Consider the following 57,671-nt stretch of genomic DNA (forward strand, 5'->3'; position numbering starts at 1 on the left):
TTTGAGATCTTGGGCATTGTCCTGACTTCCGCGCTCTCCGTTGCTGAAATAGAGGAAATTTTGATTGTCAAAGACGATTCGGCTTCCATAGTGCGTACCTCCATTCCAAACTGGTGTAGTGACAATCAGATCTTGAAAGTCCGTTACTGCATTTCCGGTGAGTTTGAATCTTGCTATTGTGGTTGCGCCTCCGTTGTTCATAGGTTTTGCGTAGGCAATGTAAATCCATCCATTTTGGGCATAATTAGGGTGAACGGTAATGTCTAAAAGTCCCGCCTGACCATTGTTGTAGACAGCAGGAAGTCCCGTTACTTTTTGCCCGGTGTATTTATCGTCTTTGAAAATGAGGATTTCACCTTTTTTCTCGGTGACCAGCATGCGATTATCATTGATCCAGGTCATTCCCCAGGGATTTTGAAATCCTGTATAGAGCGTGTCAATTTTGATCACCATTTTCTCTGTACTTGTGGTGAATTTCAGTTCCGAAGATGGGTCTGAAGTTGGCTCTGTTTCTTTGGCAGTACAGGCTTGGAGACTTACTAATGTCCCCAAAGCAAAAAGCAAGCACGAAAAGCGAATTCTCATGGGATTGAATGTTAGAGGATTAACGTATATCGATAACGACCAAATTTTGAAATCGGTTTTTATTTATGACAGAAAATCTGAATTATCTACGCAATGGAATACTTGGTTGGATCTTAAACCTGGATTATGCATTAGAAAATCTACTACCACCTCAAAATACTTCAAAATCAGTCGCTTCACTTCACTTCACTTTTCGATCTCACCGTAGCGGTGCTACGCCTCTATGTTCAAAATGACTGATTTTCTTGTATTTTAAGCTCTCGTTACGGATTCCAATACATACTTCAGGATAAAAAGATGCTGAAGTCAATAAAAAAGGCCTTTCGGTTTCCCAAAAGGCCTTCCCTTAAGTTCTGTTAAATTATTGGATAGGAAGCAGTTTGACCAGAAGGCCGGTAGCTTCAGTGATCGCGTAAATGTATCCGTCAGGGCTTTCGGCTACTTGACGTACTCGACCAATACCAAGGAGTAATTTTTCCTCTGCGATGTGCTTGTTTTCCTTCAAAACAACTCTTGCGATGTGTTGCTTAGCCAAGGCAGCCACTAAGATGTTTCCTTTCCAACCTGGATACTTATCCGAATTGACCACAGTGACTCCACAAGTGGCAATCGAAGGTACCCAATAGTGAACTGGCTGTTCCATACCTGGTTTTTCGGTAAACTGAGTCAATTGGGTTCCATCATAATTGATTCCATAAGAGATGACAGGCCAACCATAGTTTTTGCCTTTTTCGATGATGTTCAACTCGTCACCGCCTTTTGGTCCATGTTCCACCTCCCAAAGGGTGTTGGTTGCTTTGTCAAAGAATAATCCTTGAGGGTTTCTGTTGCCATAGCTCCAGATAGAGGCTACTGCACCCACAGAATCTACAAATGGATTGTCGCTGGGAATAGTGCCATCATCCTTGATTCGGTGGACTTTTCCATGAGCATTGGTTAAGTCCTGTGCATTCATTGGAATATTTCCTTTGTCACCATTGGAGAAATATAGGTAGCCCTCATTGTCAAAAACGATCCGGCTCCCAAAGTGACGGCCGCCTTTCCAGGATGGTCCGGCTACGATCAGTTCTTCTTGGTTTACCGCATTATTGCCTTCCAGCTTAAATCGCATGATGGTGGTTGCTGCAGTACTATCCTCGAAATGCTTCGCATAGGCGATGTAAATCCAACCGTTTTCTGCATACTTAGGATGCACAGCGATATCCAGCAAACCGGCCTGATTCACGTTGTGTACAGGTGGAAGGCCTTGGACTTTTTCTCCGGTGAATTTGTCGTCCTTGAAAATCAGGATTTCACCTTTACGCTCCGTGATCAGCATTCTGCCATCACCAAGCCAAGTCATTCCCCATGGATTTTCCAATTCGCTGTAAAGCGTATCCACTTTAATGAGCATTTTTTCAGTCTGGGTAGCAAAGGTTTCGTCAATGACCGATTCTTGTTCCTTTGGTCCGCACGAAGTCCAGAGTGACAAGGTTCCTGCGATCACAGCAAGAGATAAATAATGTTTCTTAATAGACATAGAATCCGAATTTATGAGTTCGAATTTAAGGCTAATCCATCAAAATCAGAATTAAGTTTTGAATAAAGGTCTTAAACCGTGACCAAACCCAAATGAAAAGCTACTGATTGCTCAACCTCCTCGACTAATTGCACTGAACCTATTAGCAGTGGAGTGCGCTGATGAAGACTTTCCGGCTGAATATCCAAGATCCTTTGCTTTCCGTCACTTGCCTTTCCTCCGGCTTGCTCGATGATAAATGCCAAGGCATTGGCTTCATACAGAAGTCTGAGTTTTCCCGATGGATTTTTTAGCGTGGCTGGGTAGAGGTAAATTCCTCCTTTTAACAAGTTTCGGTGGAAATCAGCCACCAAACTTCCAATATAACGAGACTGCATTTTTTGATTTTTGCAGGATTGGATGTATGCGGAGATTCCATTTTCCCATTCGAGTTGGAGTCCTTCGTTTATAGAGTAGATATTTCCTGTTTTTGGAGCTTGGATATCCGGATGGGAAAGGAAAAATTCGCCAAGGCTGTTTTCATAAGTAAATCCATTGACTCCACATCCGGTGGTGTATACGAGCATGGTCGATGAACCGTAGAGGACATAGCCTGCGGCTACCTGCTCGCGCCCCGGCTGCATGATATCTTCGAGTTGGATTGGGCTGCCAATGGGGGATTTTCTTCGGTAGATGGAGAAGATCGTCCCGATGCTGATATTCACATCGATATTGGAACTTCCGTCGAGCGGATCGATGGCCACAACATATTTTCCGGAGTTGTTTTGAAGGTCGATGACTGCGTCTTCTTCCTCCGAAACGATGGCACATACTTCGCCTCCCTTACTAAGTGCACGCATAAACCGGATGTTGGCGATTACATCCAGTTTTTGCTGTTCTTCGCCCTGCACATTGGTCTGACCAAAAGCCCCGCCAATGTTGGCTAGTCCGGCACGATTAGTCTCGCGATTGACTATCTTCGCTGCCAAGGCAATGTCCCGAAGTAGCTGAGAAAGCTCGCCCGAGGCAAATGGAAAATCACTTTGTTTGAGTTTGATAAAACGGTCAAGTGTAATTCCGACCGAGTAAGCCAGACTCGTTTGGTCTGGCTGGAAATGTGAGGTTTTCATTATTGGAAAAATACAATATTTGGGTTTATACTCTCGAAAATTAGGAAATATTCTTTATGTCAAAAACTTGGATTTACAAATTTGGAGGCGCTTCAGTAAAAGATGCATCAGCTTTGAAAAACTTGGCTGAAATTCTCCGTAATCGATTGCGAAAAAATCTGATTATTGTAGTTTCAGCCATGGGAAAAACCACCAATGCGCTGGAAGGCATCTTGGCCAACAAGCTAAATGGACTTGATTTTTCTGAGAATAGTACAATTTTAAAGAGTTTCCATCGGGAGATCTGTGAGGAACTTTTTCCTGTAGATCATTCTGTTTTTGCCCAAGTTGAAAATCTCTTTTCCCAACTGGACCATCAGCTTCAAAAGCCGCTTTCCCGTGAGAATTACGATGAATACTACGACCAGGTAGTTTGTTTTGGGGAATTGATTTCCTCCAAAATCGTCGCTGAGTACCTTTGCTCTCAGGAGTTAATTGTGCTTTGGCAGGATGCCCGTGAAGTCATCCATACCGATTCTGACTTTCGCTTCGCAAAAATCAATTGGGAGAAAACCCGTAAAGCTTGTCAGTCCACTTGGAAACCCATGCTGGAAAAATTCCCGATTTTGACTCAAGGGTTTATCGGTAAGGATCCCAAAGGCAAGACAACGACGCTTGGAAGAGAAGGGTCAGATTTTACGGCGGCAATCTTGGGGACGAGTTTGGATGCGGGTTCGGTTACGATCTGGAAAGATGTACCCGGTGTCCTCAATGCCGATCCAAAGCTTTTCCCAAACACCCAAAAATTTGAAGAGCTAGGCTACCGTGAAGCTGCCGAAATGACCTATTTCGGAGCTTCTGTTATTCACCCCAAGACCATCAAGCCTTTGGCAAATGCCGGAATCCCGCTTTTTGTCAAGTCATTTTTGAATCCGGATGCCTCGGGTACCAAAATCCACGAGCATGCTGCACCTCATGAAGTGCCTACAATTGTCTTGAAAAAAGATCAGATTCTGGTGAGTTTCAAAGTCACTGATTTCACCTTTATTGAGGAGAAGCATATTCACCGAATATATGAGCAATTACAAGCCCTGAAGCTTCGGGTAAATATGCTGCAACTGTCGGCCATTTCTGTTTCGATTGTGATCGATGCACAGCTTTTCAAGTTAGAGCAGCTTCTGGGAAAACTCAAAGGTGAATTTGAAATCCGATATAACGAAGGCTTGGAACTGCTTACCATTCTAAAGCAAAAACCGGAAGAAATTCCCGCCTTGCTGAGTGGTTATGAGGTGCTTTTGGAACAGTCCACCCGAAATACCTTTCAGGCCGTTCGCAGAAAAGTCTGAGCGAATATGCCTTGGCGACCTGAAGTTTTTCTAACTTCAAAAGATAACCTTAAACCCACCTATCGATGACTTCAAGACGTGATTTTCTTCAAAAAGCAGGACTTTCGACCCTAGCTGTGAGCTTACCTTTTACCGATGCCCTTTCTGCCATGAATTTGGAAAGAGAAGATAAAGTCCTTCGCGTGGCCATCATGGGATTGGGAAGCTACGGTACTCGGGTGGCCGAAGCGATGAAAGACTGTAAACGCGCCAAACTCGTCGGGGTAATCAGTGGTACCCCTTCCAAAATCGAAACCTGGAAGCAGAAATATGGTATTCCTGCCAAAAACTGCTATACCTACGAAAATTACCATCAGATCAAGGATAACCCGGATATCGATGCAGTCTATGTGATTACACCCAATTCCTTGCATAAACCGCATTCCATAGGGGTGGCCAAAGCCGGGAAACATGTCATCTGCGAAAAGCCCATGGCCCTCAATGCCGAAGAAGGAAGGGAAATGGTCGCCGCATGTAAAGCAGCAGGGGTACATTTACTGGTAGGGTATCGAATGCACTTTGAGGCCAAAACGCTCGAAGTGGTGAGAAGACAACGAGCCGGAGAGTTTGGAAAAACACTCTTTTTTCAGGGATTAAGCGGTTTTATGATCGGTGATCCTACGCAGTGGAGGCTCAATCGGGAGCTTGCCGGCGGCGGCTCCATGATGGATATTGGCGTATACTCGATCAACGGGGCCCGATACATGCTGGGAGAAGAGCCGATTTGGGTGACCGCCCAAGAGGTGAAGACCGATCCGGTGAAGTTTAAGCAGGGAGTAGATGAGACAATCACCTTTCAAATGGGATTCCCTTCAGGAGCGGTGGCATCTTGCCTTTCGACCTATTCCATGAATAATCTGGATAAGTTTTTCCTGAACGGAACCAAAGGCTTTGCCGAGATGCAACCCTCAACAGGTTATGGTCCGATTCAAGCCCGAACAAATCAAGGCCCAATTGAAGCCCAGCACATCACTCATCAGACGACTCAAATGGACGAAATGGCAGCCCTCATTTTGGATGGGAAAAAGCCATTGATCCCTGTGGATGGAGAAGAAGGATTGAAAGATCTAGTAATCATTGACGCAATCTACGAAGCCGCCCGAACTGGAGCGAGAATCAGTCTAATCTGATAAAAACCGCCTAGGAAAGCTTCAGCTGCATAAAAACCAAAGTCAGCCACTTCCCAAACTTGAAAGCCACTTCAGGCATACGGGCAGTTTCCCGAAAGCCCAATCGTTCGTGGAAGCGATAACTGCCCAGATTTTCGGAATCCATTCCGGCAATCATCATGTGGTAGCCTTGCTGTTTGGCTATTTCAATCAACTGACGCATCATCTCTGAGCCCAAGCCTTTGCCTTGGGCTTTTTCGTGTAGGTAAATGGAGTGCTCGAGGGTTTGACTGTAGCCAGGTTTTGCTCTGAATTTCCCATAGGTTGCATAGCCCAAGATCTCGCCCCTGATTTCTCCAACTAATACAGGAAATCCATCCCGGATTTTTTCTGAAAAAAGTTTTTCCACTTCTTCTACCGTTTTTGGATGATAGTCGTAATTGTGAGAGGTATTCAGGATCGAATGATTGATGATTTCCCTTACAGCAGAAGCATCAGAATTTTGGTAGGGCCGGATGAGAAAGGTCATTATTGAAAACGGTTGACGGTTTTTTCTATCCCGGGAAGGTAAGCCGTGCCAAAAAGGTTCAGATGAACGAGTAAGGGATATAAGTTGTATATCCCGATTCTTGATTCAAAACCCGGTTCCAGAGGCAAGATGGTTTCATATGCGTCATAAAACTTGGCATCAAATCCTCCAAAAAGTCTAGAAAAAGCCAGATCCATTTCCCTATGCCCAAAGTAAATCGCTGGGTCAATCAGGCAAGGCTTACCGTCAGGTCCGCAAAGGACATTTCCGGACCATAGATCTCCGTGTAGAAGAGAGGGTTTTTCTTTTGGAAATAGAGATTCCAGTTTGGGATAAAGGGATTGGAATTTTTTCAGAAATTCAAGTGGGATCAGCCTATCGAAATAGGCTTTCCCCAGTAAGGGTTCCAGTCGGTGTTCGATAAAAAAGTCGAGCCAATTGTCCAGTGCATGGTTTTTTTGGGGCAGAGATGCGATAAAGTTGTCGTACTCAAGGCCAAATTGATCCTGATGATTCAGATGAAGGTGCGCCAGGCCCATTCCCAGATCTTCCCAATATTCAGGATGAGGGCGACCGGATGGAATGAATTCTGACAGGAGGTAATTATAATCCTCCATTCTTCCCGTTCCAAAGGTATTAGGGACTTTGAGAAAAGTGGATTTTGAGAGTTTTCTCAATCCCTTTGACTCTTTTTCTAAAATGTCCCGCTCATGGTCAAAATTGAGTTTTAGGAAAAAGATACCTTCAGAAGTATCAAGTCTGATCCCTTGATTGTGATTACCGGCGGCGATCAGACTGGCGGATTTTAATTGGGCCAAAGGCCCAAAGGCTTCAAAAAGTATTTGTTCATAAATCTGATGCTGATCAAGCATAGAGTTGATGAGTGACTTTAATCTGCTCTAATAATCCCTCAATAGACTCATCCAATATTTGAAAGATTTCATCAAAACCTTCTTCTCCACCATAGTAAGGGTCCGGAACAGGAAGTCCTTGCCATTCAGAGACAAAATTTCTCATCAGGTGAATTTCTTTATCGGGGAAGTTAAATCTAAGCTTCAGCTGATTGAGGTTTCTGAGATTGTTGTCATCCATGGCGATGATGTAGTCAAACTCTCTGAAGTCTGTCCGGTTGACCTGGCGACCACGGTGCTGGATTTTAAGTCCGTTTTTTTCGGCACATTTCAATGTTCTTTCGTCTGGCAATTCACCGATATGATAGTCTGAAGTGCCTGCACTGTCAGACTTAAACTTCCCCTCCATTCCCAAAAGCTGGATTTTTTGGTTAAAAATCGCTTCTGCCAATGGGGAGCGGCAAATATTTCCTAAACAAACGAATAGAACTTTAATCATACTCTTCAATATACTGGTCCGACAAATAGGCTGAAAAGTCAGGCTATGAATCTAAAGATTTTGACTGGAAATCTACCCACGGTAAGGGACTTTTTCGGTAAAAAATATTTGATGCCGTTTTCCATAGATCCAAAAATCAAAAAAAATGGGGAAATGTGGGGGATTGGCTACTTTTGAAAGATGAAATTCATTTACCGCCTGCTTTTAGGAATAATTACTGGGGTTTTGCCACTTCTAGGTATTTTTTCGGCCAAACTCAGACACTTTTTATCTGGAAGAGATAACCTATTCCTCCTGCTCAAGAAATTCCGCGAGAATCACCCGGGACCTTTGGCTTGGTTTCATGTGGCTTCATTGGGAGAATTCGAACAAGCAAGACCGGTGATTGCTGAGTTGAAAAAACAAAGGTCTGAGTGCTTGATAGCAGTCAGCTTTTTCAGTCCTTCAGGGTTTGACCATGTGAGCAAAAAGCCTCATGCTAATGTAGATTTCATTACGTACATTCCCTTGGACAGAAAAAGTTGGGCAGACAGGTTTGTCTCTATTCTTAATCCTGAAATCGCCTTTTTTGTCAAATATGACCTTTGGTACCATCATATTTGCGCGCTAAAACGAGATCGGGTGCCCACCTATTTGATAGCGGCTTCCTTTCGTGAAAACCAGATTTATTTTTCTTGGTACGGAGTTTTTTTTAGAACCATTCTGGCCCAACTGGATTGGATTTTTACCCAAAATCAGAAAAGTATTGAACTGCTTGAGAAAATCGGAATCACGAGGGCAAGCCTAGTCGGTGATACCCGGTTTGACCGGGTGGCGGAGACAGCCCAAACGCCCAAAGAGCTTGGGGAAGTGAGTGCTTGGGTACATGGAAAGCCCACCATAGTGGTCGGTTCGGCATGGGAAGAAGACATGCGTCTCCTGATTCCATTGATCAATTCCAAACCAGAGTATCGTTGGATCATTGCTCCTCATGATTTAAAGCCTGAACCTATGGATCGATGGGCAAGCCAAATCACACTTGATTCCGAAAAGTATTCACGGTGGACACCTGATGATCCCAATTCCGTGCTTTTCATCGATAATATTGGCATGCTTTCTTCTCTATATCAATTTGCTCGCGTGGCTTATGTGGGAGGGGCTTTTGGAAAGGGACTGCATAATATCCTGGAGCCCTTAGGCTTTGGCGTGCCGGTGATTTTTGGAAAAGTCAAAAAGGCAGGTAAGTTTCCCGAGGCGGAACAAAGTCAATACGAAGGCTGTGGGTTTGAAATCGAAGACGAAAAGCAACTTCAACAAATCTTCACAAAGCTGGAGCAGGTTGAATTTTACCAAAGGGCCACAGAATCTGCCCAAAATTGGGTAACATCAAACCTTGGTGCTGCAAATCGGATTGTCACATTCATCACTGCCAAAAATCTGTCAAAATGAAGGGTAGAGTAATCAAATCCACAGGAAGCTGGTACTTGGTCAAGGTTGAGGCAAATGTGATTTCTGCCAGACTTAAAGGCAAGTTTAAACAAGAGGATCTCAAGCTCACCAATCCGATTGCGGTAGGTGATTGGGTGGAGTTGGAAAAGGAAGTCGGCCAAGAGACGGCTGTCATCAAGGATATTTTGCCCAGGGAAAATTATGTCATTCGTAAGTCCACCCGAAAGCAGCACTTTTCCCATATCATTGCCAGTAATCTTGACCAAGCTATTTTGGTCATTACCATGAAAAAGCCTCGGACTTCTTTGGGCTTTATTGACCGGTTTTTGGTCAGTACGGAGAGTTATGGTATCCCTGCTATGCTGGTGGTCAATAAAATGGATCAGCTAGAGGGTGAAGAAGAAGCGGAGTGGCTTAGGGATATTCATGAGATTTATGAGCCGCTGGGATATCCTGTCATAGAGATTTCGGCACTTATGGATCAGGATTTGAAGTCAACGTTTTTGCCGCATATTAGGGGGAAATCCAGCCTTATTTCAGGTCATTCCGGTGTAGGAAAAAGTACTCTTTTAAATGCGCTGATTCCGGAAGCCAAACAGGAAACAAAAGAGGTTTCAGGTTATAGCGCCAAAGGAGTTCATACCACTACTTTTGCTGAAATGTTCTTTTTGCCCGAAGGAGGTGATCTGATAGATACTCCAGGCATCAAAGAATTTGGGATTTTGGATGTGGAGGAGTTTGAATTGTCACACTATTTTCCGGAAATGAGGCAGTATCTCGGACAATGTAAATACAACAACTGTACTCACGTAAATGAACCGGGATGTGTGGTGCTCAAAAAACTGGATGAAGGTTACATCCATCCCTTCAGGTATCAGAGCTATCTAAATATTCTTCATGAGGAGGACAGCCACAGATGATCGGTTTGGTTACCAGATCAATTTGGCCTAATTTTCCTTTTTCAAAATCTTACCATGAGCGAGGTACTTAATCACAAGCAGGTAGGCCAGAAAATTACCCGGATGGCCTTTGAGATCTACGAGCGAAATCTTCACTCTACAGGGGTCGTTTTTGCGGGTATTACCGGGATGGGTGCTACCTTGGCTCATCTATTGGCTTCAGAGTTGAGAAAGATTTCACCCATTGCTGTGGAGGAGATCGAAGTTGTGTTGGATAAAATGTCAGTTTCGACCTCTGAGATTGAACTTACCAAGGCTTTGGATCTTAATGGTAAGACCGTGATTTTGGTGGATGATGTACTCAATACCGGCAAAACCTTAGTCTATGCCATGAAACCTTTTTTGGAACATGAAATTTACAAAATGGAGATTGCCGTATTGGTGAATCGAAGCCATGGTCTATTTCCTGTAAGACCTGATTATACCGGTTATGAGTTAGCTACCACATTAAGTGAGCATATCCGGGTAGATTTTTCTGATAACAAGTATTCTGTTCACCTGCACTAAACATGTCCGTACATTCATCTGCTTCCGTCAAGCGAATTACTACTCATACACTTCAGGAAATGAAGCATAGGGGTGAAAAAATCTCTATGCTTACTGCCTATGATTATTCGATGGCCAAAATCGTGGACGCTGCTGGAATGGATATCATTTTAGTCGGAGATTCAGCTTCCAATGTAATGGCAGGACATGAAACCACACTTCCCATTACCTTAGACCAAATGATTTACCATGCTTCGGCAGTAGTCAGAGCGGTCAAGCGCTCTTTCGTCGTAGTGGACATCCCTTTTGGAAGTTATCAGGGAAACAGTTCTGAAGCGCTGAGGTCCGCCATACGGATCATGAAAGAATCTGGTGCCCATTCTGTGAAAGTGGAAGGTGGATCCGAAATAAAGGAGTCAGTAGTAAGAATTCTCAGTGCCGGAGTACCTGTGATGGGACATTTGGGGTTGACACCTCAGTCCATCTATAAGTTTGGTACCTACACAGTACGGGCAAAAGAGGAAGCTGAAGCCAATAAACTGCTGGAAGACGCCAAAATGCTGGAAGCGTGTGGCTGTTTTGCACTTGTTTTGGAGAAGATCCCAGCTGCCTTGGCCAAAAAAGTTGCCGAATCCGTTTCGATTCCAGTGATTGGAATCGGAGCAGGTCCCGACGTAGATGGACAAGTACTGGTCATGCATGATATGCTGGGGATTACTCAGGAGTTCAAACCCCGTTTTTTGAGGCAATATGCTGATCTTCAAAAGACCATGATGGAGGCATTCCAAAACTACATTTCTGATGTGAAGAACAGAGATTTTCCGAATCAGTCAGAAAGTTATTAGTGAAAAAATACCTTTTATTGTCAAAAAGCACCTCAAAAGGGTGCTTTTTGCATTAAAATACGACAAATGGCGTATTTCCTTAAGGTATAAGTCAGGGTAGTTTTGGTCAAATTCTTTATACTATGAACAAGCCAAACAAAATCACCCCATCAATCCTGCTGGCCATCTTTACACTTCTGGCTGGCATTACCACCGCATTCGCACAAGAGCCTCAGTGGAAGCTCACTCTGGAAAAAGGAGTAGAATGGACTCGATACACACCCAATAAAATTCTTCTAGTCGGGAGTTCTGACTGGGGGTTGCACGGTGTAGATGCTACAACTGGTAAGCTACTTTGGTCCAATGAAGACCTGTATAATTCCGCGAAAGCGCTCAAAGGCGCGGATGGAAAAAAAGTAGGGTATACCCCGGATTTAATCCGTGTGTTGGAAGATCCCAATGACCCCAAAGTTTCTGATTTTGCCATTGTGAAGTACACGGATAATATCCTTGTCAAAAATTTTGTGGTGATCAATATCCGTACAGGTGAGTTAATCATGAATCCAAAGATGGCAGGTATGCCTGTGGTGAAAATCATAGGTCCAGAGCAGGCTACTTTCAATTACGATGGCTCGGATTACTTATCCGAACTGAAAGGCGTAATTATCACGGCATCTTGGGAAGATCTCGCAAAGCCGGGTAAACCTTACATGCAAATGACCAAGTTCATTGACCTGGAGTCGGGTAAAGTAACATGGGAAAATGATCAGATTTCATCCAAATTTTTGCCCGTGGTCACAGATGATAAGAATTTGATTTTTATAGGAGAAAAAACAGCTGCAAAGATTGATGCGAAAACAGGAAAGCCCATCTGGTCATTTGAAGTAGCAGACAAGAAAAACAGCTTTGAAGCTTTTGATGCAAACATCCGATTGACTGAAGGGTACTTTTATCAGAAGAAAGGAAGTCAGGGAGTGGTGAACGCGGTGGATTTGAAATCAGGGAAAGTTCTTTGGGAAAAACCTTTGGCCACAAAAGATGCTCCCGTACTGACGGCTGAGAATTTTGGGGTGATAGTGGCGGATGAGAAAAACTTCACGCTTATGGAAGCGGAGACTGGGAACACCAAGTGGACAGCAAAGAAACTCTCAGGGATCGTAGTGGATCTTGGAAAAGACTGGGGGATCGCGGTAGGTGAAAGAGATAAATACCTGACCGTATTGGATAAAAATACCGGAGAGGAAAAATGGTCCCAAAAAATTAAGGGGATTAGAATCGATCAATTGACTGGGGCAGGCATAATGTATATCAATGAAGAAGGAAGCGTGGGTTTATTTGGGTTTGATGGCAAGCCGGTTTGGTCAGAAAAAGATATGATCAAGGGTCCTGGAGTGCTCAGAGCTAAGCCTTCATTAGACCAGGAGGTATTTTATGCGGATGGAAAAGTCTATCATGTCAACCTAGTCAATGGGACCAAAAAAGTAATCATTGATGACGTGAAGTTTCAGGAAAAGGAGACTCCGGATAATCTGGAATTTACAGGTTCTAATTTTGTCCTTTCTTCAAGCCAGAACATGATGGGATTTGACGAGAATGGAAACGTGTTGTACCAAGGACATTGGCCATCACCCAAAATCAGTTTGGCAGGTCGAATCGCCATGCGGACTATGCAGGTAGCTATGGTGGCCATGGCATCTGCTGCTGCTTATCAACAAGGAGCGGCGGGTAACCTGACTTATGCTGGCAAACAATACGGGATACAGCGAGAGTTTTTTGAAGATATGTCGGGAGCCTTTGGGCAGGTGGCTAATCAGCGGTTTAAAGCTACCAAACATGCCGGAGTTTACAGCTTTATTTTGACCGATGTTGGCGAAGGAGTTGGACTCGCCAAGATTGATAAGGTCAGTGGGAAAGAGGTTGGCAAAATTGTCCTTAATGACAAAGAGCCGGTGTTTGATTCGGATCCGGAGAATGGGATGATTTTTTACAAGCCCTCCAAAAAGGATGTCTTTGGATATACCTTTTGAATAGCATGAAAAATCCCGGGGTGACCCGGGATTTTTGATTTTATGACAAACTTACTTTTTCTGTTTGCGATACTTTTTCTTTAACTCGTAAAATAAAGTCGCTCAGTACATTCATGTAGTTAATAAATGCATCATAGGGAGTATCGTAAGGGCTGAAATATTGGTGGACGGAGCCATCCGAAAAGAACTTAGTACACATGTAATAAAAATGATCGGAGGTTTGAAGGTATTCCCAATCCCTTTTTATTTCTGGATCATCTACTTTGCTGACTAATTGCTGAAGTTCGTAAAGTCGGTCAAAAGCCTCGTCCTGCATATCATTACCAAGCCAAGCGGTAAGGTCGCGTTCTTCATCAGCCCATGATATGGGAGTTGGGACATGAATTTTGCTAACAGCAGGCCCAGCTTCTGCTACTTCAGAAGGAGTGGAAAAGGAGAAATTGGAATGTCTAAGGATGGTCTCAGGCAGATGTCTCATGAATTCAAAAATTCCGGTCTCAGCCCATTGGTGCTCACCAAAAGTTTCATAATCCATAAACAAATTCACTACTTGTTCCTCTTTGGGAATGGCGTTGAGCCAGCCGACAAACTTCTCAGTAGTCAAAGGAAAGTCAGCCCAGGTCTTATTGCCAAACCGGAAGGCAATGTCATCAGAGAGGCGAAAGTTTTTCAATAAGACTTTCAGTTCCGGCTGAATTGCGTTGGAATAGACATAGTTGGGACTTTTCCATCCTAGGATATGCTTAGCACCTTCCGTTAAGATGGCTTGATATCCTAGTTCAGCTACCATGGCGCCAATTTGATCCGAATAAATCAGCTCGGTATTTCTAAAGACTTTCGGAGTATACCCGTTAAATAGCTCTTGGATTTTTTTCTGGTGTTTTTTTACCAAGGAGAAAAATTCCTCCTTGCTTTTCAATGCGGCCAGCGAATGAGAATAGGTTTCGTTAAGAAGCTCAACATGACCAGTGGCTACTAATTTTTGGAAACTCTCCAATACATCCGGAGCATAGGCTTCCATCTGATCCAAAAAAGTCCCTGAAATAGAAAAAGCCACTTTAAATTTGCCTTTGTAGGTTTGAATGAGGTCCATTAAAAGGGCATTCATAGGCAGGTAACATCTTTGGGCAGCCTTTCGGATTACGTTACGGTTGAGGTAATCATCCCAATAATAATGGTCTTCCCCGATATCGAAGAATCGGTACGGTTTGATTCGGAAGGGTTGATGAACTTGGAAATAAAAACAGACGGTTCTCATGATCGTTGAGCTAAAGTTTTTTCGTAAACAGTCACTAGTTTGGCAGCCACATGCTCCCATTTTAATTTTTTGAGTTCTTCTCCACCGAGTTCCTTAAACATCTTCGAGATACTCTCATAGTGGAGGAGGGCAAATATGGCGTCAGCCATGGCGTCTACATCCCAAAAATCTATTTTAATGGCATTCTTCAGGACTTCCGCCACCCCGGATTGTTTGGAAATGATTACTGGAGTGTTGTGCCTAACGGCCTCCAGAGGAGCAATTCCAAACGGTTCGGAAACCGAAGGCATGACATAGACATCACTAATCGCATACATATGGTCTACATCGTCCCCTTTAAGGAAACCTGTGAAGTGGAACTTAGTACCCATTCTCAATTCTGCCACCCGATCTATCATTCTGTTGAGCAAATCCCCAGATCCAGCCATGACAAAACGAACATTGGGATCCCTATCAATTACTTTTTTGGCTGCTTCTACAAAATATTCCGGCCCTTTTTGGAAGGTAATTCTTCCCAAGAAAGTCACGATTTTTTCAGGGACTTTTTTCTGATAAGAAGATTTGATGATACTGGCGTCCAATACTGCATTATGGAGCACGGATACCTTTTCAGCAGGGACGCCATACTTTCTTACGCAGATGTTTTTGGTCAATTGGCTTACGGCTACAATGTGGTCAGCCGCATGCATTCCTGCGCGTTCGATTTCATAGACCGGTCCGTTGACAGACTCGCCTGAGCGGTCAAATTCGGTGGCATGTACATGTACCACAAGTGGTTTTCCGCTGATTTCTTTTGCTGCTATCCCTGCCGGAAAGGCTAGCCAATCATGTGCATGGATGATGTCAAAGTCGCTTCGATCTCTTGCGATCTGAGCCCCTACGAGCGCATAGCGAGAGACTTCCTCCATTAGATTTTTCCCATACTTTCCACTGAATTCAAACTTGTTGGAAAAGATGCTTTCATCTACATCGGTACGGTCATGGATGGCATAGTCGGTAAACTTTTTGAATTCTTCAGGTCCCAGATAAGGAACCAAAAAGCTGTTGACCTCCAAATAGGTGAGGTTTTTCCAGATTTTCTTAAACTTCCGTTCTCTATAATCAATAGTTATATCGCTGGCATTCACGAAATCGGCCAAAGGCTCCTCGTCTCCCCAGAGTTTTGGCACCACGAAAATGACTTCTTGATTATGATGGTTCATACCTTGAACCAGACCATAACAAGCGGTGCCCAATCCTCCGGAAATATGTGGTGGGAATTCCCATCCAAACATTAATACTCTCATAAAAAGTCAGTTAAATTCTTTTGACTAAGTCCATCATTCTAAGTAGCTCGGCTACACTCCAAGCCTGAGAGACTGAGCCCTTCGGTCGGTGAGGTGCATCTCCATCGTAAATTTCCGCAACTGTCCCAATTCCATATTGAGTCATTACCCCATCAAATCCTTTAATGATTTTCTGTACGAAATTTTTTGCCGCTTTTCCATGAAGCTTAAGGTATCCCTCTACAAAATGTCCAAGTGGCCAAGCCCAAACGGTTCCGTTGTGGTAGGCGTGATCCCTGCTAATTTGGTTTCCAAAATAGTACCCTTTGTATCCTGGATCATCCGGTGATAAAGATCTCAAACCCCTTGGAGTAAGAAGTTTGGATTTAACTATTTCCAGTACTTTATCACATTTTTCCTCATTGAGGATAGTGTAAGGTAAGGAAGTGGCAAAGACCATGTTTGGTCTGATCGACCAGTCTTTTTCTTCCCCATTAACTACATCAGCCAAGTAGCCATAATCCCAAGACCAAAACTCTCTTTCAAAGGATTCTTTTACTCGGTTGGCAAGGGGGGAATATTCTTCGTCTCCAGTTAGTTCGTGGTAAAAGCAGAGGGCATTATACCAAAGGGCTTGGATTTCCACTGGACAGCCTATTCTAGGAGTAACCGGACCATCCGGAGTGATGGCATCCATCCAGGTCAGAGCTACCCCGTCCTGACCTCCCCAGATAAGTCCATTATCCAACATGTGAATATTGAATTCTGTCCCGTTTTTATACCCTTCAAGGATACCACGTAATTTACCGAGGAAGCGATCTTGAATGGTTTTTTTGTCCCCAGTGTAGACTATGTATTGTTGGAGTGACCAAAAGAACCACAAAGGAGCATCCATCGATGTCATGTTGGTGTAGTCGCCACTTCCAATATTCGGGAAAAGGGGGCCTTTCAGATCTCTGGCCATGGTATCCATGATTTCCAGAAAGGTTTGGGAATCTCCTCCCGAAAGCGTCAGCCCCGGGGACGCAATGAAGGTATCTCTGCCCCACCAGCCAAACCAAGGATAGCCTGCGATTACCCGGACATCCCCGTCTCTTCGGCGAATAAACTGGCCCGCAGAGTTTCTCAGGCAGTTTTCAAAATTATTTCTGGGTATTCGACGTGCTATTTCTTTGGCAAATGCATTTTGGCGGGTTTCGGGGTCGGCCTCCGTCAACCCAGCCGAAAAGATCACGGATTCTCCTTTGGTGATATCAAACTCAAAATATCCGGGAATAAAAAGGTCTTCCTGATATTCGTAGCCTCGCTCCCGCTCCTGAATATACTCTATGTTGTAATACCAATCCGGGATGGACACGAAATCACATTTTTTTGATAGCTGCATGTACAGCGGATCGTATTTGGAATAAAGTTGAAACTTTACTCCGTTTGGCACATTTTCAAATTCTTTATTGATCTGATCATTTGCCTTCATCAATTGATGATAGCCTCTAAAAGCTAGGAAGGGCTGAATCCGGATTTTGGTAGGAGAATGGGCCTCAAGGAGGGTGTAGCGAATCATCACCCGGTCCCTGTTGGTGTCAAGGATCAATTCTTTTTGGAGCACCACACCACCTACCCGGTAAGTGAGTTTTGGGATAGGTTCAGAATCAAAATCTTCTAGGTACTTATGGCCTCGGGGTGAATAATTACCGGGAAATTTGGAAATACCGAGGTTAAAACTCGCACCTCTTTGGATCACTGTCTCATGGACTGTAGATAACAAAACGTGATTTTGAGAATCAATCTGGGGCTGAGGTACTACCAACAACCCATGGTACTTTCGGGTATTGCAACCAATAATAGTAGTACTGGTGTAGGTTCCAGATCTATTAGTCCGAATAATTTCCCTTTCCAGGGAATAGTTTAGATTGATTAATTGGGTTTTATCAAAGTGGATATAACTCATAGACAAAGTTGAAAGTCATTAAAAATAGAGTTTTGAACGGATAAGAAAAAAAATAGCCAAAAAAATAAAGGTTATGTTTCCATAACCTTTTTCGTTTAATCTTTTTTAAGAGTGCATTGGCTCCTTTTGAACCTCTTCGAATGCTTTAAGCGATTCTTCGAACTTGTTCAGGTAGTTTTGAATCTGCCTGATATTTACCGGCTTCACTACCGGGAATTTTGGAGCGGCTTTGAACAAAGTAAACATAGTAGTGTGGTTTAGTCTTATCTAATTTTGTCAAATGGTATGCCAACTTGATTTGACTTATAACAAGAAAACCCCTCGAAAGAGGGGTTTACAGGGTGAAAGACCGGACTCGAACCGGCGACCTCTGGTGCCACAAACCAGCGCTCTAACCAACTGAGCTACAATCACCATTTATCAATTAATTGAGGACGTTTCCTCAATTGGTTTGCAAAAGTAAGGACTAAGCTTCTTTGGTGCAAGGGTGGGATTATTTATTTGTGAAAAAAGTTAGCCTTTCTCCTTTTTTGCTTTCGTCAAAGCGACCCTCACTGTACGCTAAATGTCCGGAAACGATCGTGTGTGTCACACTGGACTTAAACGTATGACCCTCGAATGGAGACCATCCACATTTGGCTAAGATATTTTCTTTGCTGACCGTCCAAGGGGCATTGAGATCCACCAGTACCAGATCGGCAAAATATCCTTCACGGATAAAACCCCTGTCTTTGATTCTGAAAAGACGGGCCACATTGTGAGCCATTTTTTGGGCAATGGCTTCCAATGATATTTTCCCCTGATGATAAAAATCCAACATTGCCACCAAGCTGTGTTGAATCAGTGGTCCTCCCGATGGAGCTTTGAGGTAAGACTGTGCTTTTTCCTCCAAAGTATGAGGTGCATGATCGGTTGCTATGACATCAATTCGGTCATCCAACATCGCCTGAAAGATATTATCTCGGTCATGGGCTGTTTTCACGGCAGGATTCCACTTGATCAGATTTCCTTTGGTATCGTAATCCTCCTCGGCAAACCACATATGGTGAATGCAGGCCTCTGCGGTGATTTTTTTTTCTTCCAAAGGAATGGTATTTTCAAAAAGCTCTAGTTCCTTGGCAGTACTGATATGCAAGATGTGGAGACGGGTGCCGTACTTTTTGGCCATCGCCACCGCACGGCTGGATGCATCGTAGCAAGCCTCCTCAGATCGGATTTTTGGATGAAATTTGACAGGAATATCCTCACCATAGATCTTTTTGTATTCCTCAAGATTGGCTTTGATGATGTGGTCGTTTTCGGAGTGGATAGCCAATAGGCCTTTGTATTCTTTAAAAATCCCCTCCAGCGACTCGATATTATCCACGACCATATTTCCGGTGGAGGAGCCTTGGAATACTTTCAAGCCGCAGACATTTTCCAAATCCAGCTTCAGGATTTCTTCCAGATTGTCATTGGTTCCTCCCAAAAAGAAGGAATAGTTGGCTAGGGAGACTTCTTTTGCTCTCGAATATTTTTCTTCCAAAAGTTCAATAGTAACTGCCTGAGGAACTGTATTGGGCATCTCCATGTAGGAAGTAGTGCCTCCTGCCACACCGGCTTTGGCTTCGGTGTAGATTTCTCCTTTGTGTGTGAGGCCTGGCTCGCGGAAATGTACCTGATCATCGATAACGCCCGGAAAAAGGTGTTTTCCTCTTGCATCCAAATGAATATCAGCGGACTCCTGACTGAGATCTGCACCGATCTTGGAGATGCGTCCTTCTCGGATCAATACATCTCCCGGAGTAATCCGGCCTTCATTGACTATATTTGCCCCGGTGATCAGGATACTTTTCATCGTTTCTACTTTTTAAGAGTGGAGATTTCATTTCAAAATTAACAATCATGAGCAATGAAACCGTAGGGTTCGATGCATTTAAGCTAAACAAACAATTGCTCGATGCAGTCGCCGAGGCCGGCTATACTACCCCGACACCCATTCAGCAAAAGGCTATTCCTTTGGCCTTAGCAGGTCATGATGTACTGGGGATAGCTCAGACGGGGACAGGAAAAACTGCCGCCTACATTCTGCCTGTCCTGATGAAAGTGAAATATGCGCAAGGGAAGCATCCCCGAGCCTTAATTCTCGCGCCTACTCGGGAGCTGGTCATGCAGATCGAGGAAGTTGCCCGGCAGTTAGGTAAAAATACAGACCTGCGAATCGTCTCCTTATATGGAGGTCTTGGACCTAAGACTCAAATTGAACTGATCGAAGCAGGAGTGGATATTCTGATTTCTACACCGGGTCGATTTATGGATATCTATCGAAAAGGGAATATTTATCCAAGAGAACTGAAAACCATGGTGCTGGATGAGGCGGACAAGATGATGGATATGGGTTTTATGCCTCAGATCCGATCGATCTTGGAAGTGATTCCTACCAAACGACAGAATCTTCTTTTCTCCGCCACGTTTTCCGGAAGGATAGATCACCTCGCAGCCGAATTCCTTGAGTTTCCGGAGAGAGTAGAAGTAGCACCCTCAGCGACGACCGCTGAGACTATCGCTCAGGTTAAATACACGGTGCCCAATATCAAGACCAAAATCAACCTGCTTGCGCACCTCTTGCAAAATGAGGAAATAAGCCGAGCGATGATTTTTACCCGAAGTCGGAAGAACGCCGAGTCGGTGTATTCTTTCTTGGAGCGGAAAGACTTCGGAGAAATCCGGGTAATCCATGCCAACAAAGGCCAAAATACCCGAATCAATTCCATGGAGGATTTTAAAGCGGGAGATGTGCGGATCTTGGTGGCCACCGATGTGGCATCGCGAGGCTTGGATGTTACCTTAGTTTCTCATGTGATCAACTTTGATGTGCCGCTGATCTATGAGGATTATGTGCATCGGATTGGTCGTACAGGTCGGGCAGAAAATGAAGGAAAAGCCATCACCTTTATCAATCCGGCAGAGGCGTATCATTTCGAAAAAATCGAGGAGCTGATCCGCATGAAGGTGGAGGAATTGCCAATTCCCGATGCAGTGGATGTACCCGCTACACCTTTCGAAGAAAAGCAAGCCTATGAACGGGAACTGGATAAGCTTAAGCAGAGGGATAATCCGGATTACAAAGGAGCTTTTCACGAGAAAAAAGCTCAGCCCAAGAAAAACATTGGAAAAGGTGAAAAGGTAAAAGCGAAAAAGCACAGCAAAAAGCCCAATCGAAATCAGCTGAAGACAAAGAATCAGAAAAATAGGGGGAAATGAAAAAAAGGCCTTGAAAATCAAATTTCAAGGCCTTTTTCAGCTTTTTTATCTATCCGTTCTGGTATTCGTGCCATCCACCGGAGTTCGTTGGTCCCTGTTGGCCAAGTCCCAAGCGGTGTGGAAGATCAGTTGCGCTCTTTTGGTCATCAGCGGAAACTCGATCTTGTCCACGGTATCAGTCACCTGATGGTAGTCGTCGTGCACCCCGTTGAAGAAGAAAATCACCGGAATATTGAACTTCGCAAAGTTGTAATGATCTGAGCGATAGTAGAATCTGTTGGGATCGTCTTCCGCATCGTAGCGATAGTCGAGGATCAGATTAGTATAGGTGATGTTGTTGTATTCGTTGATTTTCTTCAGGTGAGAAGAAAGCATCTCCGAACCGATCACATAAATGTAATCTTTGTTTTCAGCCTTTTGGTATTCGTAATCGATACGGCCCACCATGTCGATATTGATGTTGTTCACCGTATTGGCAATCGGGAATACCGGATTTTCCGCATAATACTCTGATCCCAAAAGTCCTTTTTCTTCTCCCGTTACATTTAGGAAAAGGATGCTTCTACGAGGTCTATTGCCTTCTTTCGCCGCCAAAGCAAACGCTTCTGCGATTTCCATGACGGATACGGTACCCGAACCGTCATCGTCTGCCCCGTTAAACGCATCTCCTTCACCATTTACACCCACGTGATCGTAATGCGAAGAAATCACCAATACCTCTTCTTTTTTATCGGTTCCTTCTAGGAAGCCCATCACGTTGACGGCTTCAACAGGAGTTTTGGTTTTTACCACTTGAAAAGTTGCTTTCTGAGAAGCGATACTTGTAGGATTGGATTTGGCTGCCTCTTTCAAGGTTTCTACAGGTGTTGCGAAAAGCTGGGCCATTTTATCCGAGCTGACCATGAAGACGGGTCTTTGATCTGTAGCCTTGTCGAAGCCGATTCGGCCTCTTCCTGCAAGCGTCTTGTATCGGTTGGCAATTCGGTCAAAATTTGCTTGCCCTTCCATGGTCACAATCACCACTCCGGCAGCACCAGCATCCATCACTGTAGAGATCAGGTCATTGCTTCTCACACCTACAGCCCAAAGTCCGACTAATTTGCCTTTGACATCCACTTTGGCCAGGTTTTCATCCGTCACCAAGCCCAAGAATACCAAATCAGCTTTGGCAGCTTTGGCCATGTTTCCGTCACCGGTAAATACAAAATCAGTGTTTTCTACCAGCTTGGTTTTACCAATTTCTAGGGTCACTTTGGAAAAATTGGTGCTTACCAATGGTACATTTTGAAAGTAGCTTCCATTCACAGGGGCGGAAAGACCTAAGCCTTTGTAAAAATCTGCAAGGTACTGTGCAGCAATTTTACCTTCCGGAGAACCTGTGTCCCGACCTTTCATTTCGTCAGAAGCCAAGTAGGTGAGGTGTTTGGTTAAATCTTCTACCGTGATGGTATTGGCGTATTTCACTTGTGTGGGATTCTGAGCCATCGCAGGCATCATCATTCCCATCATCAAGGCGCCACCTAAAAGGAGTCCTTTGTTCATATTTTTCAGTTTAGGGCCCTAAGCTAGCCAAATTTTTAACCCTCATAAAAACCGCTCGTCAATTCTGGTGTTTATGAGGTAAATAATTGAAAGTCCGCGAAGGCTTTTCTTTCAGGAAACCTTACCTTTGCGCTCGTAAAATCGGGATGATTCCAAACCCAAATAGATCATACTTCCATAGCGTTCTTTATGCAGATCAATCTTTCTAATGCTGTCAAATTTGAGAGCAGACACAATGGCCCGACAGAGGCGGAAATCGCGGAGATGTTGGAGAAAATCGGTGCCTCTTCCCTGGAGGAATTAATCAACCAAACAGTCCCCACTTCTATTCAACTGGAGCGTCCGCTGAACCTTCCGGCCGCGCAATTGGAATCGGAGTTTTTGAAAAATTTCAAAAAACTTGCCTCCAAAAACAAAGTGTTCAAGTCCTACATCGGGATGGGTTATTATGACACGATTGTTCCCGGAGTAGTACTAAGAAACGTCTTAGAAAATCCGGGGTGGTACACTGCTTACACTCCCTATCAGGCTGAGATCGCTCAAGGTCGCTTGGAGGCGCTGATCAATTTCCAGACTGTGGTGATGGAATTGACCGGAATGGAGTTGGCAAACGCCTCTTTGCTCGATGAAGGTACTGCAGCGGCGGAAGCGATGACGATGCTGCATGCCGTAAAGCCTAGAGAGAAAAAGAATGCCAACAAGTATTTTGTAGACGAAAAGGTATTCCCTCAGACCAAAGCCTTGCTAGTCACTCGTGCGGAACCTATAGGAATTGAGTTGGTCTTTGGGCCGCTTTCAGCATTGGATTTGACAGACCCTGAGCTTTACGGAGTGATGTTCCAATATCCTAATGCAGACGGAGAAGTGACCGATTACTCAGCCATTGTTGCTGCTGCAAAGGATAATAAAGTATTGACCGCTTTTGCTTCAGACCTGTTGGCTTTGACCCTATTGACGCCTCCGGGCGAAATGGGTGCTGATGTCGTCGTAGGATCTGCTCAGCGTTTTGGCGTGCCGATGGGTTATGGTGGACCACACTCTGCGTTTTTTGCTACTAAAGATGAATTCAAACGTCAAATCCCGGGTAGAATCATTGGTGTGTCCATTGACCGCGCTGGAAACAAGGCTTACCGAATGGCACTTCAGACTCGCGAGCAGCATATCAAGCGCGAAAAAGCAACTTCCAATATTTGTACTGCGCAGGTTCTTTTGGCAGTCATGTCAAGCTTCTATGCAGTCTATCATGGTCCAACAGGTCTGAAGAATATCGCTTTGAGAACTCACGGTTTGGCCAAACTCACTGCAAAAGCTTTGACTCAGATGGGGCTTGAAGTTTCTTCTAAAACCTATTTTGATACGATCAAAGTAAGTGCTGACGCTGCTATGCAACAGAAAGTTCAGGAAGCCGCACTTGCTGCTGAGATGAACTTCAGATATGAAGAGGGTGGGATTTTTATCTCTTTTGATGAGGCAAAAACCGTGGAGGATACTTCTGAAGTGATTTCCGTTTTTGCAAAAGCAACTGGAAATTCAACCCCTGATGTTCATGCTATCGCGGCTGATTTGAATCTGGAGTTGCCTCACGAATTGCTGAGAAAGTCAGAATATCTGACGCATCCTGTCTTCAACAATTACCACAGTGAGCACGAAATGCTCCGCTATATCAAGCGTCTCGAGGCCAAAGACCTTTCATTGGTTCACTCCATGATTTCCTTGGGTTCTTGTACGATGAAGCTCAACGCGACTGCAGAGATGATTCCTGTGACTTGGCCTGAGTTTGGTCAGTTGCATCCTTTTGCCCCAATTGATCAGACAGAAGGATATCAGGAGCTCTTCACTAATCTGAGAACTTGGTTGACCGAGATTACCGGTTTTGCCGATACCTCCCTTCAGCCTAACTCCGGTGCTCAGGGAGAATATGCAGGTCTGATGGTGATCAGAGCCTATCATATGAGCCGTGGTGAAGGTCACAGAAATGTAGCCTTGATCCCTACCTCAGCTCACGGAACCAACCCGGCATCAGCGGTCATGGCGGGTATGAAGGTGGTTTTGGTGAAGTGTGACGAAAAAGGAAATATTGACATCGAGGATTTGAAGGCAAGAGCAGCAGAGCATGCAGATGACCTGTCTTGCTTGATGGTGACTTATCCTTCCACTCACGGGGTATTTGAAGAAGCTATTCAGGAGATTTGCGCAACGATCCATCAATATGGTGGTCAAGTCTACATGGACGGTGCAAATATGAATGCTCAGGTAGGCTTAACCTCTCCGGGTAGAATCGGTGCTGACGTCTGTCATTTGAACCTGCATAAAACCTTCTGTATTCCTCACGGTGGAGGAGGTCCTGGCATGGGTCCAATCTGCGTGGCTAGCCATTTGGCACCATTCCTTCCAGGTAATCCCATCGTGAAAACTGGAGGCGAGAAAGCGGTTTCTTCCATTTCGTCTGCACCTTATGGTAGCGCAAGCATTCTTCCTATCTCTTATGCCTACATCTCGATGATGGGAGGAGACGGATTGACTAACGCAACCAAGATGGCAATCCTCAATGCCAACTATATCAAGGAAAGATTGAGCGGACATTATTCTATCCTGTATACCGGATCCCAAGGACGTGCCGCACACGAGATGATCGTGGACTGCCGGGCTTTCAAGGAAGTGGGTGTGGAAGTAGAAGATATCGCCAAGCGACTGATGGACTACGGATACCATGCTCCAACAGTATCCTTCCCGGTAGCAGGTACCCTAATGATTGAGCCTACTGAATCTGAGACCAAAGCGGAATTGGATAAATTCTGCGATGCGTTGATTTCAATCCGTGAGGAAATTAGAGAAATCGAAGAAGGAAAGGCTGACAGAATCGAAAACGTATTGAAGAATGCTCCTCATACGGCTACTATGGTATTGACAGGAGAGTGGAATCTTCCATATAGTAGAGAAAAAGCAGTATTCCCGATTGCCTATGTGAAGGAAAACAAATTCTGGCCATCTGTACGTAGAATTGATTCTGCCTATGGTGACAGAAACTTGGTTTGCAGCTGTATTCCTGTTGAAGAATATGCAAAAGAAAATGAGATGGCCTAAGCCATCTCATTCTTACCAAAAAAGGGCTGCCAGAAATGGCCGCCCTTTTTTGGTTAATTATTTTCAGACAATGTCAGACATGAACATGGCGCTCGGCATGGTAAGAAGATCTCACCAAGGGTCCTGATTCTACGTATTTTAAACCTCTTTTCAGACCTTCCTCTTTGTAATGGGCAAATAAATCCGGATGGATAAATTCTGCCACTTCTATGTGCATTTTGGTAGGCTGTAAGTATTGACCTAGCGTGAGAATGTCGCACCCATGGGCAGCCAGGTCATCCATAGCTTTGTAGACCTCTTCTTTGGATTCACCTAATCCAAGCATAATGCCGGTTTTGGTTCGTTTGCCGTATTCTTTGGTCAGTTTGATCTGTTCCAAAGATCGCTCATATTTCGCCTGTGGTCTTACCATTCGGTAAAGTCTGCCCACAGTTTCCATATTGTGTGAAACCACCTCTTGTCCGCCTTCAATCATTCGGTAAAGTGCATCCCAATTTCCTTTCACATCAGGAATCAAGGTTTCAATGGTAGTTGAGGGGGACATTTCTTTGGTAAGTACGACAGTCTGATACCAAATTTCTGCTCCTCGGTCTTTGAGTTCATCACGGTTGACAGAGGTAATGACGGCATGCTTTACTCCCATCAGTTTGATGGCTTCTGCAACACGTCGTGGTTCGTCAGTATCATATTCGTTGGGACGGCCTGTAGCTACTGCGCAGAAAGAGCAAGATCGAGTGCAGACATTTCCCAGAATCATAAAGGTGGCTGTTCCGGCACCCCAGCATTCGCCCATATTGGGACAATTTCCGCTTTCGCAGATGGTATGAAGCTTATGTTCGTCGACTAATTTCCTGACTTTGGCATATTCCTTTCCTACTGGAAGCTTCACTCGAAGCCAATCTGGCTTTTTTCGTTTCGTTGCTTCCTCGGAAATTACGGGTAATTCGATCATCGTCTTAAGATTTGATACAAAGGTAACTCAGCACCTTTCAAAAACCCAACTCGGCTTTATTTTCTAAATCCGTAAAAAAACGTGAGATAGGCAGATTGAAAGATCTGATTATTTTCAGTAGTGGGAATCAGTGGAATTTCTTTGCTATAACCTTCAAGCATGTATCCAAGTTCCAACCCGGTAGCACTGCTTTTGAATACTCCGAATTCAAAATTGATCGCTGCTTTTACAGTAGCCCCAAATGCAACATCAGACTGTCCCAAACCTTGGAAAAGCCTTCCGGTACCCAGGATATTAAACCTGCTTTGGTGGATCTCTGGATCATACTGTTCGGTGACTGTCTCCACACGATTGACTGCATATTCGATGTAATAGGGAGCAATAATTCCCAGTGTGGGACCAATGGCACCTAAAGCGGAGACTTGTACACCTTGATTGGGGGCTTTCTTGAATAAAATCAACTCTCTTCCATAATGGGGTCGAATCGCATACAAATAGTTGGATTTCCCAAAAATGTAACTGTTTCCAAGGACCGTATTATACCGGGCTTCTTTCGGATTTTTCACATTAGAAAGCTCAATGCCCCAAAATGAAAATTGGGAATCATCTATCCTAGTACCTGCTTTGAATACTAACCCCCCAATGAGGCCGCCATTGGTATTTTTGTTTAAACCGAATAAGTACTCTTTGTCATATTCATAGTTTCCAATGTCATCCCTTTGTGGAAATGCACTAAATGAAATAGAGAATAAAAGTGCGAAAAGCAGGAATTTCAGTTTCATCATTCGAATTGGTCGAAAATATTGCCCGAATATTGATTATAAAGTGTTTAACTGAATTTTAAAAGTAAGGGTTTATGCCCACTATAAAAAGAAGGTCTTTAGGGAATTTGAGAACTAAGACGACTCATGTTTGATCTAGGCATTTGATAGTCAATGACGTTTTATTGGATCATAAATGGGAAGAAATTGAGGTTGGAACTACAGATTGCCGCGCTACTTTCATGGGATTTACGGTGTAATTAGATGAGAATTCTTCAGAATGGTTTTCTTGGGGAAATCACCAAACTCAGTTAGGATTGCCCGTTATGGATTGAGGAGATCATCGGTGAATTTCTCTAGTCCGGATGATTGATTGATCAGAGATTTTTTGCAGACGTTAAGTGAGAAACCCATCGATCTGGTTGGTTTCACTTTTTACAAGCCTTCAATCAACTTTTATTATTCCATTTTTGACTTTCTTTGCTTCAAAATGAGTTTTTAAACAGTAGAATAGAAATTATAAACCCAAATATTACTATGTGTTACCTTTTTGAAAGCTTTAGTGGATGGAAGAAGTATTGTGATCAGAATAGAATCACACTTGTTCAATCAGTCATCGAGTATGAAGTAGAGCAAAAGAACTCATCTCCTGAAAAAATTTGGCAGGGGCTGGCTCATGCCTACCAAGTAATGAAGGAAGCGGTAAAGGCAGGTCTGGAGGAAGACATGACCTCTCGATCAGGTATGATTAATAATGGGGCAAAAAAAGTCTACAACAATCCTCTTACAGTTCTTTCTCCTGAATTCCAGCGATTAATATCTCGGGCCTTGGCTGCAAAGGAAGTCAACTCCTGTATGGGTAGAGTGGTCGCTGCTCCTACTGCAGGAGCTTCGGGTATTCTTCCGGGCACTATGGTAACACTTCAGGAAATTCACTCTCTTGAAGATCAAAAAATTCTGGAAGGCTTATTGGTTGGAGCTGGTATAGCTTTGATTATTGAGGAAAAGGCGAGTCTCGCGGGTGCAGTGGGTGGGTGCCAAGCCGAAACAGGATCTGCCGCTGCGATGGCTGCAGGTGCCATCGTGTATTGTTTAGGAGGTAATGTGGATCAGGTTTTTAACGCGGTAGCTATCACGATTCAATGTATGTTGGGATTGGTTTGTGATCCTGTTGCCGGACTTGTTGAAGTCCCTTGTGTGGTGAGAAATGCAAGTGCGGCGGCTATTTCTTTTAGCTCTGCCCAAATAGCATTATCAAATGTGAATGCCGTAATTCCTGTAGATGAATGTGTGGAAGCAATGGGTGAGATCGGGGCGTCTATGGAAAGTAGATATAAGGAGACCGCAATGGGAGGCTTAGCGGCTACCTTGACCGGGCAGGAAATTGCCAATAGAGTATTGATACAGGATATAGAGATTTTGCCTGACGAGAGCCTACCTGAGTAGGCTCGCTACCTGTGGAATTGATAAAAACCAATCAATTGAAAAACTGAAGAAGATTGCCCATAACATGCCGCTAACAAACATGTAAGCGAATATTTTTCTCTTATGGGTGCCAAAAGAAATAAGGATTAAAGTCCCCCCGATTGGAGTTAAAAGTATAGGGGTTAACAATGCAATTCCCATTTCCCCATATTTGCTCCAAATTCGGACTATGTTTCGATTTTTTTTGGAGAAAATATTTCTCTTTTTGCCTGAATTAAGCTGCAAAATACGTTTAAGGCGTAGGCCCACAAAAGTAAAAATGGTCACGCTTGACATCATTGCGAGGACGGTTACTCCTACCATTTGCCAAGGTGTATAACCTGCAGCTGATCCCAATACCGGCCCGGCTATGAACTTGAAAAGAGATAGAAAATAGATTCCAAAAAAGGTAATAATGGAATCGCTCATAACAAAAAGTATAGGTAAAGAAGATATGCTAAAAACAAAATTGAACCCTCAACCTTTGAAATTCTCATTTTGGTTCGCATAAGAGGGAATAATAAAATGGAAATCCCCAACATCCAAAGAAAGTCAGAATTAATAAAGGCTTGTGAAATCGCTATGGGTTTTACTAAAGCGGTAATCCCAATAATCGAGAGGATGTTCATAATATTGCTTCCAAGAATATTGCCTAATGCTAGGTCAGTTCTTTTTGACAAGGCCGCAATGATGGAAGTGATCAATTCAGGAAGACTGGTTCCTATAGCAACGATGGTCACACCGATCACTCGCTCAGAAACCCCAAAATTTTTCGAAATTATAACGGCATTCTCCACCAAAAAATCAGCTCCAAAATACAATCCAACAACACCTCCGATCAACATGGCGAGGGAGATCGGCCAAGTATAATTTTTGACTTCCTCTATTTCCTCCTCCACCAGTTCGTTTTCTTTCACCAATCCTTGTCCAAGATTTCTAAAAAGATAGGCGTTAAATACAATAAAACCTCCAAAAAGAAGGAAACCTTCCCAAAAAGCAATCTTAAGATCGAGGCTTATGAAATAAAATAGGAAGGTAACAAGAAGCATCACCAAAAAGTCAAACCGGATGTGTTCTCTCCGGATAAGTATTGGATAAAAAATTCCGCTCAATCCTAGCACCAAGCCAATATTGGCTATGTTTGATCCTACGACATTGCCAATAGAAATGTCACTATTCCCTTTGATCGCTGCATTCAAACTTACCAAAAGTTCAGGAGCGGAGGTTCCAAAAGCCACTACTGTCAAGCCTATCAAACCTGTGCTCATTCCGAGTTTAAGTGCGATAGAAGAGGCTCCATCTACTAGTATTTTACCTCCAAGTAATAGAATAAAAAGCCCCAATAGCAAAAGTAAATAAGGTGTCATCAGATCACAGTTTTTCTCCAAAAGCTAAATCTCCAGCGTCACCTAGTCCCGGGACGATATAAGCGTGTTCATTTAGTCTTTCATCCAGTGCTCCCAGCCAAATCTTGTAAGGGAGATTCAAATGAGACTCCAAAAATTTAATTCCTTCCGGGGCAGCAAAAGCTGCCGCAATATGAATCATTTTTGGAGTTCCATGAGTCAATAGGGTATCTATTGATTTGATAAATGATTTTCCAGTGGCCAGCATGGGGTCGGCAAGAATAAGAGTCTTGCCAGTTAAATCCGGGCTTGCATGGTATCCAAGGTTGATTGAAATATTGTCGGCGTGTTCTTCTCTGAATGCGCCAATAAAGCCACTCTCTGCCTGGTCAAAGAAGTTTAAAAATCCCTGGTAAAAGGGAAGTGAGGCCCTCAAAACGGCAACGATGACGGGCTGACACTGGGGGATTTCAACATTTAATTTAGCCAGAGGAGTTTCTACCTCCTGGCTTTGATAATCCATGGTTTTGGATATTTCATAAGCCAGGATTTCTCCTAGGCGTTCAAGGTTTTTTCTAAACCTCATTCTGTCCTTTTGGATTTGGACGTCCCTGAGTTCTGCCAAAAATCGATTGGCTATTGTCTTTTGCTGGGATAGGATGAACATGTTTCAAAAATAAAACAAAACCCGGTGATAAACCGGGTTTTAGATTGGTGTTATTTGATTTCGAAGCTGGTTCGTCTTGCCATCTGCCGGGCATCTTGGGAAGCTTTATCCACAGAAGTATCTTCACCATAACCTTTAAAGGTAAGTCTTGTAGGCTCGATACCCGATGATATCAATAGCTCATAAACTGTTTTAGCCCTTCTTTCTGAAAGCTTGATGTTATAATCTTCCGGTCCCAACTCATCAGCGTATCCTTTTATTTCGATTTTTGCTCCGGGATTTCTCTTGAGAAAATTTGAAATGTAATTCGCTGAACCTATGGAGTAGGCTAAAGGCTTGTCACTATCAAATGCGAAATAAACATTTAAGTATCCCTCATTGATTGCCTTTTTCAAATAATCAATTTCATCCTTTACCTCTTCTACCGGGCATCCATTGGTGGAAGCTGGACCAGGAACAAATGGGCACTTGTCCAGGTGATCCGGTGTACCGTCACTATCCGAGTCCATAGTAATTCCATTGGAACTTACCCTGGCACCTACGGGAGTATTTACTTCCTTGTCAAGATAATCAGGGATACCATCTCCATCCGTATCTTTCAACATGTCCTTGATTCCAGAGATTTCAGAAGCCAACTCCTCTTTTGTTGCATACTTATCGGCAGCGATGTACCAATCTGCATGTTGTTCAGCTTTTCCAATGTAAAAATTCAAACCCAGGGTTCCAGTCCACCACCCTCCGACAGCATGTACAAATGGGTTTGCTGGAGGATTAGGCTGTACAGGTGCATTGTATTTGTTGCCATCAAATGTGTAGGTCTGACGTCCATTGTGGATATAAGTAATGTCACCTACCAAAGCGATTCTTTCTGTTAATTTATATTGAGGAGTCACCCCAACAAGGATATTATATACATAGTCAGGCTCTTGGTTGAAAACGGTGTTCTGGAACTTATTTCTTCCAAATCCTGGCCCAAAATGGCCTAGTAATCCTAATTTTCTCGAAAAATTTTCAAAATTCATCATCCGGCCATAGTTCATGACCATTTGTAAGTTCCCCCGTAGGTAATTAGTAGAAAATTCCGGGCTTTCTCCTTGGACCTCTCGGAAAGTCCCTATTCCAATATCTCCCTTTACTCCAAAATATTCATTGAACATGTATCTGGTTCCAAAGTCTACATGGCCAAGATTTAGCGTGGGAGTTAAAAAGCCTGGTGAAAGAGGACCCATCGCTTTGTTGAATCCGCCTGTGACTTCAAGTGACCATTGATTAAAGTCCTTTTGGGCTACGGCTTGATAGGCAATTCCAAAGGATATTAATAGAATTAAATACTTTTTCATGAAGAAGGTATTGGGTGGGATGATTGAAGAACCAAAAGTAAATAATACTAGCTATTTGACACAAAAAAGCCCGTTCAATTTGAACGGGCTCATTTATTATTTAGATATTCTAGCTTATTTCACTTCGAAGCTTGCTCTTCTTGCCATTTGTCTAGCGTCAGCAGAAGATTTGTCTACAGAAGTATCTTCTCCATATCCTTTGTAAGAAAGTCTAGAGGCATCTACTCCGGAAGCTACTAAGAGATCATAAACTGCTTTTGCTCTCTTTTCAGACAATTTAATGTTGTAATCTTCAGGACCCAATTCATCAGCGTATCCTTTAATTTCAACCTTAACTCCAGGATTTCTCTTCAGGAAGTTAGAGATGTAGTTTGCTGCACTTACTGAATATGCAAGAGGTTTAGCACTGTCAAACGCATAATATACGTTTACATAACCGTCATTGATAGCTTTTTTCAAGTAATCAACTTCTTCTCTAGTGACTTCAGTAGGACATCCGTTGGTAGAAGCTGGACCTGGCTGGAATGGACATTTGTCCATGTGATCAGGAGTTCCGTCTCCATCAGAATCAAGAGTAGTACCTGTAGGACTAACTCTAGCACCGGCAGGAGTATTTGGTTCTTTATCAAGATAGTCTGGAACACCATCTCCATCGGAATCCTTCAACATATCCTTGATTCCATTGATCTGAGAAGCTAATTCTTCTTTGGTAGCGTATTTATCCGCTGCGATATACCAGTCTGCATGCTGGGCTTGCTTTCCAAGATAGAAGTTCAACCCAATTGTACCGGTCCACCAAGTACCATTCGCTCCGTAGAAACCGTTGCTGATGTCTGGTCTGATAGCTGTAGCACCGTCAAAAGTTACAGTCTGACGACCGTTAAGAATGGTAGAGATATCACCGACAAGTGCAATCTTTTCACTCAACTTCAACTGTGGTGTGATACCAAAGATCAATGTGTAGACATTGTCGTCGAAATCATTGTAAAGATTTTCTTCAGGATTAACTAAACCTACACCAGCACCACCATGAAGCAATAAGCCAAATTTTCTGGTGAATGACTCGAAATTCATTACTCTACCGATGTTGGCTACACCTTGTAGGTTAAGTCTATTGTACTTAGTGTCGAAGCTTGGACTTTCGCCTTCCACTTCTTTGAAAGAACCAAAGCCGTAGTCAAGTTTCAATCCAAATTTCTCATTGAACATATATCTGACTCCAAAGTCAACATGTCCAAGATTAAGTGTTGGTGAAAGATAGCCACCGGTCAATGGAGCCATTGGTTTGTTAAAGCCACCTGTAGCTTCAATTGACCATTTGTTGAATTCCTGGGCATTGGCACCTACTGCCATTGCACCAGCCATGAGGGTTGAGAGTATAAATTTTTTCATGACAAAAAATTTTTGTTCAAATTTTTAGTGATTGATAGATGTGATTACAAATTTATAAACTTTTAATTTACTGCAAATCTAGATGTTTTATTTAAAAGGCAATAATGACAACTGAAATTAACTCAGCATTTTTTAATGTTTATTTGTTTACAACGATAACACAATTAATGCCAAAATGAAAATCTTGTTTGAATTACTTTCAACTCAATCTGTTTCTGGAGATGAAGCAGAGATTTCTAATCGGATAATTAATTTTATCGAGAAACGAAAGAATTCCTGGAAGGTTTTGCCAGAAGTGTTTTTCGGTGAAAAATTTCATGATTGTATTTTACTTCGTTTCGGCAATCCGACTACAGCGGTTTTTGCGCATTTGGACACCATTGGTTTCATGGCAAGGTATGAAAACCAACTTATTCCTGTAGGAGGCCCGGAAATTATTCCTGGAACCCCGTTGATTGGGAAGGATAGTTTGGGTGAGATTTCTTGTAAGTTAATCGGGGATGAAGAGGCCTGTTTTCATGATTTCCCAAGAAAAATCGATAGAGGCACGAGACTTTCCTTCGCTCAAAATATCAGAATCGATTCAGAATTCATTCAAGCGGCTTACTTGGATAATCGCCTTGGAATTTACAATGCTCTCACGCTATGTGAAAGTCTTGAAAATGGATGGGTGATTTTTTCTACCTACGAGGAGCATGGAGGTGGAAGTATGCCATTTTTATTAAAGTTTATTCAGGAAACTGCCCCGATCAAGCAGGCTTTGATATCCGATATTACTTGGATTACTGAAGGAGTACATCACCATCAGGGAGTAGTAATTTCCATTCGGGACAAGTTCATTCCCAGAAAAAAGTTCCTTGATCGTGTGATTCAATTGGCTGAAGAAAGTGGAATTCCATTTCAGTTGGAAGTAGAGGCATTTGGCGGTAGTGATGGAAAAGAAATTCAGTTTTCGCCTTTTGCGATTGACTGGTGCTTTATAGGGGCTGCAGAAGACCATGTTCATACACCGGATGAAAAAGTGTCTTTAAAAGACTTAGATTCTATGATTAAGATGTACCAATTCCTGCTCCAGGTCCTTTAATTTGCCGTGATGAAAAAAATAATACTTAAGGATAAGTCCTTTGAGGTTTATCTCACCGAAAATCAAATCAAAAGCAGAATAAGGGAGATTGGGGATCAAATCTCTCGGGATTTTCAAGGTGAAGAAGTGATTTTGCTTGGTGTTCTCAATGGGTCATTTGTCGTAATGGCGGATTTGGCAAGATCGATTGACCTTTCCATTCATTGTGAATTTTTAAAAATTTCTTCTTACTCGGGGATGGAGACAACAGGCAAGATTAAATCAATTCTTGGTCTATCGATTGACATCAAGGATAGAAATGTACTTGTGGTAGAGGATATTGTAGATACAGGAATCAGCATGGATTATCTGATTTCTCAACTTTCTGAAATGAATCCTAAGCGATTGGCCATTGCCACTCTGTTATTTAAAAAGGAGGCTTTTAGGTTTAATTACCCTCTGAATTATGTCGGTTTTGAAATTCCGAATAAATTTGTCGTCGGCTTTGGCCTTGATTATGATGGATTAGGAAGAAATCTTCCGCATATCTATCAGCTCAGTACTACTTAAACAAAGACTCCTGTAATGCTTAATATTGTTCTATTTGGCCCTCCGGGTGCGGGAAAAGGCACTCAAAGTGAAAAATTAATCGCTAAGTATGGCTTAACTCACCTTTCGACAGGGGACCTATTCAGAAAACACCTAGGGGAAGGTACAGATTTGGGTCTGCTTGCAAAAAAATTCATGGATCAGGGTCATCTAGTTCCTGACGAAGTGGTAATTAGCATGGTAGAGCATAAAATTAATTCTACTTCGGAGAGCAAAGGATTCATCTTTGACGGTTTTCCCCGCACTACAGCCCAAGCCGAGGCACTTGATGCCATGCTAGAAAACCATGGAATGAAAATTTCCGGAATGATAGCTTTGGATGTCCCTCAGGACATTTTGAAAGAGCGTATCAAGGAAAGAGGAAAAACCTCTGGTCGGGCTGATGATCAGGATGAGGAAAAGATCAACACTCGCATAAAGGTGTATTTGGCAGAGACTTTACCTGTAGCAGAGTATTATGAAAAGCAGGGGAAGTTTAAAAATATTAATGGTGTAGGGAAAATTGATGAGATCTTTGATGAAATCTCTAGCGTAATCGATAGCTACTGATTCCCAACGTTTTCTTAATTTTGCAATTCCAAGACTTGGCTAGGCTCTAGGGCTTAGCCTTTTTCTTTCTCTGACAATGGCCGATTCCAATTTCATAGATTACGTAAAATTTTGTTCCAGATCCGGTGCTGGTGGTGCAGGTTCTGTTCATTTTCGAAGAGAAAAACATGTGCCAAAAGGAGGACCTGATGGAGGTGACGGAGGCCGTGGAGGTCATATTATCCTTCGAGGTAATGCGCAACTCTGGACTTTGCTCCACCTTAAATATAAGAAGCATGTCATTGCGGATTCAGGAAGAGGGGGAGAAGGAGGAAGGCGAACCGGTGCTGATGGAAAAGATGTCATCCTTGAAGTGCCACTCGGAACTGTGGCTAAAGATGCTGAGACTGGCGAAAAGCGATTTGAAATCACTGAGGATGGCCAGGAAGTAATTCTTACTCGAGGTGGGAGAGGAGGATTGGGGAATGACCATTTTAAGACTGCTACCAATCAAGCTCCCCATTTTGCTCAGCCCGGAGAACCGGGGATTGAAGAATGGATTATTCTTGAATTAAAATTATTGGCAGATGTGGGGCTAGTTGGTTTTCCCAATGCAGGAAAATCAACACTTCTTTCTTCCATTTCTGCAGCTAGACCCGAAATCGGTGATTATCCTTTTACAACGTTAGTCCCTAATCTTGGCGTCGTCAGTTATCGGGACGATAAATCCTTTGTCATGGCAGATATCCCCGGAATTATCGAAGGGGCCGCAGAAGGCAAAGGTCTCGGAATACGGTTTTTGAGACACATCGAGCGTAACTCAATCCTGTTGTTTTTGATTCCTGCAGATGCGCCCGATATCAAAGAGCAATATAGGATTTTGTTGGGTGAATTGGAAAAATACAATCCTGAGCTTTTGGATAAAAAAAGGATTTTAGCCATTTCCAAAGCAGATATGCTGGATCAGGAGTTGATCCAAGAAATGGAACTGGAGATTCCTAAAGAAATCCCTTATGTATTCATCTCTTCGATCAGCCAATACAATCTGGATAAGCTTAAAGATCTAATCTGGCAGGCCATTCATGCCTGAAAAATGTCAGATTGTCAGAAAATGGGCTCTGGCAGAATCCTTGTTACATGCCTTTTGCCCAAATAGAATCAATAAAGTATGGAAAATAAAGAGAAACTGGACCAAGAAACCACTCAATCGATAGAGGAGCAAGTGGCAGAAGAATCGCTTCAAAATGAAACGGAACTTCCGAAAAACGAGGGAACTCAGCCAGAAAATCAGGAAGTAAAACTAGAAGCGGAAGTGGCAGAACTAAAAGATAAATACCTAAGACTCTATTCAGATTTCGAGAATTTCAGAAAGCGCACTGCAAAAGAGCGGATTGATTTGATCAAAACAGCTTCCGAAGATGTACTAAAGGAGCTTATCCCCGTGGTGGATGACTTTGAAAGAGCTTTTAAGGCTTCTGAGAACGAAACCGATGCTGCCAAAATCAGAGAAGGAAATCAGTTGATTTTTCACAAACTTTTAAGGATTCTTGAGTCCAAGGGATTGAAGTCAATGGATGATCTAGTAGGGAAGCCTTTTGATGCAGACACGCAGGAAGCTATAACGCAGATTCCAGCTCCATCTGAAGATTTGAAAGGTGCAGTGATAGATGTAGTCGAAAAAGGCTACGTATTGGGTGAAAAAGTGGTAAGATACGCGAAGGTGGTCACCGGAGCATAAAAGCATATGGCAAAAAGAGACTATTACGAGGTACTTGGAGTTTCCAAATCAGCAAGTGCGGACGAAATCAAAAAGGCGTACCGAAAGCTTGCCATTCAGTACCATCCTGATAAAAATCCTGATAATCCAGAAGCTGAGGAGAAATTCAAAGAAGCAGCTGAAGCCTATGAAGTACTGAGCAATCCGGAAAAAAAGGCTCGTTATGACCAGTTTGGTCACCAAGGTCTGGGAGGTAACGGAGGATTTGGCGGGGGAGGGATGAACATGGAAGATATCTTCTCCCAATTCGGGGATATTTTCGGAGGCGGAGGGTTTGGTTCATTTTTTGGCGGAGGCGGTGGAGGCCGAAGAACCAAAAAAGGAACAAACCTTCGTGTAAAGCTTAAGCTTAACCTTCAGGAAATAGCCAACGGCGTAGAAAAGAAGATTAAAGTCAAGCGGCATGTGGTTGCTCCCGGCGTGACCTTCAAGTCCTGCTCTGCCTGTCAGGGAACCGGCCAGGTAAAAAAGGTAGTAAATACCATGCTTGGACAAATGGTTTCGGCCAGCACCTGTGCAGTCTGTGGAGGGGCAGGTCAAATTGTCGACAAAAAGCCTGCTGAAGCGGACTCCAGGGGACTTATCGTCAAGGAGGAAGTGATCTCCATCAATATTCCCGGTGGCGTGGGAGAAGGGATGCAACTCAGCATGTCCGGTAAGGGGAATGAAACACCGGGTGGTATCCCTGGAGATCTACTTATTGTCATCGAGGAAGCGGAAGAGAATGTTTTCCAAAGAGAAGGAAACAACGTCATCTATGATCTCCACATTTCCTTTATTCAGGCTGCTTTGGGAGATTCTGTAGAAGTGCCAACGATTGACGGAAAAGTCAAAATAAAAATCGATCCTGGAACCCAAAGTGGGAAAATGCTCAGACTGAAAGGTAAAGGGATAAAAGATATCAATGGTTATAACCGAGGAGACCAGTTGATCATGGTCAATGTTTGGACTCCTACCCAACTGTCCCGAGAAGAAAGATCCATCTTAGAAGGACTTAAGAATTCGGATAATTTCAAGCCGGATCCCGGTAAGCAAGAGAAGTCCTTCTTTGATAAAATGAAGGAATTTTTCTAAAACTTTGTAAAGCCAGACTTGTATCTGGCTTTTTTTATATTTTTCACAAACCTTTTCAAAGTCGCCCCGTAACCTTACCGTATGCTGAAAAAACTGTGTCTGCTTCTTTTTTGGATCGTGGTAGGGACTATACCCGGCAAGGCGCAATTTGTAAAGGAATATAAGGTGTCGGGAAATCCTGATCTGGATTTAGTGCACCTGCATTTCACCACTTACAAAAGCATTACCCAACTCAAAAGAGTCAAGGCTCAAGATCCTATTTATATCCATGGGCATTTGGCAAAATCAAATATTCTTCCGGATTTTAAGTATACTGTTCGGAAGAATATCCTGGATGCTTCCTTGATTCATAAGAATGTAGAATCCGATAATTTAGGAAAGAACATCACTTCCAAGTTGTTTTTTTCTGAGACCGACTTTGAACATTCCTGGGATATAGGTTTGGTCAGTAATTATTTGTATGATTTGGATTTCAATTTGGGTATGGGTTCGGCTGACTTTGATTTGTCACAAGTTCCAATCTCAAAAATGAAAGTGAAAAGCGCCAGTGCAGATGTGGTCATTCGGTATGGAACAGAAGTACCCAATCAAGTGACAATGGATACCCTTCTGGTCACTTTGAATATGGGTAAGGTAGAAGTTCAGAATGCCAATTTCACTAATTCCAAAAAGATCATTCTGGAGGTGAATTATGGAAAAATCGACCTGAATTTCAGTTCAGGTATGCCTTCCGGTTGCCAGGTTATTGCCGCAGTGGGAGGAGGGACGGTCAATTTGAAGCTTCCCCCAGATTCAAATCCAGTCAAACTGAAAATGAAAACCACCCCAATGAGTCGAATGACATTGCCCAATTATCTTAGGGCAATAGATAAAGAAACTTATGTGACTAAAGGCTTTAGTTCTTCAGATCCCAAACTTTTAGACTTAATAATTGATGTGGGCGTAGGTTCAATCACTGTGCAATAGAAAAGAGATGCTGAAAATAACTAAGCTCAATAAAGCTTACTCTAATCACCGTGCATTGACCGATGTGGATTTAGTGGTACCAAAAGGAGTTATTTTTGGACTCTTGGGGCCCAATGGTGCTGGAAAGACCACTCTTATTCGAATAATCAATCAAATCATTGAGCAAGACAGTGGGTCGGTAGAGATTGATGGCAAAACGCTTTCCCCGGATGACATCCGTAAGATAGGTTATCTGCCGGAAGAGCGAGGGCTGTATAAAAAGATGACGGTTTGGGATCAGCTGATCTATTTTGCAAGACTTAAGGGACTGGAGTCATCGGAGGCCAAGCAAAAAGTCAAAAGCTGGCTGGATAAGTTGGAAATTGCAGGATGGAGAGAAAAGAAGGTCGAAGATCTTTCCAAAGGCATGGCTCAAAAAGTCCAGTTTATCTCTACAGTAATCCATGAACCGGGCTTATTGATTTTAGATGAACCTTTTTCCGGCTTTGATCCTGTCAATGCTGAGATTATAAAAAATGAAATCCTGGAATTGAAAGCCAAGGGAACCACGGTGATTCTCAGCACCCATCGAATGGAGTCGGTTGAATTACTCTGTGATCACGTGGCCATGATCAATAAATCCAGGAAAATTCTTGATGGGACAATCCGGGAAGTCAAAAATAGTTTCCGCCCCGAAGTGTTCTCGGTTGTTCTCACTCAACTCTCAGCAGATCTGCCCTATGATTGGCAGGTTCTGAAATCGGAAGATGGTCTATTTCACTTCTCTTTGTCACTGAATGGTCGTACTCCCAATCAGGCGTTGAAAGAATTGATGGAATATGGAGAAGTCCTGGAATTTAAGGAGCAGATTCCTTCCATGGAGGAGATTTTTATTCACCAGGTAAAAGGAACTAGCTATGAATAAGATTTTCTTGGTCATTCAGAGGGAATATTTGGCTAGGGTCAAAAAGAAATCATTTTTGATAGCTACTCTGCTTACTCCCCTCATTTTCCCTGCAATCATGGGGGTATTTGTTTGGATAGCAGTTTCGGAAAAGGAAAATCAATCCTTACGCATCATCGAAGTGATCGATGAGACGGATTTGTTTTTCATGGAAAGTTCCGAGCAATATGCCTTTACCTCCTCAGTAAATGATCCTGAAGAAGCCAAGAAAATGGTTCAGCAGGGAGAGCGATATGGTTTTTTGTATATTCCGAAAATTAATCTTACCAATCCAAAAGGTATCCAATATTACGGGATCGAGAATCCGAGCATGAGTCTGATGGGCTACTTGGAGTCTTCACTCAAGCGGAAAATTGAAGATCAACGGCTCTACGAAAAAGGTATCGATCCTTCCATATTAAAAGAAATCAGGACTCAGGTTTCCATTCAGTCAGTTACCTTGGGAGAGTCCGGAGAAGAAAAGATCAATGATGCCACCGTCAACTATGCCATAGGATTTTTAGCGGGGATTTTGATTTATATCTTCATTTTTGTCTACGGCAATCAGATTATGCAAGGTGTAATTGAAGAGAAATCCAGCCGGATTGTCGAGATTTTGGTGTCTTCACTGAAGCCTTTTCAGTTGATGATGGGCAAAATCGTGGGAATAGGCGCGGTGGGATTGACCCAGTTTCTGATTTGGGTGGTTTTGATCGGAACGCTGACTACTCTCGTGACGGGAGTCTTAGGCATGCAGATGCCTCAGCAGCAGGCGATGGAACTGGCCAGTCCGGAGATGGCACAAGCCACACCTGACAGCAGTGAACTCGCAGATATTCTGATGGTCATCCAGGGGATTGATTTTGTGGCAATCGTGGTAAGTTTTATCATTTATTTTCTGGGAGGTTACCTTTTGTATGGGGCCTTGTTTGCGGCCGTGGGTTCTGCTGTCGATGCGCCTTCGGATGCGCAGCAGTTTATGTTTCCCATTACCATTCCGCTGATTGTGGCCTACATGGGCTTGTTTGTTTTTGTACTTCAAGAACCTAATTCCACTACTTCTTTTTGGCTTTCCGTGATTCCATTGACATCTCCCATTGCGATGATGGGACGTATCAGTTATGGAGTTCCATTTTGGGAATTGACCTTGTCCATAGGTTTATTGATTCTTGGATTTCTGTTTACCACTTGGTTGGCAGGAAAAATTTACAGAATCGGAATTTTGATGCATGGCACCAAACCAACCTATAAAATCCTTTGGAAATGGATCAGGTCCAGCCAATGATTGGATAGAAGAATTTGGATTTAAAAAGTAGATTTTTCAGCGACATTTTTTTTCCAAAGCTATTTGGTCTAATTTTCTTAGGTCTGAATAAATGTATCGCTCTTCAAAACATCTATTCGGTATACTAAATCTTATTAGTCTGGAGTTACTTACTCAGTAAGCACACCCCTTCGCGGATGAAAAATAGGTTTCAGGATCTGACCTCGATCGACTTTTATCAAAACAAAAAACAGGTCAAATGGCTGGTTTTTTTGGTGTCCATTCTGATTGGTTCGGGGTCGATTTGGTACACCAATCTATTGGTGGATGAACTAAGAGAGAGGGAAAGGCGACAGATTCATCTTTTGTCCTCAGCCCTGGAGTACGCTGCTACTACCTCTGAAAATCTCACGTTTATCAATCAGGAAATTATCCAGCAAAATTATTCCATCCCCATCATCATGGTGGATGCATCCGGAGAGCCGATTGAATTTCGAAATATCAAGTTTAAAAAGAATGCCAATCAGGCGGATTCTGCTAAAACTCTGGATCGGGAACTGCTCGAGATGCAGGAGGAATATGAGCCGATTTACCTTCAGGAAGCCGATATCCGGGTTTTTTATCGCAATTCTGAGCTACTCACCAATCTTCGCTATTATCCCTATATCCAGCTTGCTGTGATTTTGCTTTTTGGAGCATTGGCCTATGCACTTTTCAATCAAAGTAAAATTGCCGAGCAAAACCGCGTTTGGGCTGGGTTGACCAAAGAGACAGCCCATCAACTCGGGACGCCAATCGCTTCCCTGATGGCCTGGATTGATTACTTGAGAAATTCTCCCGTGTGGGAAGAAAACAAGGAAATCATCCAGGAAATGGATAAGGATGTGGTCAAGCTCCGAATGGTGACCGAGCGTTTTAGCAGTATCGGGAGTAAACCAGTCATTCAGCCTGAAAATCTGTACCAAGTCATCGAAGAAACCATCACCTACTTGCGACCGAGAATTTCAACCAAGGTGGATATGTTTATCAATTCAGATTCCAAGGATTTGGATGCCATGATGAACAAGCCGCTCTTTGAATGGGTAGTGGAAAATATCTGCAAAAATGCAGTCGATGCCATGAAGGGGAAAGGCACGATTACCATCGACATCCTTCAGGACAGCGATAAATATGTGATAGTGGATATCACCGATACTGGGAAAGGAATCGAGAAAAAGAACTTTCGGAAAGTTTTCAACCCTGGTTTTTCTACCCGTCAGCGAGGTTGGGGCTTGGGCTTGACCTTGGCCAAACGCATCGTAGAAGGCTACCATGGAGGGAAGATTTTTGTCAAAAACTCTGAAGTCGGCAAAGGCACGACGTTCCGGATTATGCTATTGGGCAATCTCGAGGATGCTTCGCAGTTTATTACCGAGGGGATTTTGGAATACTGAAGGAGAACGAAGTCTGCAAGAAACTTCGTCATTCGAAATTCTTCTTTCGATGTTCGATATTTTTTTCATTCAATTTTGAATATCGAAGGCCGAACATCGAATAGCGAAGTTGTGAATGGGAGAATTAAAATTCCATTCGTTCATTTTTCTTACCTTTGCCCCCTGAATTTTACTACCCATGAGTTTGACCGAGGAAATCAAAAAGCGGAGAACGTTTGCCATTATTGCCCACCCGGATGCGGGAAAGACCACTTTGACAGAAAAGTTGCTCCTTTTTGGTGGCGCAATTCAGACAGCTGGAGCGGTCAAGTCCAACAAAATTGACACAGCTACCAAATCCGATTGGATGGAAATCGAAAAGCAACGGGGTATTTCCGTGGCAACTTCGGTCATGGGTTTTGAATACAAGGATGTCAAAATCAACCTACTCGATACCCCGGGTCACCAGGACTTTGCTGAAGATACCTACCGTACCTTGACTGCTGTGGATTCCGTTATCATGGTCATCGACTGCGTGAAAGGGGTCGAGATCCAGACCGAAAAGCTCATGGAGGTCTGCCGCATGCGCAATACTCCTGTGATTTGCTTTATCAACAAACTTGATCGGGAAGGTCGTGATCCATACGATTTGCTTGACGAAGTAGAGGAAAAATTGAATATCAAAGTTCGTCCGCTTTCCTGGCCAATCGGGATGGGAAAAGGCTTTAAAGGGGTGTATAATCTATATGAGAAAAAGCTTAATCTCTTTACTCCTTCCCAGCGTAAGCTCAGCGACGACCGCCAGGTATTCGAAAACTTGGATGATCCGCAGTTGGATGCCTTAATCGGACCCGGAAATGCTACTCAACTCAGGGAAGACGTGGATCTGATCGAAGGGGTCTATCCGGATTTTGATGTAAAGGATTATTTGGAAGGGAAAATCGCTCCTGTGTTTTTCGGTTCGGCGGTAAATAATTTCGGGGTGAATGAAATGCTGGACACGTTTATTAAGATTGCCCCCTCGCCAAAAAGCAGAGAAACCGATGTCCGTGAGGTGAAGCCTGATGAGCCTAAATTTTCCGGCTTTGTCTTTAAGATCCACGCCAACATGGATCCCAATCACCGAAACCGCATCGCCTTCTTACGAATCTGCTCGGGGAAATTTGAGCGGAACAAGCCTTACAACCATGTCCGTGGACCCAAGCCGCTTCGTTTTTCCAACGTGACCCAGTTTATGGCCCAAGACAAGGAAATCATCGATGAGGCATTTCCGGGTGATATTGTCGGACTTTACGATACCGGAAACCTGAAAATCGGTGACACCTTGACTGAAGGGGAAAACATGGTGTTCACCGGGATTCCGAGCTTTTCTCCGGAGATCTTCCGCGAAGTGGTCAATAAGGATGCAATGAAGACCAAGCAATTGGAAAAAGGGCTGAAGCAATTGATGGAAGAAGGCGTGGCGCAGCTTTTTACGTTCGAAATGGGACAGCGGAAAGTTGTCGGCACGGTTGGTCAACTTCAGTTTGAAGTAATTCAGTTCCGATTGAAAAACGAATACAATGCCACCGTGGAGTTTCATCCGATGAACCTCTACAAGGCCTGCTGGATCAGCTGCAAGGACAAAAAGCAATTGGATGAATTTGTGCGTTCAAAGAACCGCTACATCGCTCGGGACAAAGATGACAAGCTGGTCTTTATGGCCGAGTCCAAATCTTGGCTACAAATGGTGCAGGACAACTACCCTGAGATCGAATTCCATTTTACTTCGGAGTTTTAGTGTTCTCAACCCTCCAAAGGTTCTGAACCCTTGGAGGGTTTATTTTTCTCGTTAGTCCTGCTTCTTCTCCGATTCCTATCGGAGCTGGAATTTTTTAATCATTGGTTTACAGTAAGTTAAATGTCAAAAACTGGAAAAATATGGAATCCAATTCCATATTTTTCCAGTTTTTAGCTCACAGCGATCTGTCTGAACTTGGACTGATACCGCCTGATTCAGTTTACTTTTTTACCTGATAGAGAAATTGGGAACTTCCCGCTTTCCCCTCCTGACTTATTCCTTCGACTTCTGCCTTGACCGTAGTTTCCAAGTCTGAATTGTAAAAAATAACAGTCGCCTTGCCGAGTGAGTCGGTTTGGATCATGGGTGCCCAATGGAGCGTCACTCTTCGATCTGGTTTGGGTGATGGAGGATCTTCTGGGAGATAGCGAGGAGAGTAGAATTCCCGCTCAATCTGATACCCTCTCAGTCCGACAGGATTGGGCTTTCGTGAAGGCTGAGTATTTAGTTTGTCTGAGGAGTTTCCTTTTTTGGTATAAAAAGCAATTGCTCCATTGGCTCCCCTAGCTCCGAAAATGGCGGTATCGGCACCTTTCCATACCGAATACCGCTCAATCTCCTGCACGGGAATGGTATGTAAAAACTCCGGCTGTATAGGTATGTCATCCACCAAGATTAATGGGGCGGATGAACTGTTGATCGAGCTAATACCCTGAATGAATACGTCATCACCGATCACTAACACCCCTGCCACCCGGCCTTTGATCAGATCCAGCGGGTGAAATAGATTTTCCAAAGCGGGATTTCCGGCTACCTGCATGTTGACTGTACCGCTGCCATAGATTCGTGGGCCTAAGTTCGGTTCCTCTATTTTTCTGCCCCGAATTTCCACTCCATCCAGGACAAGTGCTGTCGTGTCGAGATCGAAGGCCCGGTTGATATTTTTTCTAAGTGTGGATTCGGAAATGAATTTTTGCTCAGAAGCTGTATTTCCAAGCCATCGATTTGGGTTCCAAGCCGCAGAAGAAGGCCTTTTAGCGTCATTTTCCAACAGGATCTCTAAGTCCGTTCGGTTGTTTTTCGATTTTCCCTCCAGTATTACTCCTGTGGAGTCAAAAAAGATAAGATCCCGCAACTCAAACTTTCCATTTGTGTCAGTAACCGTTTTTTCCGAGGAAATTACCGGATAGAGAGACAGAAAGGAAATCGTTCCTCCTGCCTCTGCTTGGCCTGTTTTTGTATTTTTAAGGGTTCCATGAATGGTAATTCCCTGCTCTTTCGGGAATTTTGCCTCTGGAAGAGTCCCCGTCAAGGCCTCCTTTATGGTGTATTTTCGCCAGCCTTGCGTGAGCATCAAATAATCCAAGGCTTCTTCCCGATCGGAGTTTTTGGTATTGAAATAATAGCCGGGTTCTTCGATGTGTCCCTTGAGATCGGAAGTAAGTAAGAGGTGAGTGAGGATGGAGGTTCCATGTTCAGATTTTTCCAACTGTTCCGCATCCACCACACTGAGTGAAAGATTGGCGATGGCGGGTTTGCCCTCCTTGGTTTTTGCCTCGATGTCCAGTCGTACCCGTTCTCGGGGCTGATAGGTAGCCTTGTCAGTGGTGATTTTGATCTGTAAATGATCTTGGTGATCGATAAAAATAAGCCGCTCCGCCAGAGGAACCCCATTTTCATCTAAGGCAGCTAACTGGGCGATTCCGGTTGGGAATTCCTTTTTCGGGATTCGGACAAAAGCGACTTGATTGGAAAGATCCACTTGTCCCGTAGCACAAACCAGCCCGCGGCTTTGAGCCACCAGAAAAACGGATTTTCCGGGAGACTTTCCCGTAGTCAAAAACTTGATGACCACTTCATCAGATTTTGGGGAAATGGTCACAGCCATGATCAGTCCTGATTCTAGTGGTGCCGGCAAAGGGAAGGTTTGATCATCCCCTTCGATTTGGACAGTGTAGGTTTTTCCCTTTTCAGGCAATAAGGCGAATACACCCATACCTAAATCATTGCTTTCGAATGATCCAATTTCCCGAGTTCCTTCAAAGATTTTTCCTTTGACTTTCTTGCCCAAGCCATTTGAATCCAAGGCTTTGAAGGCGACTTTGCTTAGGATTCCCTGTACCAGATTTCCCCCTTCCGGGAAAAATTGGAGATCAAGTTCGGGGACTGTTTGAGCGTGTGGACGGGGAGAAGAAAATTCGGAAAGAACGTTGATGGGGCGCTGAAAGAAATATTCCTCGCCAAAGTTTTTCATCCATTGGGTATAAGCTCTCAGGAGGTAAGTGCCCGATTGCAAGGAATCAGGTAGAGGAAGTTGGCCGCTGCCAAAGCCATCCGGCGAATAGATGATTTCCTTTTGGATGAGTTGATTTTGAGCATCGATCAATTCGACATAGATTGTGCTGCTAAGCGTAGAGGGAAGGTGAAAAGGTCCTTGGGTCAGGTAAGCTTTGAACCAAATCGTTTCGCCCGAAGTATAGGTCTCCCGGTCTTGATGGAGATAGATTTTTTCCTCAGGCAGCTCGGCAAGGTATCGTTGGAAGGAAGCAATAATCCTGGGTAAGGGGTCACTGATGAAGGTGAATGAAAAAAGGAAAACGGCTAAAACTCCTGAAAAAAGGATTGAGAAGTATTTTCTGACTTTAAATTGAGGCAAAATGTAGCTTGGGTTTATTCTGTTAGGTTGGAGGCTTTGTTTTTCTCCGAACGGAAAATTAAACTTAAAGGTGTGATCGCTCAATCTTCATACTGCAGCCCCTCGAATCGGATGATGTCATAGCGAAGAAAGTTCTCATCAAAATTGTCTCTGTTTGGGTTATTGGTGGACAGGTAGAGCCCTTTTTTGCCGACGAAATAGTTCCAGGGTTCGATTTGAAAGTTTTCGAAAAGGTGTTCCCCTAAAATTTCAAGATTTTGATTTATTACCATCACGCCTATTTTAGGACGATCTCCAAAAAGATCTCTAACAGAGACATCCTCAAATTCCTTTAAATCAAATCCCCGAAAAAAAAACCTATAATAAACATTTCGATAGGGGTCTGCTAAAAGGAGTTCGTATCGGTCATTATTAAGAGCCTTAATCATCCCTGTATCTCCGTATGGAAGTTGATCTAAAATCGGAAAATTATTTACCCATCTTGATTTTACTTCCATATGACTGAGTAGTTCTCCTCGTTTTTTTGATACAACCCAAAGTCTATGATCGCTAGTAGGAGACACGATTATGGAGTCACCTAAGCTAGCCCAAGTAAGTTCCATACTTTTTCTTCCTTTATCCCAAATATCATTTGGATGATTTGCAGGAAGCCATTCAATCTTTTCTTCGTTATTTTCCAGTTGCACTCGATAGATATGTTTTGAGGTTTGAATGTCCTCTTTGGACATCTCATACATATTTTTGAAAAAGGGTTGCGCGCCATAAATTGAGTTATCCCCAAAAAGAAATGGAAGTCGGTTATCCGAGGTAAGAAAGTTTACCCTGTTTTCAGGATCTCGGATAGGAATGGTTTTTTTAAGGTTCCCTTGGAAATCCATGATTTTGATGGCTGGGGGAATTGTGGCGATGATGACACAATCTGGGTTTACGATTCGAAATCCATTTTCGCTCCCGATTTTATTTGGGCCATCGAGAGGTAAATGAATCTGATGCACTGATGAAAGTAAACTGAAGGATAAGAGTTCAATCTTCCTCAAAGATTTGTTAACTGTAGCTAGATATTCCCCCGAATCTGAATCGATATATTGAAGTTTGTTGGATGAAGGTGCAAAGGTCTCAGAAAGCTTGATTTCTAAAATATCATGTTTATAAGCCCTAAACTGGTCATTATTTTTCCCCCCATTACAAGCAGCCAAAAAACCGATTGTCAAAATTAGGATGGGTAAAGTGAAAAAGTACTTTGTAAAAATCAACAGTTTTTTTCTCGATATTTTTACCACGTCTTTCGTTTGATTTTAAGGTTCTTAAAACATTTAGAAAAGGCAATCCTTTTTAAATTCTAAAATAGGATTGCCTTAAATAAAAGCGTGAGGTTTTAATTATCCTCCTCTTTTTCTTCGCAAATGCACATATTCTGATCTATCGGATCAAAACAGTTTTCGCCATTCCAAAAACATTGTGCAATTGGTCCACCTTGGGCATCCACATCACTTGACTCGAAATAGGAAACTCCAAATGTGCCGGCTTCGATCAAGGCAGCTCCAAGCACAAGCATTTTTACTTTATTCATCTTTGTTACTTTAAGAAAAATTGAGTTTTACTAGAATTAAGCAGGAATTCTTTCCCTCTTTAATCAGTTTTTCAGTAATATCACTAGCAAAATAGTATTAAGGGAAGAGGCTTCCAACTGTTTCTATAAAAAAAAAACGAAAAATTATTTTATTATACTTTAAATACGTTGATGAATCTAAACCTCCTTCCATCAAATAACCCCTTATCACTCAGCTTCAAATCCGGAATCACCAGCAAGGCCATAAAGCTCAGGGTCATAAAGGGAGAATTCAGGCTAGAACCCATTCCCTTGGCCATCCGGTCGATTCGGGTATAGGCTTCTGCCACCTGATAGCCGTCTTCCGGTGACATAATTCCTCCTACAGGTAGCGGGAGCACTTCCTCCATTTCTCCCGAAACTGCCGAAATCCCACCTTTTGCTTCGATCAGGAGATTCACCGCTCTGCTGATAGACTCGTCATCGATTCCCACGGCAATGATATTGTGGGAGTCATGTCCGACTGAAGAAGCGATAGCTCCGGCTTTCAGCCCGAAGTTTTTGATAAAAGCCACCGAGGGAGTTGCATCCTGATAGCGGTTGACCACGGTGATTTTCAGAATGTTTTTATCCCGATTGGATTCCGCAAAGCCATCCCGGATCAAAATTTCTCCCTCGATCTCCGGTGTGATCAGCTGTCCGTCCAAGGCTTCGATGACTCGTACTTTTGTTCCGGAGGCAGAGATTCGAAAATCTTCCGGCTTTTTGGATGAGGTGTGGAAATTATTGATCAGCTCATTTTTGATCCGGGGAATAAGGGTTTTTCCATTTTCAGCTACTTTTTGTCCTTTGATATAGGTGGCGAGGACTTCAAACCGTTCCAGATCCTTGACCAGGATAAAATCCGCAGGATCCCCTTCCCGGACTTGACCCACCGGTAAGGAATAGTGAGCAATGGGATTGAGGCAGGCTCCTCTCAGCACGTCAAACACGTCTTTTCCCTTGGCAATTGCTCGGGCGGCGAGTTCATTGATATGACTGATGGCCAGATTGTCGGGATGCTTGTCGTCGGAGCAAAACATGATCATCTCGGGATAGTCGTCGATCAAATCGATCAGCGCTTCAAAGTTTTTGGCGGCCGAACCTTCCCGAATGGAGATTTTCATCCCGAGTTTGATTTTACCCAAAGCTTCTTCATAGGTAAAGCACTCGTGATCCGTGCTTGGCCCTGCGGACACATATTTTTTTGCCAGTTCTCCCATCAGGCCGGGCGCGTGTCCATCGATGGGTTTGGTATATTTCTGAGCAATCCGGATTTTTTCCATGACTATAGGATCCCGATTAACAGTTCCAGGCCAGTTCATCATTTCGGCCAAGTAAAGAATCTCAGGTCGAGCCATTAGATTGTCGATATCGGCAGCATTTATTTCTCCTCCGGCAGTTTCAAAAGGAGTGGCCGGCACGCAGGAAGGAGCACCGAAGAAAAAGTGAAAAGGCACCTGTTTGCCGTTTTCGACCATGTATTCCACGCCCTGCATGCCGCAGACATTAGCGATCTCGTGTGGGTCTGAGATCGTGGCGACCGTCCCATGCACCACCGCAAGGCGGGCAAATTCCGAAGGAACCAGCATGGAAGACTCCACGTGAACGTGGGCATCGATAAATCCCGGCATTAAAAAAGGGAGTTCTTTATCGGGTTGGATTTCTTGGATTTGCATGATTTTTCCCTCTTGTATGGTGATTTCTGCAGGGAAAATTTTTCTCGATGGGATGTCAACTAACTTGGCTTGGATATTCATGTAATGTATTGATAAAAATCAGTGAATTTCAAGGCTATTTAAGCTTAGCCTAGGGAGTCTTTCGGGATGGTTTAAGATTAAAACTACTATATTTGCCCAAAATTAAGCAGTAAACCAAGACAGGTTTTTTTGATGGGTAAGATTGTCATCGCCATAGATGGATATTCGGGATGTGGGAAAAGTTCGACGGCAAAAGCAGTAGCCAAGGATTTGGGATTTACTTACATTGATTCCGGAGCGATGTATCGAGCCGCTACGTTACATTTTTTAAACCATTTTCTATCTCCCTCCAATCCCCACGATGTGGAGAAAGGGTTGAAGTCACTGGAAATTTCCTTTCAGATCAATCCCGACACCCAAAAACAGGAAACTTACCTCAACGGTCTTAATGTGGAGGATGAGATCCGAACCATGAGAGTTTCTGAACGTGTAAGTGAGGTAGCCACGATTAAAGAGATTCGCAAAGAATTGGTGGCCCAACAGCAGCGATTGGGAAGGAAAAAGGGTGTAGTCATGGATGGTAGGGATATTGGTTCGGTAGTATTCCCGGATGCGGAGTTGAAAATTTTCATGACCGCGGATTTAGAAACCCGGGCAGCAAGAAGACAGCAGGAGCTTTTGCAAAAAGGAGAACTGGTGGATCTGGAAGAAATCAAAACCAACTTGGCGGAGCGGGACCGAGTGGATTCATCGCGAGCAGAAAGTCCCCTGACCAAAATGCCCGATGCGGTTGAAATAGATACGAGTAATTTGACCTTTACAGAGCAAGTAGCCCGAATCGTGGAGCTTGCAAAAGAGGTTATTGAAAAAGAGAAGGATTATGCAGGTAACCATTGATAAAAATTCAGGCTACTGTTTCGGAGTCGAGTTTGCCATCAAAATGGCCGAGGATGAAATGGAAAACAGTGATCGCCTCTACTGCTTGGGAGACATAGTTCACAACGACATGGAGGTCAAACGTCTGAGAGAAAAAGGGCTTGTCGTGATCGACCGCGATCAGCTTCATGAGCTCAGCAACTGCAAAGTTTTGATCAGGGCTCATGGCGAACCGCCGGAAACCTACAAAACTGCCATTGAAAACAACATCGAACTTATCGATGCTTCCTGTCCAGTGGTATTGAAACTGCAGCATCGTGTCAAAAATGCTTTTGACAAAATGGAGAAAGAAAACGGTCAGATTGTCATTTATGGCAAAAAAGGCCACGCCGAGGTAATAGGCCTGACCGGACAGACCTTGGAAAAAGCCATTGTTGTCATGGAAGACTCCGATTTGGACAAGATTGATTATAACCGTCCCGTAACACTTTTCAGTCAGACCACCAAAAGCACCAAGGGCTTTTATGAATTGTCCAAAAAAATCGAAAATCGCATCAAGGAAGCCAAAGGGGATTTGACCGAATTGGACTTCAATGCCAATGATTCGATTTGCAGGCAAGTATCCAACAGAGAACCTCAGCTACAGCGATTTGCACAGGAAAATGATGTGATACTTTTCGTTTCAGGCAAGAAGAGTTCCAATGGAAAAGCCCTCTATCAGGTATGTCTTAACGAAAACCCGAGAAGTTATTTTATCGAAAACGAAACAGAGCTCGACCCAGAGTGGTTTCATTCCGGAGATAGAGTCGGGATCTGTGGAGCCACTTCCACACCCATGTGGCTCATGGAGCAGGTCAAAGCTTATGTGGAGACCATGGAAGAAAACATGCTACAGGCATAAATTCCTTCCTGATTTTCACCGCCTGTCCGCTTAATCAAAAGTTCGAACAATTAATGTGACATAAGCTCCATATCAAAAGGTTTTTCTTTAGATTTGGGGCGTTTTTCAAAAGCTCATAGTTCAAAAACAGATATGTCTAAAATAGTGAAGCTTAAGAAGGGTTTCGACCTGAAGCTGGTTGGAAAGGCTCCTTTGGAGACAGCCAACCTCGCCGCGGCAACGACCTTCGCCATTAAGCCAACGGACTTTCCGGGGATTCAGCGTCCCAAAGTCCTTGTCAACGAAGGAGATACGGTCAAAGCCGGTACTCCCATCCTGATCGACAAAGCCATGGATCAGGTAATCTATGCAGCACCGGTATCCGGAGAAATCGTAGAAGTCAAGCGAGGTGAGAAAAGAAAACTCCTTGAAATCAAGATTTTGGCTGACCAAACGATCACCCATGAAAACTTTGGAAAAATTGACCTCAACCAGGATCGCGATGCCTTGGCTCTAAAGCTTGCATCTACAGGTGTATGGCCAAACATCATCCAAAGACCTTTCGGTATCGTAGCCAATCCAGCTGATACTCCAAAAGCTATTTTCATTTCTGCTTTTGATACCCATCCGCTTGCGCCAGATTTTGGATACACCCTTAAAGGTGAAGAAAAATACTTCCAGGCTGGGATTGATGCATTGGCAAAATTGACCAAAGGCAAAGTTCACCTGAATGTGGACGGATCCAAGCCCGTTCCCGCAGTGTTCTCCGGAGTGAAAAATGCCCAAATCAACCAATTTTCCGGTCCACATCCAGCGGGTAACGTAGGGACTCAAATCCATCATTTGGATCCGATCAACAAAGGCGAGATCGCCTGGACAGTAAGCCCTGTAGGGGTAGTTCAAATTGGAAAAGCAGTTCTGGAAGGTGTTTATGATGCTTCTAAAATGATCGCTTTGACAGGTTCTGAACTGACCAAAACAGGATATGTGAAGACCTATGTAGGTGCTAATGTTTCCTCTTTTGTCAAAGGGAACCTCAACTCAGGCCATGTTCGAGTGATTTCAGGAAACGTATTGACTGGAGAGAAGTTGAACTTGGACGGATTCTTAGGATTCTACCATAATCAGATTACCGTAATTCCAGAGGGTGATTATGAAGAATTCTTGGGTTGGCTGAAGCCAAGCTCTTCTAAGTTGAGCTTCCACAAAGCGATTGGTATGCTTTCTTTCCTCAACAAAGGTGAATTCAAAGTGGACACCAATACCCACGGTGAAGAACGTCCTTTTGTAGTGACTGGCGTTTTTGAAAAAGTAATGCCTATGGATATTCTTCCAACTTACCTATTCAAAGCGATTGTAGCTGAGGATTTTGACGAAATGGAAGAGTTAGGTCTCTATGAGTTGGTAGAGGAAGACGTTGCACTTTGTGAGTTTGTAGACCCTTCAAAGAATGATTTGCAGGAGTTGGTAAGACACGGGATAGAACTATTAATGTACAGTTAAGATATGAAGGCATTACAAAATCTCTTCGATAGCATAAAGCCAAACTTTGAGAAGGGCGGCAAATGGGAAAAGTTCCACACCCTGTATGAGGGACATAGAACAATTGCTTTTGCTCCGGATTTGATCACCAAGTCAAAAGGTGCTCAAATTAAAGATGCGACTGACCTAAAGCGTGTGATGATCACAGTAGTGATTGCCATGATTCCAGCTTTATTGTTTGGTATTCTTAATATTGGTCATCAACACTTCATCGCTTCAGGCGAGGAGGCAACATTAGTTGACAAGGCGATCTTTGGGGCACTTTCCGTACTTCCGATTCTGATCGTTTCTTATGCAGTGGGTTTGGCTACAGAATTTACCTTCTGTGTCATCCGTAATCACCCTGTTTCCGAAGGGTATCTGGTGTCAGGTATGTTGATTGCCTTGGTGATGCCTCCGTACATTCCACTTTGGCAAGTAGCTCTGGCCACCATTTTTGCAGTAGTAATCGGTAAAGAAGTGTTTGGAGGAACGGGTATGAACATCCTCAACGTAGCGATGACAGCCAGAGCTTTCTTGTACTTTGCCTACCCAGCCCAGATTTCTGGTGACCAGGTTTGGACTTACCTTGGCGACAAAACTGCGGTTGACGGTTTTTCGGGAGCAACAGCTCTTGGTGTGGCATACAATGCCAGCATCGATGGAGCCCCTGTAGTGGATGCTCTTAATTCTCACAATGCTTCTTTCGGGGCCGACTTTAGTTTCTTCAATATGTTTATGGGATGGATTCCAGGTTCGATTGGTGAAACTTCCACCTTGATGGCCCTTATTGGAGCGGTTATTTTGGTGGCTACAGGTGTGGCTAGCTGGAAAATTATCGTAGGTGGATTTGGAGGAGCTTATGTGATGGGACTTGTGATGAATGCGCTTGCAGTGAATGAATATATGGCAATGCCAGCACACTATCACTTGGTGATGGGAGGTCTGGCCTTTGGTGTGGTATTCATGGCTACTGACCCTGTTTCCGCAGCTCAGACTGAAGTTGGAAAGTGGATTTATGGAATCATGATCGGTGTGCTTACTGTAATCATCCGTGTGACCAATCCAGCCTATCCGGAAGGAATTATGCTTGCTGTTCTATTTATGAACGTGATGGCACCATTGATTGACTATTATGTAGTAAAAGCTAATAAAACAAGGAGGTTACAACGTGCAACAGTCTAATACATACATTATCGTCTTCTCGGCGATTTTGACGATCGTTCTAGGATTACTCCTTTCTGGCACATCCCAGGTTTTGGGTCCGTTGCAGCAGGAGGCTATCGCTTTAGATAAGAAGAAACAAATTCTTGGGGCTGTGATTGACGCTGCTGAGATTGATAAAATGACTCCTCAGCAAATCAATGAGTTTTATGCATCCCGAATTTCTTCTACAGTGGTAGATATCAGCGGAAAAGAAATTTCCGGTGTAGAGGCTGAAAAAGTGGAGATTGCCAAGGATTATAAGAAGCCTGCAGATAAGAGACAATATCCGGTATTCATGTTTCATGCAGAAGGAAAACCAGAAGCGATTGAATCCTATATTTTCCCACTTTATGGAGCAGGTCTATGGGATGCCATTTGGGGTTACATTGCCTTGGAGACTGACATGAATACTATCGGAGGTATTACATTGGCTCATGCCAGTGAGACCCCAGGTCTTGGTGCAAGAATTACTGAGGGAGAAGTTCAAGCTCGCTATGTGGGTAAGAAAATCTTCGATGACTCGGGCGCTCTTGTGGCTGTTCAAATGCAAAAGGGAGAAGGCAAGGATTATTCCTCAGATTTACACAAAGTCGACGGAATGTCAGGAGCAACGATTACCGGTAATGGTGTAAACAATATGTTGAAAGCCTATTTGGGTCACTATGAGGCTTACATCAAATCCAAATCTTCAAACCAGGCAGTTGCCGGTCTTTAATTTATTTTCAACTCAACGGATTTAAAAAATGAGTACTGAAACAATAGAAAAAGCGATTGAGAAAAAGCCGGCAGAGCCTTTGTTCTCCAAGCGCAGAAAGAAACTGGTCACTGATCCTTTGGTAGATGATAACCCGATTACCATTCAGGTGTTGGGGATTTGTTCTGCCCTTGCAGTAACTACTCAGATGAAGCCAACTCTAGTTATGGCCATATCTGTAATCTTTGTAGTAGCCATGTCCAACTTTGTGATCTCCCTCATGAGAAATACCATCCCAAGTCGGGTTCGTATTATTGTGCAGTTGGCAGTCGTTGCGACCTTGGTTACCTTGGTTTCCGAAGTTTTGAAGGCTTTTGCTTACGATATGTACAAGGAGCTTTCTGTGTTTATCGGTTTGATCATTACTAACTGTATTGTAATGGGTCGACTGGAAGCCTTTGCTTTAGGTAATAAGCCTTATGACTCTGTTCTTGACGGTCTGGGCTCAGCATTGGGATATTCTTGGATCATTCTGACTGTGGCCTTCTTCCGTGAGTTGTGGGGTTCAGGTTCGGTATTTGGAATACCGGTATTTGACTATGTGTCCGGCCTTTTCGGTCCTGATTTTAAATTGGCTACCAATGGTCTGATGGTAACTCCTGTAGGTGCTTTTATTATTCTAGGATTGATTATCTGGGTACAGAGAACTAAAACAGGCTACGTAGAACACTAAAAGGAATTTAAAATGGAATTATTCAGCTTAGGTATTCGGTCGATCTTTATCGACAATATGATTTTCGCTTACTTCCTTGGAATGTGTTCCTTTTTGGCCGTTTCCAAAAAAGTAAGTACTGCTCTTGGTCTAGGTGCTGCAGTAGTATTCGTACTTTCTGTTACTACTCCAGTGAACTGGCTTTTGAATGAGTTTGTATTGAAAGAAGGTGCTTTGACTTGGGCTAATACAAGTTTGGCTTCGGTGGATCTTTCATTCCTTCGATTCATCATGTTTATTGCCATTATCGCTGCCATGGTTCAGCTGGTAGAGATGGTGGTTGAAAAATTCGCCCCTGCTCTTTACGGACAATTGGGTATTTTCCTTCCATTGATTGCAGTAAACTGTGCAATCTTGGGTGGTTCTCTCTTTATGGCTCAAAGAGACTATACTTTCGCAGAGTCTGCAGTTTATGGTTTTGGATCAGGAACGGGATTTATGCTTGCTATTGTTGCTTTGGCTGCAATCAGAGAGCGTTTGAAGTATTCTCATGTGCCAAACGGTCTAAAAGGTCTTGGCATCACCATGCTTTTAACAGGTTTGATGGGTATTGCATTCATGTCTTTCATGGGCATAGACCTTTAAAATCAACCTATCTAAATCAAAGGCTCTGGAGTTCATTCTCCAGAGCCTTTTTCTATTTACGGTGATTGCACAATACCTAATCTTATTTATCTTACTTTACTTTAACTCAAACCCAAAAACACATGAAGAAACTGTTCGCTTTTCTCCTCTTTGTCTCATTTTCTATATCGGGTTATGCCCAAAAAGGAAAATGGGTAGAGCTATTTAATGGAAAAAATCTTGAAGGCTGGAAGATTTCTGAAAATCC

At 43.4% G+C, this 57,671-nt stretch carries 52 protein-coding genes and 1 tRNA gene (2 of these 53 only partly in view); 29 read left to right on the forward strand and 24 right to left on the reverse strand.

Annotated elements, in window-relative coordinates; all coding sequences use genetic code 11:
• The 3 genes from DDT91_RS06585 to fbp all read right to left on the reverse strand — a co-directional run.
• Window positions 1–585 carry the 5' portion of a PQQ-dependent sugar dehydrogenase gene (locus tag DDT91_RS06585; protein ID WP_187175352.1) on the reverse strand. It extends 573 nt beyond the left edge of the window, so 585 of the gene's 1,158 nt are visible here — the first part of the coding sequence; the start codon lies at window positions 583–585; its stop codon lies off the left edge, out of view.
• 361 nt (window positions 586–946) lie between these two features.
• A complete protein-coding gene (locus DDT91_RS06590; RefSeq protein ID WP_187175353.1) occupies window positions 947–2,104 on the reverse strand; it encodes a PQQ-dependent sugar dehydrogenase in 1,158 nt (385 codons plus the stop codon).
• 71 nt (window positions 2,105–2,175) lie between these two features.
• Window positions 2,176–3,213, reverse strand: coding sequence for a class 1 fructose-bisphosphatase (fbp, locus tag DDT91_RS06595; protein WP_187175354.1), 1,038 nt, complete (start codon window positions 3,211–3,213; stop codon window positions 2,176–2,178).
• Between the two features lie 56 nt (window positions 3,214–3,269).
• On the opposite strand from fbp, the gene DDT91_RS06600 reads away from it, so the two are divergent.
• Together DDT91_RS06600 and DDT91_RS06605 are read left to right on the forward strand one after the other, a co-directional pair.
• Window positions 3,270–4,538: an aspartate kinase gene (locus tag DDT91_RS06600; RefSeq protein ID WP_187175355.1), complete on the forward strand. Its 1,269-nt coding sequence runs from the start codon at window positions 3,270–3,272 to the stop codon at window positions 4,536–4,538.
• A gap of 65 nt (window positions 4,539–4,603) precedes the next feature.
• On the forward strand, window positions 4,604–5,707 hold the full coding sequence (locus DDT91_RS06605; RefSeq protein ID WP_187175356.1) for a Gfo/Idh/MocA family protein: 1,104 nt from the start codon (window positions 4,604–4,606) through the stop codon (window positions 5,705–5,707).
• Window positions 5,708–5,717: 10 nt separating this feature from the next.
• On the opposite strand, the gene DDT91_RS06610 is transcribed toward DDT91_RS06605, so the two are convergent.
• The 3 genes from DDT91_RS06610 to DDT91_RS06620 are packed head-to-tail and all read right to left on the reverse strand — an operon-like array spanning window position 5,718 to window position 7,565.
• Entirely contained in the window at window positions 5,718–6,215 is a 498-nt protein-coding gene (locus tag DDT91_RS06610) for a GNAT family N-acetyltransferase (RefSeq protein ID WP_187175357.1), read from the reverse strand.
• Window positions 6,215–7,087, reverse strand: coding sequence for a fructosamine kinase family protein (locus tag DDT91_RS06615; RefSeq protein ID WP_187175358.1), 873 nt, complete (start codon window positions 7,085–7,087; stop codon window positions 6,215–6,217). The genes DDT91_RS06610 and DDT91_RS06615 overlap by 1 nt, the downstream gene beginning before the upstream one ends.
• Window positions 7,080–7,565 carry a low molecular weight protein-tyrosine-phosphatase gene (locus DDT91_RS06620; protein ID WP_187175359.1) on the reverse strand — a complete coding sequence of 162 codons (486 nt, stop codon included), beginning with the start codon at window positions 7,563–7,565 and terminating at the stop codon, window positions 7,080–7,082. Before DDT91_RS06620 ends, DDT91_RS06615 begins: the two co-directional genes overlap by 8 nt.
• A 180-nt stretch (window positions 7,566–7,745) precedes the next feature.
• On the opposite strand from DDT91_RS06620, the gene DDT91_RS06625 reads away from it, so the two are divergent.
• The 5 genes from DDT91_RS06625 (at window position 7,746) to DDT91_RS06645 (ending at window position 13,289) form a co-directional block, all read left to right on the forward strand.
• A complete protein-coding gene (locus tag DDT91_RS06625) occupies window positions 7,746–8,993 on the forward strand; it encodes a 3-deoxy-D-manno-octulosonic acid transferase (RefSeq protein WP_187175360.1) in 1,248 nt (415 codons plus the stop codon).
• Complete coding sequence (rsgA, locus tag DDT91_RS06630) at window positions 8,990–9,913, forward strand: ribosome small subunit-dependent GTPase A (RefSeq protein WP_187175361.1); 924 nt, start codon at window positions 8,990–8,992, stop codon at window positions 9,911–9,913. The genes DDT91_RS06625 and rsgA overlap by 4 nt, the downstream gene beginning before the upstream one ends.
• Window positions 9,914–9,967: 54 nt before the next feature.
• Entirely contained in the window at window positions 9,968–10,459 is a 492-nt protein-coding gene (locus DDT91_RS06635; RefSeq protein ID WP_187175362.1) for a phosphoribosyltransferase family protein, read from the forward strand.
• A 2-nt stretch (window positions 10,460–10,461) separates the two neighbouring features.
• Window positions 10,462–11,283: a 3-methyl-2-oxobutanoate hydroxymethyltransferase gene (panB, locus tag DDT91_RS06640; RefSeq protein ID WP_187175363.1), complete on the forward strand. Its 822-nt coding sequence runs from the start codon at window positions 10,462–10,464 to the stop codon at window positions 11,281–11,283.
• Between the two features lie 122 nt (window positions 11,284–11,405).
• Entirely contained in the window at window positions 11,406–13,289 is a 1,884-nt protein-coding gene (locus DDT91_RS06645; RefSeq protein WP_187175364.1) for a PQQ-binding-like beta-propeller repeat protein, read from the forward strand.
• Between the two features lie 40 nt (window positions 13,290–13,329).
• On the opposite strand, the gene DDT91_RS06650 is transcribed toward DDT91_RS06645, so the two are convergent.
• The 6 genes from DDT91_RS06650 to DDT91_RS06675 all read right to left on the reverse strand — a co-directional run bounded on the left by DDT91_RS06650 (window position 13,330) and on the right by DDT91_RS06675 (window position 19,597).
• Window positions 13,330–14,547: a glycoside hydrolase family 57 protein gene (locus tag DDT91_RS06650; protein ID WP_187175365.1), complete on the reverse strand. Its 1,218-nt coding sequence runs from the start codon at window positions 14,545–14,547 to the stop codon at window positions 13,330–13,332.
• Window positions 14,544–15,833, reverse strand: coding sequence for a glycosyltransferase family 4 protein (locus DDT91_RS06655; RefSeq protein ID WP_187175366.1), 1,290 nt, complete (start codon window positions 15,831–15,833; stop codon window positions 14,544–14,546). Before DDT91_RS06655 ends, DDT91_RS06650 begins: the two co-directional genes overlap by 4 nt.
• Before the next feature lie 10 nt (window positions 15,834–15,843).
• On the reverse strand, window positions 15,844–17,760 hold the full coding sequence (locus tag DDT91_RS06660; RefSeq protein ID WP_187175367.1) for an amylo-alpha-1,6-glucosidase: 1,917 nt from the start codon (window positions 17,758–17,760) through the stop codon (window positions 15,844–15,846).
• Window positions 17,761–17,865: 105 nt separating this feature from the next.
• Window positions 17,866–18,006 (reverse strand): hypothetical protein, encoded by a 141-nt coding sequence (locus tag DDT91_RS06665; protein WP_187175368.1) that lies wholly within the window; start codon window positions 18,004–18,006, stop codon window positions 17,866–17,868.
• 93 nt (window positions 18,007–18,099) lie between these two features.
• Window positions 18,100–18,175: transfer RNA gene (locus DDT91_RS06670), tRNA-His, on the reverse strand.
• 78 nt (window positions 18,176–18,253) lie between these two features.
• Window positions 18,254–19,597, reverse strand: a complete 1,344-nt coding sequence (locus DDT91_RS06675; RefSeq protein WP_187175369.1) for a dihydroorotase — start codon at window positions 19,595–19,597, stop codon at window positions 18,254–18,256.
• A gap of 47 nt (window positions 19,598–19,644) precedes the next feature.
• On the opposite strand from DDT91_RS06675, the gene DDT91_RS06680 reads away from it, so the two are divergent.
• Window positions 19,645–21,003 carry a DEAD/DEAH box helicase gene (locus DDT91_RS06680; protein WP_187175370.1) on the forward strand — a complete coding sequence of 453 codons (1,359 nt, stop codon included), beginning with the start codon at window positions 19,645–19,647 and terminating at the stop codon, window positions 21,001–21,003.
• Between the two features lie 45 nt (window positions 21,004–21,048).
• Here DDT91_RS06680 and DDT91_RS06685 read toward each other — a convergent pair whose 3' ends face one another.
• A complete protein-coding gene (locus DDT91_RS06685) occupies window positions 21,049–22,545 on the reverse strand; it encodes a M28 family peptidase (RefSeq protein ID WP_187175371.1) in 1,497 nt (498 codons plus the stop codon).
• Window positions 22,546–22,734: 189 nt separating this feature from the next.
• Between DDT91_RS06685 and gcvP the strand changes: the two genes are divergently transcribed.
• Entirely contained in the window at window positions 22,735–25,629 is a 2,895-nt protein-coding gene (gcvP, locus tag DDT91_RS06690) for an aminomethyl-transferring glycine dehydrogenase (RefSeq protein ID WP_187175372.1), read from the forward strand.
• A 73-nt stretch (window positions 25,630–25,702) separates the two neighbouring features.
• Here the strand turns inward: gcvP and lipA are convergent, their stop codons facing one another.
• Together lipA and DDT91_RS06700 are read right to left on the reverse strand one after the other, a co-directional pair.
• Window positions 25,703–26,581 carry a lipoyl synthase gene (lipA, locus tag DDT91_RS06695; protein WP_187175373.1) on the reverse strand — a complete coding sequence of 293 codons (879 nt, stop codon included), beginning with the start codon at window positions 26,579–26,581 and terminating at the stop codon, window positions 25,703–25,705.
• A gap of 56 nt (window positions 26,582–26,637) precedes the next feature.
• Window positions 26,638–27,363, reverse strand: coding sequence for a hypothetical protein (locus DDT91_RS06700; RefSeq protein WP_370539297.1), 726 nt, complete (start codon window positions 27,361–27,363; stop codon window positions 26,638–26,640).
• A gap of 516 nt (window positions 27,364–27,879) precedes the next feature.
• Between DDT91_RS06700 and sdaAA the strand changes: the two genes are divergently transcribed.
• On the forward strand, window positions 27,880–28,788 hold the full coding sequence (sdaAA, locus tag DDT91_RS06705; RefSeq protein ID WP_187175375.1) for an L-serine ammonia-lyase, iron-sulfur-dependent, subunit alpha: 909 nt from the start codon (window positions 27,880–27,882) through the stop codon (window positions 28,786–28,788).
• Here the strand turns inward: sdaAA and DDT91_RS06710 are convergent.
• From DDT91_RS06710 to DDT91_RS06730, 5 genes are all read right to left on the reverse strand, one after another.
• On the reverse strand, window positions 28,777–29,235 hold the full coding sequence (locus DDT91_RS06710) for a hypothetical protein (protein ID WP_187175376.1): 459 nt from the start codon (window positions 29,233–29,235) through the stop codon (window positions 28,777–28,779). The two genes, sdaAA and DDT91_RS06710, sit on opposite strands and share 12 nt — an antisense overlap.
• Window positions 29,232–30,173: a calcium/sodium antiporter gene (locus DDT91_RS06715; protein WP_187175377.1), complete on the reverse strand. Its 942-nt coding sequence runs from the start codon at window positions 30,171–30,173 to the stop codon at window positions 29,232–29,234. Before DDT91_RS06715 ends, DDT91_RS06710 begins: the two co-directional genes overlap by 4 nt.
• Before the next feature lie 4 nt (window positions 30,174–30,177).
• On the reverse strand, window positions 30,178–30,819 hold the full coding sequence (gene upp / locus DDT91_RS06720; protein WP_187175378.1) for a uracil phosphoribosyltransferase: 642 nt from the start codon (window positions 30,817–30,819) through the stop codon (window positions 30,178–30,180).
• Window positions 30,820–30,869: 50 nt separating this feature from the next.
• A complete protein-coding gene (locus tag DDT91_RS06725) occupies window positions 30,870–32,159 on the reverse strand; it encodes an OmpA family protein (protein WP_187175379.1) in 1,290 nt (429 codons plus the stop codon).
• 114 nt (window positions 32,160–32,273) lie between these two features.
• Window positions 32,274–33,551: an OmpA family protein gene (locus DDT91_RS06730; protein ID WP_187175380.1), complete on the reverse strand. Its 1,278-nt coding sequence runs from the start codon at window positions 33,549–33,551 to the stop codon at window positions 32,274–32,276.
• 175 nt (window positions 33,552–33,726) lie between these two features.
• Between DDT91_RS06730 and DDT91_RS06735 the strand changes: the two genes are divergently transcribed.
• The 11 genes from DDT91_RS06735 to DDT91_RS06785 all read left to right on the forward strand — a co-directional run bounded on the left by DDT91_RS06735 (window position 33,727) and on the right by DDT91_RS06785 (window position 44,946).
• Complete coding sequence (locus DDT91_RS06735; protein WP_187175381.1) at window positions 33,727–34,635, forward strand: aminopeptidase; 909 nt, start codon at window positions 33,727–33,729, stop codon at window positions 34,633–34,635.
• A gap of 9 nt (window positions 34,636–34,644) precedes the next feature.
• Entirely contained in the window at window positions 34,645–35,184 is a 540-nt protein-coding gene (gene hpt, locus DDT91_RS06740; protein ID WP_187175382.1) for a hypoxanthine phosphoribosyltransferase, read from the forward strand.
• A 15-nt stretch (window positions 35,185–35,199) separates the two neighbouring features.
• Window positions 35,200–35,772, forward strand: a complete 573-nt coding sequence (locus DDT91_RS06745) for an adenylate kinase (RefSeq protein WP_187175383.1) — start codon at window positions 35,200–35,202, stop codon at window positions 35,770–35,772.
• 76 nt (window positions 35,773–35,848) lie between these two features.
• Entirely contained in the window at window positions 35,849–36,841 is a 993-nt protein-coding gene (obgE, locus tag DDT91_RS06750; RefSeq protein ID WP_187175384.1) for a GTPase ObgE, read from the forward strand.
• 78 nt (window positions 36,842–36,919) lie between these two features.
• Entirely contained in the window at window positions 36,920–37,489 is a 570-nt protein-coding gene (locus tag DDT91_RS06755) for a nucleotide exchange factor GrpE (RefSeq protein ID WP_187175385.1), read from the forward strand.
• Between the two features lie 6 nt (window positions 37,490–37,495).
• Window positions 37,496–38,602 (forward strand): molecular chaperone DnaJ, encoded by a 1,107-nt coding sequence (dnaJ, locus tag DDT91_RS06760; RefSeq protein WP_187175386.1) that lies wholly within the window; start codon window positions 37,496–37,498, stop codon window positions 38,600–38,602.
• An 81-nt stretch (window positions 38,603–38,683) separates the two neighbouring features.
• A complete protein-coding gene (locus DDT91_RS06765; protein ID WP_187175387.1) occupies window positions 38,684–39,568 on the forward strand; it encodes a hypothetical protein in 885 nt (294 codons plus the stop codon).
• A gap of 7 nt (window positions 39,569–39,575) precedes the next feature.
• Window positions 39,576–40,472, forward strand: coding sequence for an ABC transporter ATP-binding protein (locus DDT91_RS06770; protein WP_187175388.1), 897 nt, complete (start codon window positions 39,576–39,578; stop codon window positions 40,470–40,472).
• Complete coding sequence (locus tag DDT91_RS06775; protein ID WP_187175389.1) at window positions 40,465–41,775, forward strand: ABC transporter permease; 1,311 nt, start codon at window positions 40,465–40,467, stop codon at window positions 41,773–41,775. Before DDT91_RS06770 ends, DDT91_RS06775 begins: the two co-directional genes overlap by 8 nt.
• Before the next feature lie 176 nt (window positions 41,776–41,951).
• Window positions 41,952–43,187, forward strand: a complete 1,236-nt coding sequence (locus DDT91_RS06780) for a HAMP domain-containing sensor histidine kinase (protein ID WP_187175390.1) — start codon at window positions 41,952–41,954, stop codon at window positions 43,185–43,187.
• A gap of 178 nt (window positions 43,188–43,365) precedes the next feature.
• Entirely contained in the window at window positions 43,366–44,946 is a 1,581-nt protein-coding gene (locus tag DDT91_RS06785; RefSeq protein WP_187175391.1) for a peptide chain release factor 3, read from the forward strand.
• Between the two features lie 220 nt (window positions 44,947–45,166).
• On the opposite strand, the gene DDT91_RS06790 is transcribed toward DDT91_RS06785, so the two are convergent.
• The 4 genes from DDT91_RS06790 to ade all read right to left on the reverse strand — a co-directional run bounded on the left by DDT91_RS06790 (window position 45,167) and on the right by ade (window position 50,950).
• Window positions 45,167–47,602 (reverse strand): MG2 domain-containing protein, encoded by a 2,436-nt coding sequence (locus DDT91_RS06790; protein ID WP_187175392.1) that lies wholly within the window; start codon window positions 47,600–47,602, stop codon window positions 45,167–45,169.
• An 80-nt stretch (window positions 47,603–47,682) separates the two neighbouring features.
• Window positions 47,683–48,882: a DUF4221 family protein gene (locus DDT91_RS06795; RefSeq protein ID WP_370539295.1), complete on the reverse strand. Its 1,200-nt coding sequence runs from the start codon at window positions 48,880–48,882 to the stop codon at window positions 47,683–47,685.
• A 95-nt stretch (window positions 48,883–48,977) separates the two neighbouring features.
• Window positions 48,978–49,172: a hypothetical protein gene (locus tag DDT91_RS06800; RefSeq protein WP_187175394.1), complete on the reverse strand. Its 195-nt coding sequence runs from the start codon at window positions 49,170–49,172 to the stop codon at window positions 48,978–48,980.
• A 152-nt stretch (window positions 49,173–49,324) separates the two neighbouring features.
• Window positions 49,325–50,950, reverse strand: coding sequence for an adenine deaminase (gene ade, locus DDT91_RS06805; RefSeq protein WP_187175395.1), 1,626 nt, complete (start codon window positions 50,948–50,950; stop codon window positions 49,325–49,327).
• A gap of 132 nt (window positions 50,951–51,082) precedes the next feature.
• On the opposite strand from ade, the gene cmk reads away from it, so the two are divergent.
• From cmk to DDT91_RS06845, 8 genes are all read left to right on the forward strand, one after another.
• A complete protein-coding gene (gene cmk / locus DDT91_RS06810) occupies window positions 51,083–51,787 on the forward strand; it encodes a (d)CMP kinase (protein WP_187175396.1) in 705 nt (234 codons plus the stop codon).
• Window positions 51,771–52,667, forward strand: coding sequence for a 4-hydroxy-3-methylbut-2-enyl diphosphate reductase (locus DDT91_RS06815; protein ID WP_187175397.1), 897 nt, complete (start codon window positions 51,771–51,773; stop codon window positions 52,665–52,667). Before cmk ends, DDT91_RS06815 begins: the two co-directional genes overlap by 17 nt.
• Window positions 52,668–52,799: 132 nt before the next feature.
• Window positions 52,800–54,149: a Na(+)-translocating NADH-quinone reductase subunit A gene (locus tag DDT91_RS06820; protein ID WP_187175398.1), complete on the forward strand. Its 1,350-nt coding sequence runs from the start codon at window positions 52,800–52,802 to the stop codon at window positions 54,147–54,149.
• Window positions 54,150–54,152: 3 nt separating this feature from the next.
• Window positions 54,153–55,352: an NADH:ubiquinone reductase (Na(+)-transporting) subunit B gene (locus DDT91_RS06825; protein WP_187175399.1), complete on the forward strand. Its 1,200-nt coding sequence runs from the start codon at window positions 54,153–54,155 to the stop codon at window positions 55,350–55,352.
• On the forward strand, window positions 55,339–56,088 hold the full coding sequence (gene nqrC, locus DDT91_RS06830) for an NADH:ubiquinone reductase (Na(+)-transporting) subunit C (protein WP_187175400.1): 750 nt from the start codon (window positions 55,339–55,341) through the stop codon (window positions 56,086–56,088). The genes DDT91_RS06825 and nqrC overlap by 14 nt, the downstream gene beginning before the upstream one ends.
• 28 nt (window positions 56,089–56,116) lie before the next feature.
• On the forward strand, window positions 56,117–56,800 hold the full coding sequence (locus tag DDT91_RS06835) for an NADH:ubiquinone reductase (Na(+)-transporting) subunit D (RefSeq protein ID WP_187175401.1): 684 nt from the start codon (window positions 56,117–56,119) through the stop codon (window positions 56,798–56,800).
• Between the two features lie 12 nt (window positions 56,801–56,812).
• Complete coding sequence (gene nqrE, locus DDT91_RS06840; protein WP_187175402.1) at window positions 56,813–57,424, forward strand: NADH:ubiquinone reductase (Na(+)-transporting) subunit E; 612 nt, start codon at window positions 56,813–56,815, stop codon at window positions 57,422–57,424.
• Between the two features lie 122 nt (window positions 57,425–57,546).
• A protein-coding gene (locus tag DDT91_RS06845; protein WP_187175403.1) for a DUF1080 domain-containing protein crosses the window boundary here: on the forward strand, window positions 57,547–57,671 show its 5' end (the start). Its footprint extends 502 nt past the window's final position; only the first 125 of its 627 coding nucleotides appear in the window; the start codon lies at window positions 57,547–57,549; its stop codon lies beyond the right edge, outside the window.

Origin of the sequence: Algoriphagus sp. AK58, from assembly GCF_014324365.1 — a bacterium.
In the GTDB taxonomy this organism is placed as follows: Bacteria; Bacteroidota; Bacteroidia; order Cytophagales; family Cyclobacteriaceae; genus Algoriphagus.

Bases quoted from the DNA above. Each gene is read 5' to 3' on its own strand.
- DDT91_RS06590 (WP_187175353.1), bottom strand. From the start codon at position 2,104: ATGTCTATTAAGAAACATTATTTATCTCTTGCTGTGATCGCAGGAACC.
- fbp (WP_187175354.1), bottom strand. From the start codon at position 3,213: ATGAAAACCTCACATTTCCAGCCAGACCAAACGAGTCTGGCTTACTCG.
- DDT91_RS06600 (WP_187175355.1), top strand. From the start codon at position 3,270: ATGTCAAAAACTTGGATTTACAAATTTGGAGGCGCTTCAGTAAAAGAT.
- DDT91_RS06605 (WP_187175356.1), top strand. From the start codon at position 4,604: ATGACTTCAAGACGTGATTTTCTTCAAAAAGCAGGACTTTCGACCCTA.
- DDT91_RS06610 (WP_187175357.1), bottom strand. From the start codon at position 6,215: ATGACCTTTCTCATCCGGCCCTACCAAAATTCTGATGCTTCTGCTGTA.
- DDT91_RS06615 (WP_187175358.1), bottom strand. From the start codon at position 7,087: ATGCTTGATCAGCATCAGATTTATGAACAAATACTTTTTGAAGCCTTT.
- DDT91_RS06620 (WP_187175359.1), bottom strand. From the start codon at position 7,565: ATGATTAAAGTTCTATTCGTTTGTTTAGGAAATATTTGCCGCTCCCCA.
- DDT91_RS06625 (WP_187175360.1), top strand. From the start codon at position 7,746: ATGAAATTCATTTACCGCCTGCTTTTAGGAATAATTACTGGGGTTTTG.
- rsgA (WP_187175361.1), top strand. From the start codon at position 8,990: ATGAAGGGTAGAGTAATCAAATCCACAGGAAGCTGGTACTTGGTCAAG.
- DDT91_RS06635 (WP_187175362.1), top strand. From the start codon at position 9,968: ATGAGCGAGGTACTTAATCACAAGCAGGTAGGCCAGAAAATTACCCGG.
- panB (WP_187175363.1), top strand. From the start codon at position 10,462: ATGTCCGTACATTCATCTGCTTCCGTCAAGCGAATTACTACTCATACA.
- DDT91_RS06645 (WP_187175364.1), top strand. From the start codon at position 11,406: ATGAACAAGCCAAACAAAATCACCCCATCAATCCTGCTGGCCATCTTT.
- DDT91_RS06650 (WP_187175365.1), bottom strand. From the start codon at position 14,547: ATGAGAACCGTCTGTTTTTATTTCCAAGTTCATCAACCCTTCCGAATC.
- DDT91_RS06655 (WP_187175366.1), bottom strand. From the start codon at position 15,833: ATGAGAGTATTAATGTTTGGATGGGAATTCCCACCACATATTTCCGGA.
- DDT91_RS06660 (WP_187175367.1), bottom strand. From the start codon at position 17,760: ATGAGTTATATCCACTTTGATAAAACCCAATTAATCAATCTAAACTAT.
- DDT91_RS06665 (WP_187175368.1), bottom strand. From the start codon at position 18,006: ATGTTTACTTTGTTCAAAGCCGCTCCAAAATTCCCGGTAGTGAAGCCG.
- DDT91_RS06675 (WP_187175369.1), bottom strand. From the start codon at position 19,597: ATGAAAAGTATCCTGATCACCGGGGCAAATATAGTCAATGAAGGCCGG.
- DDT91_RS06680 (WP_187175370.1), top strand. From the start codon at position 19,645: ATGAGCAATGAAACCGTAGGGTTCGATGCATTTAAGCTAAACAAACAA.
- DDT91_RS06685 (WP_187175371.1), bottom strand. From the start codon at position 22,545: ATGAACAAAGGACTCCTTTTAGGTGGCGCCTTGATGATGGGAATGATG.
- gcvP (WP_187175372.1), top strand. From the start codon at position 22,735: ATGCAGATCAATCTTTCTAATGCTGTCAAATTTGAGAGCAGACACAAT.
- lipA (WP_187175373.1), bottom strand. From the start codon at position 26,581: ATGATCGAATTACCCGTAATTTCCGAGGAAGCAACGAAACGAAAAAAG.
- DDT91_RS06700 (WP_370539297.1), bottom strand. From the start codon at position 27,363: ATGAAACTGAAATTCCTGCTTTTCGCACTTTTATTCTCTATTTCATTT.
- sdaAA (WP_187175375.1), top strand. From the start codon at position 27,880: ATGTGTTACCTTTTTGAAAGCTTTAGTGGATGGAAGAAGTATTGTGAT.
- DDT91_RS06710 (WP_187175376.1), bottom strand. From the start codon at position 29,235: ATGAGCGATTCCATTATTACCTTTTTTGGAATCTATTTTCTATCTCTT.
- DDT91_RS06715 (WP_187175377.1), bottom strand. From the start codon at position 30,173: ATGACACCTTATTTACTTTTGCTATTGGGGCTTTTTATTCTATTACTT.
- upp (WP_187175378.1), bottom strand. From the start codon at position 30,819: ATGTTCATCCTATCCCAGCAAAAGACAATAGCCAATCGATTTTTGGCA.
- DDT91_RS06725 (WP_187175379.1), bottom strand. From the start codon at position 32,159: ATGAAAAAGTATTTAATTCTATTAATATCCTTTGGAATTGCCTATCAA.
- DDT91_RS06730 (WP_187175380.1), bottom strand. From the start codon at position 33,551: ATGAAAAAATTTATACTCTCAACCCTCATGGCTGGTGCAATGGCAGTA.
- DDT91_RS06735 (WP_187175381.1), top strand. From the start codon at position 33,727: ATGAAAATCTTGTTTGAATTACTTTCAACTCAATCTGTTTCTGGAGAT.
- hpt (WP_187175382.1), top strand. From the start codon at position 34,645: ATGAAAAAAATAATACTTAAGGATAAGTCCTTTGAGGTTTATCTCACC.
- DDT91_RS06745 (WP_187175383.1), top strand. From the start codon at position 35,200: ATGCTTAATATTGTTCTATTTGGCCCTCCGGGTGCGGGAAAAGGCACT.
- obgE (WP_187175384.1), top strand. From the start codon at position 35,849: ATGGCCGATTCCAATTTCATAGATTACGTAAAATTTTGTTCCAGATCC.
- DDT91_RS06755 (WP_187175385.1), top strand. From the start codon at position 36,920: ATGGAAAATAAAGAGAAACTGGACCAAGAAACCACTCAATCGATAGAG.
- dnaJ (WP_187175386.1), top strand. From the start codon at position 37,496: ATGGCAAAAAGAGACTATTACGAGGTACTTGGAGTTTCCAAATCAGCA.
- DDT91_RS06765 (WP_187175387.1), top strand. From the start codon at position 38,684: ATGCTGAAAAAACTGTGTCTGCTTCTTTTTTGGATCGTGGTAGGGACT.
- DDT91_RS06770 (WP_187175388.1), top strand. From the start codon at position 39,576: ATGCTGAAAATAACTAAGCTCAATAAAGCTTACTCTAATCACCGTGCA.
- DDT91_RS06775 (WP_187175389.1), top strand. From the start codon at position 40,465: ATGAATAAGATTTTCTTGGTCATTCAGAGGGAATATTTGGCTAGGGTC.
- DDT91_RS06780 (WP_187175390.1), top strand. From the start codon at position 41,952: ATGAAAAATAGGTTTCAGGATCTGACCTCGATCGACTTTTATCAAAAC.
- DDT91_RS06785 (WP_187175391.1), top strand. From the start codon at position 43,366: ATGAGTTTGACCGAGGAAATCAAAAAGCGGAGAACGTTTGCCATTATT.
- DDT91_RS06800 (WP_187175394.1), bottom strand. From the start codon at position 49,172: ATGAATAAAGTAAAAATGCTTGTGCTTGGAGCTGCCTTGATCGAAGCC.
- ade (WP_187175395.1), bottom strand. From the start codon at position 50,950: ATGAATATCCAAGCCAAGTTAGTTGACATCCCATCGAGAAAAATTTTC.
- cmk (WP_187175396.1), top strand. From the start codon at position 51,083: ATGGGTAAGATTGTCATCGCCATAGATGGATATTCGGGATGTGGGAAA.
- DDT91_RS06815 (WP_187175397.1), top strand. From the start codon at position 51,771: ATGCAGGTAACCATTGATAAAAATTCAGGCTACTGTTTCGGAGTCGAG.
- DDT91_RS06820 (WP_187175398.1), top strand. From the start codon at position 52,800: ATGTCTAAAATAGTGAAGCTTAAGAAGGGTTTCGACCTGAAGCTGGTT.
- DDT91_RS06825 (WP_187175399.1), top strand. From the start codon at position 54,153: ATGAAGGCATTACAAAATCTCTTCGATAGCATAAAGCCAAACTTTGAG.
- DDT91_RS06835 (WP_187175401.1), top strand. From the start codon at position 56,117: ATGAGTACTGAAACAATAGAAAAAGCGATTGAGAAAAAGCCGGCAGAG.
- nqrE (WP_187175402.1), top strand. From the start codon at position 56,813: ATGGAATTATTCAGCTTAGGTATTCGGTCGATCTTTATCGACAATATG.